The organism is Xanthomonas axonopodis pv. maculifoliigardeniae (assembly GCF_041519315.1).
In the GTDB taxonomy this organism is placed as follows: Bacteria; Pseudomonadota; Gammaproteobacteria; order Xanthomonadales; family Xanthomonadaceae; genus Xanthomonas; species Xanthomonas euvesicatoria.
Genome location: NZ_CP167998.1, coordinates 2,867,734 through 2,925,404, shown reverse-complemented (window position 1 = coordinate 2,925,404; position 57,671 = coordinate 2,867,734). Strand labels below are relative to the sequence as shown.

Sequence of the window (57,671 nt, the reverse complement as noted above, 5' to 3'; positions counted from 1 at the left end):
CCGCAAACCGTTCCGCAAGTGGATAGTGCATTCGTTTTTTAGGATGGAAATTGCCAAGGATATGGCTGCTGGACCCCCCCTGTTCCCAAGGAGTTAGACATGAAGTTTGAAATCGATAACAAGACGATCGCCGATGCCAAAATGGTCGGCACCCAGGCAGTAAAGGCATTGCTATTCATTTCGTTGCTGATGGTGGCCGGCGGTGCATCCGCAGACGGCAACGGTCTGGCAGACACCGACACCCGTGTGTGTGGGTTTTTGAACAATGTGACCAAGCTGTTGAACATGGGCTCGATCGCAGTGGTCACCATCGCAGTCATCGTGGCTGGCTATCAGATCGCTTTCGCACACAAGCGCATCTCAGAAGTTTCGCCCATTCTCATCGGTGGCGTACTCATTGGTGCCGCTGGCCAGATCGCCAATATGATCCTTCAGAATAAAGAAGGAAGTTCGGGTGATTGCTCGACGATCACCGGTTCGCTGATGCAGATCGCTCAATACTATGCATAAAGACGTACTCTTCCGCGGATGCACCCGCCCCGCCATGTTTTTGGGGGTGCCTTACATCCCCTTCTTCATTGGTGCGGGCGGTGGCTTGCTGTTGGGGATGTACATCGATCTTTGGTACCTGTTGACCATTCCAGTCATCATCTTTGGCATGCAGCAGATGGCCAAGCGTGACGAAATGATTTTCAGGTTGCTGGGATTGCGCTGGCTGTTCCGAATGCGTGCGCGAAACCTTCAGCGTTATTCAGGAATGTGGGTCTTCAGCCCAAATGAATATCGCAAGAATCCCCCGGGAAAATCGCGATGAGCACGTAGCCGTCTACCAACCCCACGCACACAACCCGCGTGGGGTTGGTGTTTGCGATAGTCGCTTGGTGTGATGCTTCCTCTCTAAATTTGGTAAGACCATGTTCAGTCCAGACAGTCCGATCAGCGAGTTTGTTTCCATCTCGACGCATGTTGCGCCGTCCGTCGTTAAGACGACCGCTGGCGACTACCTGTTGATCTGGCATCTGGGCGGGCTGCCGTTCGTGGGGCGAGACGAGTTCGAGCTCGAACAACGGCACAACACGTTTAACCGTCTTTTGCAGACCCTGCGCGCGCCGGATTTTGCCAACGTGGCATTTTGGGTCCACGATGTGCGGCGTCGGCGCAGAATCGGTGCAGGCGGACGTTTCAAGCAGGCGTTCAATCAGAATCTATCCGACGAGTATTACACAGCGCTTTCTTCGCAAAAGATCATGCAGAACGAGCTGTATTTCAGCATGATTTACAGGCCGGTAGTCACAGGGCGCCGCTTGGTTGAAAAGTCCGCGAACCCGGACAAGATTCGCGCTGAGGAAGAACAGGCTGTCGCAAAGGTTGTCGAACTGGCGACTAACGTCGAAGCCGTGCTCAAGGATTATGCGCCATACCGTCTCGGTATGTACGAGGCCAAAAATGGTGTGGTTTTCTCCGAGACATTGGAGTTTCTGGGCTACTTGTTGAACCGAATCGATGAGCCGGTGCCGGTCTTGCCAGCTCCGGTGCCCGCGTATTTGCCCGTCAGTAAGCACATGTTTGCCAACAAGACCGGCGATTTCGTCATTCGTACTCCAGACGGAATCAATCACTTTGGCGCTATCTTGAATATCAAGGAATATGCGGATGGAACCTATCCGGGCATTCTCAATGGCCTGAAGTACCTGGACTTCGAATACGTCATGACGCACTCGTTCAGCCCGGTCGGACGACACGATGCGCTGAAGGTGTTGGAACGCACCAAGGGGATGATGATTTCTTCAGGGGACAAATCGTCGACCCAGATCCGCGATCTCGATGTCGCGATGGACGATGTTGCCTCAGGAAACTTCGTGCTCGGCGAATACCATTTCACCTTGGCAGTCTACGCCGACAGCCAGGAGAAGCTGGCGAGGCAGATCGCAACCACCCGAGCCGAATTGTCCAATGCCGGCTTCGTCTCGGCCAAGGAAGATCTTGCGATCGCATCGTCGTTTTATTCGCAGCTGCCAGGTAACTGGCGCTTCCGTACGCGCATTGCCAACCTGAGTTCGCTCAACTTCCTCGGGTTGTCGCCGCTGCACAATTTTGCCCAGGGCAAGCAGCACAACAATCCATGGGGTGACTGCGTCACCACTCTGCAGACAACCAATGGGCAGCCGTACTACTTCAACTTCCATGCGACGCATCCGTCCGAGAACTCATTGGGTGAGAAGGCCATCGGTAATACGATGGTGATCGGTAAGTCGGGTACCGGTAAGACGGCGCTGATCAACTTCCTGTTGAGTCAGGTGCAGAAGTTCGACCCGATTCCGACCATCTTCTTCTTCGACAAGGACCGCGGCGCGGAGATCTTCGTGCGCGCGTGCGGTGGCAACTACCTGGCGCTGGAGAATGGGTCTCCGACCGGCTTCAATCCCTTTCAGTGCGAGCGCAATGAAGCCAACACCCAATTCCTGGCCGAGTTGATCAAGGTGCTGGGCGGCAAGGCCGAATACAGTGCCCGTGAGGAAGAAGATATCTATCGTGCGGTAGAAGGCATGCTGGACACGCCGATGCACCTGCGCAGCATGAGCAATTTCCGCAAGAGTCTGCCCAACATGGGCGACGACGGTCTGTATGCGCGTCTGCGCCGCTGGACAGCTGGCAATTCGCTCGGTTGGGTGTTCGACAATCCGGTGGACACGATCGACCTGACGCGGGCGTCGATCATCGGGTTCGACTATACCGACGTGATCGACAACGCCGAAGTGCGCGTGCCGGTGATCAACTACCTGCTGCATCGCCTGGAAGCGCTGATCGACGGCCGCCCGCTGATCTACGTGATGGACGAATTCTGGAAGATCCTGGACGGCAAGGGTGGCCTGAAGGAATTTGCCAAGAACAAGCAGAAGACCATCCGTAAGCAGAATGGCTTAGGGATTTTCGCCACGCAGAGCCCGGAAGATGCGCTGGCCAGCGACATTGCCGCCGCGTTGATCGAGCAGACGGCCACCATGATCCTGCTGCCGAACCCGAATGCCAGCCGCGACGATTACATGGAAGGGCTCAAGCTCACCGACGCCGAATACCAGGTCGTGGTGTCGCTGGATGAGCGTTCGCGCTGTTTCCTGGTCAAGCAAGGCCACGCATCGGCGGTGTGCCAGCTCAACCTGCGCGGGATGGATGACGCGCTGTCGGTGATTTCCTCGTCCACCGACAATATCGAGATCATGCACCAGATCCTGGCGGGCAAGGCCGGCAAGCTGGGCGTCACCGTCGACCAGCTGACGCCGGAGCAGTGGTTGGCTGACTTCTATGCCAACCGCAAGGGCTCCGGTAAGCGCAAGTCGGCCAAGGACAAGGAGGTTGAAGATGCATAGCCAGCCAACGCAATCGCAGCAGTTTCACACCGCACCATCTTCATTTGTGTCACAGGAGGCGAAGAACACCATGACAATCAAGTTCAGACATTTTTCCCGGGTCTTCATGGGACTGGTGCTGCTCAGCATGGCGGGAGCGGCCAGTGCGCAATGGGAAGTGGTCGACAAGGATCTCAACGAAAAAGTCGATCAGATCCGGAAGAACCAGACCATCAAGAACGGCGACGGTAAGGAATCCAGTGGCAAGGAGGTCGAGAAGCCCAAGGAGACCTTGAAGAAGGTGCCAGATGATCAGGGTGTGGCCGCCTGTTCGGCGTCTACCTCCGGTACCCCTGTCTCTGATTCGCAGAGAGAGTCCTGTGAGCTGATCCAACGTACGCGCAATTCCCAGTTCAACTACATGGTGGCGATGTACGAGATCACCACCAAGCGCCTGGAGCGTCTGCGCACGATCGAGGAAGAGCGCAAGAAAATCGGCGACCAGAAGATTGGCGAGCTGGAGAGCAACACCAATAAGCTGCTGGCGCTGAAGGCGATGATGGATATCGATCGCCAGCAGATGGAGTCGGCCATGTTTGCCTACGAAAAGCGCCTGGCGGCCTTGACCGAACTGCAAACCGGCGCTGCGAAGGCCGCGATGGCGGGCAAGGAGCCGCCGAAGGGAGACGGAAGCGATTCGTGGATACCGTCCTGGATTCCCTCTGATCTGTTGAGCCTGGGCAAGACAGTGGCGGCCGGTCTGGTGATGAAAGGTGCACTCAAGACGGTCGAGAGTGAGAAGCCATCTGGCATGGAACCGCCATTGGCGATCGACAAGGACTGACGCGGTGGCACGGTCGGAGCATGCAGCGTAATCAACCCCGGGGCAGCGACTGCCCCACGGCGTAGCCGTTAAGTGGATGTGGTGACATATGGATTTTTTGACGAACATCGCCCAATACGAATTTTTTCGTCTGATCAACGATTACCTGCGCAATGAGATTGCGATTTTCCAGTGGAATCTGTTGCAGCGGACGACGGCGTGGGTGGGGGTGGTGGCGCTCACGGTGCTGACGCTGTGGATTTTGATCCAGGGCTACCGAATCGTGACCGGGCAGTCGCGTGAGGCGGCGATGGGTCTGGTGGTGACCGCGCTGCGTGCTGCGTTGATCATCGGTCTGGCCACGAGCATGGCCCAAGGGTCCTCGCGGCTGTACTGGACGTTGACCGACGGGGTCAGCCATGCGATCACCAAGACGGTGACGGGCGACTCCGATAGCCCGTACGAGGCGATCGACAAGAATCTGATGCTGATGCAAGTGGCGATGTCGGGTCTGGACCAGATCAACACCGGTGGCGATGCAGAGAGCAAGGATGAAAAAGACCGGGCCCGGTGGTTCACCGGCATCGGCATGGCTGGTCCAGGTGTCGTTGCCGGCTCGATGTTGCTGCTCAACAAGCTGGCCATGGCGCTGGTGGTTGGATTTGGTCCGTTGTTCATCCTGTGTCTGCTGTTCCAGGCGACGAAGTCGTTGTTCAGCAAATGGCTGCTATATGGACTGGGCACCGTGTTCTCGTTGTCGGTGTTGACCTTCACGGTAAGCTTGGCGACCAAGGTGGTCGGCGCAGTGGGCGCTGCCTTCGTCGCCAAGTGGGCGATGAATGGGTTTACGGGCGAGGGCATCAGCAGCATGGCGCTGCAGCAGGGAGGATTAGGACTGGTGTTAACGACGTTGATCATCACCGCACCCCCGATGGCCGCGGCCTTCTTCCAGGGCACGCTGGGCCAGTTCACGGCGTATTCTGCGCTGGGGCAGTTGGATCGGGCAGGTCAGTCGCCAGCTGCTGGGCGGCCTTATGAGCCAGGGGCGCCGGCTAGGGACACCAACCGCACTGACACCCACGCTAGGGGCGGGGCTGACAACATAGTTCGCTCGGATGTAGGTAACCGCGCTGAGTCTTCTCCCGCTCAAGAATCCGGAAATCGAGGTCTTGCGCAGCGATAATTGGTAAACGCGAAGGAATGATCCCGTGAAAGCGATATATATAGTCCCGTTGTTATTTTCACTGATGAGTGTCAATTGTGCTTTTGCTCAAACGGCCTGTCCCGTTGGCGTCGCTCCTGGTAGCCCGCAGTGCGGGCCTGATTCTGGCACGTCAAGAGGCGACATTCCGACGCCTCCTCCTAGACCCACGGGAGAGTGGATTAAGACATGGGGTGCTATTGCTACCTCTCAATCGACAGGTGAAGCTGGAACATCAATTGCGAAGCTGTCCGAAGAAGATGCTAGAAGGTCTGCCGTGCATCAGTGCGCATTGGGTGGCGCATCGGATTGTAAGGTCCACTTGGTTTACAGGAATCAGTGTGCAGCATTCGCTGCTTCTCATTCTGATACCTATTTCCAAGCTGCCGAGAGTAAGGAAGTGGCAGTTCAGTTGGCAAAGAAGAGTTGTGAAAAAAGTGAAACGGGTTCCTGCAAGGTAATGTACTCAGATTGTACTGATCCGATTTTCAGAAAATATCACTAAGTTATTAAGGCGAGGTGTGGGTAATGGACTTTTTGCGAAAACTGTCTGTCTCGCTAGGGTTGGTGCCGCTGCTATTTCTAGCAGCGTGCGATCAGGACGCTGAGCGGCAAAGATTAACCAGTCAATCGCAAAATTCACATAAACCAGCCGATGAATCTGGGCGTCGAGAAAAAAACTCAAATGAGGTTTTGGAGCCACGGGCTGCCTCCAAGGCGAATGCAACTCAAACGCCTGACTCCGAATCAGTTGATATCCAAAAGCTTGCGCGCGGTTTTAAAGAAGGTATGCCTTACGGCGATCTTCGAAAAAAAGTTATTGCCGGAAATTGGAAGCCGGTAGTAAGTGCTGAATGTAAGAAAAATGTTGTTGGCGACGATTTTGAAAGCGTGTGCTCGAAAGATCCCGAGCAGTGTGCAATCTGTGATGAGGTGCCAGAACTGAATATTTGTAGTGGGGACGGGCATTGCATAACCGAATTTTCCAGTGTTGACCATCGACAATCACTTAAGGTATCTACCTATGGGGAAATTCGGGACGCACTGGTGGAGGGTGAAAAGTCAAGGCTCTTCGTTTCCTGGTGGGATGTGTCCTCTAAAGCTAATTGATTCGATTTATATTTAATTTCACAGGAGGTGTTTAGATATGAGCAGTCCTTTGGCGGATTTAATTCAGCGGGGAGAGTCTGGTCGCGGTAACTACAATTCTTATAATCGAGGTACTTACATCGGCAGCGATGGGCGTGAGCATATTCGCGGGAGCACTGGACCTATAGACTTCTCGTCTATGACGGTCGGCGATGTCATGGATGCGCAAGCGTTGCCGAGGGGCGACCAAGAGCGACTTTTTGCAGTGGGGCGCTACCAGGTCATCCCTTTCACGATGAAGGATGCTGTAAATAAGTTGGATCTGGAACGGTCTGAGGCGTTTACGCCAGAGATCCAAGACCAAGTGTTTTCAGACTATCTGATTACCCACAAGAGGTCTGCAGTTCGCAACTATATTACTGACGCGTCCGGTTCATCGTTAAATGGTGCGCAAACTGCGCTCGCGCAAGAATGGGCAAGTATTGCTGACCCTGATACTGGTAAAAGCTATTACGACAAGCCGGGTGGCTCGAATCATGCTTCGATTACCAATGCAGAGACAGAGAATGCGCTAAATGCGATGCGTCAGTCATATCGTCAGGCAATCGAAAGCGGCGTAGCGCCTGAGCAGGCATGGAAGCAAATCAATTCTCAGCCTCCCCAGCAGCTTGCACAAACCCAACAGCACAAACGCGATGCCGCACAGGACGGCAAATTGGAACAAGGCGAGCGCGGCGAACAAGTGAAGCATTTGCAAGGCCAACTTGCGCAACTCGGCGCTTTTGGTCGCGATGGCAAATCGCTGCACGCGGATGGCGATTTCGGCGGCAACACCAAACACGCTGTCGAGCAATTCCAGCGCGAGCACGGGTTGCAGATAGACGGCGTCGCAGGTCAGCAGACCCAGGCCGCTTTGGCTAAGGCGTTGACCCAGGGGACATCCAAGCACCCTGAGCATACGGCCGCGCTTGCTGCGCCGGCACAGGCAGCCTCCAGCCTCTTGTTGTCTGACCCTCGCCATCCCGATAACGCGATGTACAACGGTGCAGTGAGCAAGCTCGAAGCGCTGGGGGAACGTGGCGGTTTTGCCAACCGCAAGGAACTCGAGCAGGCAGCCGGCCAAATCGTGTTCGAGTCCAAGGTCAGCGGTCTCCAACGCATCGACCATGTGGTGCCCAATAAGAGCGGCGACGGCTTCTTCGCAGTGCAGGGCGAGATGACCGACCCGGCAATGCAGCGGGTTTTTGTGGATCGCAGCCAAGCGCAGAATCAGCCGTTGGAAAACAGCAGCCGGCAAGCAGCCGAGGAAAGCCAGCGTCAGGCCACCCAGGTGCAGGCTCAGGAAACTTCGTCGCGCTCGATGTCCATGTAATTTGGAAGTGCTGGCCGTTGCGTTTCAGCGACTGCCAAATCGCCAAGATGGTCAGGAATGTCCGCCTTGGCTGTACTTGCAACGATTCGCGTAATGAGATTGCGATTTTCCAGTGGAATCTGTTGCAGCGGACGACGGTGTGGGTGGGGGTGGTGGCGCTCACGGTGCTGACGCTGTGGATTTTGATCCAGGGCTACCGGATCGTGACCGGGCAGTCGCGTGAGGCGGCCATGGGCCTGGTGGTGACGGCGCTGCGCGCCTCGCTGATCATCGCCCTGGCGACGAGCATGGCGGAGGGTTCGTCAAAACTGTACTGGACGCTGACGGAGGGTGTCAGCCAGTCCATTACCCAAGTAGTGACCGGGGATTCGAAAAGTCCCTACGATGCGATCGACAAGAATCTGGGGTTGATGCAGATCGCGATGATGAGCATCGATCAGATCCAGACAGCAGGCAACCAACAGCGCGACGACGAGAAGACCCGCGCGCGCTGGTTCACTGGGGTAGGGATGGCCGGCCCCGGGGTGGTGGGCGGCTCATTGCTGCTGTTGAACAAGATTGGGATGGCACTATTTGTGGGCTTCGGTCCCTTGTTCATCATGTGCCTGCTGTTCCAGGCGACGAAGTCGTTGTTCAGCAAGTGGCTGCTATATGGGTTAGGGATGGTGTTTTCGTTGTCGGTGCTGAGCTTCACGGTGAGCCTGGCGACGAAGGTGGTTGGCGCAGTGGCGCTTGCTTTCCTGGTCAAGTACGCGATGCCAGGCTCAAGTGGTGAGGGCGACGTCCCCCCGCTCTGAGTAGCGGCCGGGTTTAGAGTCCGGGGTTGATGATATCGGTGTTGGCCAGCTGTTGGGCATACGCAGATGGCGTCATGCCGCCAATGGCCTTCTTGGGTCGCTCCTCGTTGTATTCGCGTCGCCAGCGTTCGATCTCGGTACGCGCATGCAGCAGGGTTGGGAACCAGTGCTCGTTGAGGCATTCGTCGCGCAGCCGGCCATTGAACGATTCGACGTAGGCGTTCTGGTTTGGCTTGCCAGGCTGGATCAGCCGTAACTGCACGCCACGCGCATGTGCCCAGGCCACCATCGCTTTGCCGCAAAACTCCTTGCCGTTATCTGTGCGGATCACCTGTGGCAAGCCGCGACTGTGCGCCAGCCGATCCAGCACGCGTGTCACGCCATGGCCCGAGATTGCGCGCTCCACCTCGATGGCGATCGCTTCGTGGGTTGCATCGTCCACGATCACCAGACACTTGATCACTCGGCCTTCGGCGCTGCGGTCGAACACGAAATCCATCGACCACACCTGATTGGCCTGCGATGGCCGCAGCAGCGGCTGACGCTCTCCTATCAGCACCTTTTTGCGCTTGCGGCGCCGGACCTGCAGCTGCTGCTCGCGGTACAACCGCTCCACACGCTTGTAGTTCACGATGCGTCCTTCCTGTCGTAATTTGAGATAGATCATCCCCACACCATAACGGCGATGGCGATGCGCCAACGCACAGATGCGTTCGCGCAGTTCGACGTTGCGATCTTCGCGCGGGCAATATCGCAGCGCACTGGCGCTCATGCCGATCACTGCCAACGCACGACGCTCGCTGGCACCACGCCCGATCCACTCGCGCACCAGCATGCGACGCGCCGGTGCGCTCACCACTTTTTTCGCAGTGCATCCTTGATCAGGTCGTTCTCGAACAGCTGCTCGGCCAGCAACTTCTTCAGCCGCGCGTTCTCGGACTCAAGGTCCTTGAGCCGCTTGGCATCGGGCACGCTCATCCCGCCGAACTTGCTGCGCCACAGATAATAGGAAGCCTCGCTGAAGCCATGCCGCCGGCACAGGTCCTTGATCGCCACACCGGCATCAGCTTCGCGCAGGAAGCCGATGATCTGTTCTTCAGAAAAACGCTTCTTGACGTCCAATCTCCTCGAGTTAGGGAATTGGACTCCAAACTGAGGTGCTACTCAAAATCGGGGGGGCGTCGCCCCTGCTGCCGAACCCCAATGCCACTCGCGACGATTACATGGAAGGGCTCAAGCTCACCGACGCCGAATCTCAGGTTGTAGTGTCGCTGCGACGCCACCCAATTTTGACCAAGGCCTCGCGATCTTTCAGCAAGCGCAATGAATACGTATGCACGTCCGCGCCCACAGAGTGCCACACCGCTAGGCTAACGCCCTTAGTCGGTGGCCGTGTTGGCTGCCAGCAGTGGCCCGGGAGGGGCGTGCATGTTGCAGACACCATGGTGGCGCGGGGCCGTCATCTATCAGATCTATCCGCGTAGCTTTCTGGATTCCAATGGCGATGGGGTCGGCGATCTGCCGGGCATCATCGCCAAGCTCGACTACATCGCCGGGCTGGGCGTGGATGCCATCTGGATCTCGCCGTTTTTCAAGTCGCCGATGGCAGATTTCGGCTATGACATCGCGGACTACCGTGCGGTGGATCCGTTGTTCGGGACGCTGGACGATTTCGACCGTCTGCTCGACAAGGCGCATGCGCTTGGCCTGAAGGTGATGATCGATCAGGTGTTGAGCCACACCTCGATCGAACATGCATGGTTCCAGGAAAGCCGGCAGGACCGGACCAATGCGAAGGCGGATTGGTATGTGTGGGCCGATCCGCGCGAGGACGGGGCGCCGCCCAACAACTGGTTGTCGCTATTCGGTGGTGTGGCGTGGCAGTGGGAGCCGCGGCGGGAGCAGTACTACCTGCACAACTTCCTGGTCGACCAGCCCGACCTCAATTTCCATAACGCCGAGGTGCAGCAGGCAACCCTGGACAATGTGCGGTTCTGGTTGGACCGTGGAGTGGATGGCTTCCGCCTGGACGCGATCAACTTCTGCTTCCATGACGCGCAGCTGCGCGATAACCCCGCCAAGCCGGCCGACAAGCGGGTAGGGCGTGGCTTCAGTGCGGACAATCCGTATGCCTATCAATACCACTACTTCAACAACACGCAGCCGGAAAACCTGGCGTTCCTGGAGCGCCTGCGTGCGCTGCTCGATCGCTATCCGAATGCGGTAAGCCTGGGCGAGATTTCTTCGGAAGATTCGTTGGCGACCACGGCCGAGTACACCGCCAAGGGCCGTCTGCACATGGGCTACAGCTTCGAGCTGTTGGTGCAGGATTACAGTGCTGCGTATATCCGTGAAACGGTCAGCCGGCTCGAGGCGACCATGCTGGAAGGCTGGCCGTGCTGGGCGATTTCCAATCACGACGTGGTGCGTGCGGTGACGCGTTGGGGCGGCGAAGATGCGTCGCCTGCGTTCGCCCGCATGGTGGTGGCGCTGCTATGTTCGTTGCGTGGTTCGGTGTGCCTGTACCAGGGCGAGGAGCTTGGGCTGGGCGAGGCGGATGTGGCATTCGAGGATCTGCAGGACCCGTATGGCATCACGTTCTGGCCGACTTTCAAGGGCCGCGATGGATGCCGTACGCCGATGCCGTGGACCGATGCGCCGTCGGCGGGTTTCACCAGCGGCAAGCCGTGGCTGCCGTTGTCCGAGCCGCATCGTCTGGCTGCAGTGAGTGTGCAGCAGGACGATGCCCAGTCTGTGCTGAGCGCCGTGCGGGCATTTCTGAGTTGGCGCAAAAGCATGCCGGCCTTGCGGGAAGGGGCGATCGCGTTCTACGACACCGCAGAGCCGGTGCTGATGTTCCGGCGTGAGCATGCCGGCCAGGTCATGCTGTTGGCGTTCAATTTGTCTGCCGACATCACCGAGCTGGCACTGCCTGCAGGTGCATGGCGCCAGATCGATGTGCCGGGGGTGGAGCGTGGGGTGATCGAGCATGGTCGCGTGCGCTTGCCGGGGCACGCCGTCGTTTGTGCAATGGGCGGGGAGTGACGCTACCGCTTCACAGAAAGCTTGATGGGTGTGTTTGATTGATACCGGCGAGGCGTTCCTTTGGGATGCCTCGCTTTTTTGTGGTGGGTGTTAGATCCGAGTTGGCGTGCATGCGATGCGCGGTGCCTGGTAGGCGAATCGAGATGAGTTATGTAGTGGCGCCGCTGTAGGAGATGGTCAGGTATCTCCTCTTGGTCGATCAAATTTGAAGAATCGGCTGCCTGATGAAAATCGATTGCGAAAGCATATTCCCAAGCGATGCCGCGGCTAACCTTTCAGAGGATGTCTGGCGCTCGGAAACTGCAGGACGTGAAGTGCGCGCGTGTGGGCCTTGCGCTCGATTCCTTCCAGCCTGTCCCAGACGATCCGACTCGAAGGGAAAATGCTGTTCAAAGAAAAGCCGCCGGTGTTTAGCCGGCGGCTTTTCCTTGGTGGAGATTTCGAAGTTCTAGAGCGAGACGCCGTGATTGCATTGCGCGTAATAGATCATCGCTCCTGTCGGGAGATCGATTAGGAGGTGAAAGCAGGGCTTTTTGGATGCCGAGGGTGTTCGCGTGGGATCCGTACCCTCACCCCAACCCCTCTCCCGGAGGGAGAGGGGCTAACAGCGCCATTTATCCCTGCAATGGCTCAGAACTTGTAATTCACACCCAGCACAAAGGTGCGGCCCCACTCGATGTATTCCAGCGGGCGGTCCTTGGTTTCTGCGTACGTGCGATACGGGGAGTTGCTGAGGTTGCTTGCCTGCAGCAACAGGGTCAGGCCGGATAGGCTGCTGGCTTCGCTGAAGTTGTAGCTGATCTGCGCGTCGGTGATGTTTTCGCCGACCACGTAGCGCAACGTGCGGTTGCCGTTGAAGTTGCCGATTTCGCCGATGAAGTCCGAGCGGCGACGCTGGCTGACGCGTGCTTCGAAGCCTTTGTGCTCGTAGTACGCGGTCAGGTTGTACACGCGCTTGGACAAGCCCGGCAGGCTGATTTCACCGTCGCCCACGCTGGAGGCGCTTTCCGGGTCGCGGATCTTGACGTCGCTGTCGTTGAAGGTGGCGCTGGCCTGGATGCCAAAGCCTTCCAACGGCGCGAAGATCAGATCCAGCGGCAGCGAGGCGGTGAGTTCGACGCCGCGCAAGGTGCCGCCCTTGCCGTTGAACGGGGCGCTGAAGGTGCCGGTGGTCAGCACCGGTGCAGAGCCCGGCGGCGGCACGTAGCCGGCGACCAGTGCGGAGAAATCGTAGTTGTCGCGGCTCTGGGTGTAGATGTAGCTCTTGAGGTCCTTGTAGAAGAACGCCGCGGCCACGTAAGCACGGTCGGCAAAATACTTCTCGTAGGAGATGTCCAGGGCATTGGCGCGCCATGGATCGAGCATGGGGTTGCCGCCGCTGGCTCCGGGGCGCCCGGTGGAGGTGTCGACACCGAATTCCAGCGATGCCCGCAGTTGATCCACGCGCGGGCGTGCGACCTGCTTGGCCATGGCGAAGCGCAGCGTTTGCTCGTACGGGAACTGAAATGCCAGGTTCAAGCTGGGCAGCCAGTCGCGATAGGTCTTGCCATCGTCGATGGGCCGCACTTCGCTACCGGCCGGCTGCGAGGCGTCCCAGTAGTTGGCCTGCGAGGACTGGTCTGCACTTTGCAGCTGCACGCCAATATTTCCGCGCACGCCTACTTCGCCCCACTCGGTATTGATATTGGCACGCAGCCAGGCGGTGGTGATTTTTTCTTCCACCGTCCAGGCCTTGGACACCAGGAACGAGGCGTCGTCGCTGGGGTTGAACAACATATAGCGCGCCACCGTGGCCGGCACATTCCACGCAGGCAGGGAGCCGAGACCGGCGAAGCCGAGATTGACCGGCGCGTATTGCAGGTCTGCCGCCACCGTGGCCTCGCCCTGCGCGCCCAGGGTGATATTGCCTTCGGGCTGGGTCTTCTGCTTTTCGCGATTGGCGTAGTTGACGCCCACATCCAGGTCCGAGAACCAGCTTAGCGCTTCGGGCATCGGGAAGCTGGCCTGCAGCCGCGCGCCCTTGAGCACGTCTTCCACGCTTGGCACCTTGCCGTATCCGGAGCCATAGATGGTGTTGGTGAGGAACAGCTCGTCTGGATTGGAATAATTCATGCCCGGCGTCAGCTGCGAGAAGCCGTTGCCGACAACCGACACGCCCACGGTATCCAGCTGCGGCATCGGTGCGCGCTGGAGATTGTTTTCCAGGTTCAGTTCGTCGCGTGTGGCCTTGGAGTAGTTCAGGTCGGCGACGATCTTGACGGAGCCGGCCGTGATTTCGTTATTCCAGCCGAAGGCGTCGATCTTGTCTTCGCGCTTGTTGTACATGCCACGCACCAACGGATAGACGCCGCTGGCATCGCCGCCGATGAAGGTATTGCGATCGTTGACGCGCACGTTGCTGATGTTCAGGCCGGGCGTGTAGCCGCCGTTGTAGTTGCTCAGATTGAGCTCGAACTGGTTGGCGGTGTCGATCTGCTCGGCTTCGGTGTGGAAGGCATCGAGCGTGCTGGTCCAGGCATTGGACGGGCGATACTGCAGCGTGGCCATGACGCCGTCGCGCTTCTGGTTGCCGGTGCGGCGCAGCGCCTTGATGCCATCGGAAAAATACACGCCATCGGCGACACCAGGACGCTGCCGCTGCGCGTTGACCTGCTGCCACGGTTCGTACAGGCCTACCTGGTTTTCCTGGATCGGCATGTCGGTATGCGCGTAACCGATGGTCAGGCCGATGGTGCGGTCTGCGAATTGGTCGATGTAGCTGACATTGAAGCGGTTGCCGTAGGGGTCGACGTTGGCGGCCTTGCCCAAGGAGTTGCGCTGGTAGCGGCCACCGATGGCGATCACGCGCTCGTTGTAGCTCAGCGGGCGGGCGGTCTGCATGTCCACCGTGCCCGACAGGCCTTGACCGACCAGGCCGGCATCCGGTGTCTTGTAGACGGTGACGCCGCTGACCAGTTCTGATGGATATTGGTCGAACTCCACGCTGCGGTTGTCGCCGGTGCTGACCACTTCGCGCCCGTTGAGCAGCGTGGTGGAGAAGTCCGGCGACAGGCCGCGCACGCTGATCACCTGCGCACGGCCGGCAACGCGTTGCGCAGCCAGACCGGGCAGGCGCGCCAGCGATTCGGCGATGCTGACGTCCGGCAGGCGACCGATGTCTTCGGCCGAAATGGCTTCCACGATCGAAGTGGAATCGCGCTTGACCGAGATGGCGCCTTCGATTGCGCGGCGCAGGCCGGTGACCTGGACCTTGTCCAAGTCGGTGACCGCGCCGGCAGTCTGTTCGGACGCACCTTGTTGGGCGTCGCTTGCTTGTGCAGGCGTTGCCGTTTGCGCGGCGGCCCATGTCGGTGCCATGGCAACGGCCAGGGCGATACTCAGCGCGGAGCGCTTGTGCTTCAACATTTTCCCCTCCCAGGTACATGTTGTTTTTTGATTTTTGATCCGGCAGGGCTGCCTGGATGTCATGCGTCGCGTGCCACGATGGACGTCAAACGACTGCGACGTATGGTAGACACGGCACCTGGGTGCAAACGTGCACTGCATACGTATTCACTGCGGTGTTGCGCGATGAAATCGATTCCACCCAGGGCCATGCCGGCGACGGCCAGGTGATTGCGCTCAGCAAGGACATGCTGCGCGATGCGCAGCGGCGGTATGACCGCTGCGCCGTGCAATCGATCGTGCTGGCTGTGCGCATTGGCGCCCAAGCGATGTCGTGGTCAGCGTTTGCCACCCATCGGAACAAAGCGAATGGCCTGACCACCGCCCGGTGCCAGACGCAGCTCCAGCGTATCGGCACTGCTGACCTGACGTTCTTCGCGCACGAAGGCGAACGGGTTGCTGGCATAGTCCGCGCCGTCGCCATCGCGATAGATCTGCGCGATGTAGCGCACGCCGGGTTCGAGAAAGCCCAGTGGCACCTGCAGCAGGCGGCCGTGTTCGTCGGTGATGCTGCCCAGGAACCAGTCGCGGCTGTGCCGGTCCTTGCGTGCGATGGTGACGTAATCGCCCACTTCGCCATTCAGCGCGCGGCTCTGGTCCCAGTCCACCGCCACATCTTCGATGAAGCGGAACGCATCGCGGTGTTGCAGATAATGCTCGGGCAGATCGGCGGCCATCTGGATCGGGCTGTAGAGCGTCACATACAGCGCCAGCTGCCGCGCCAACGTGCTGGGAATGGCCTGGCCGTTGCGGCCCTTCAGGCTGACGATGCCGGGCGTGTAATCCATCGGCCCGGCGAGCAGCCGGGTAAACACCAGGTTGACTTCGTGCTCGGGCGGATTGGGCGGCTGGCCCCAGGCGTTGTATTCCATGCCGCGCGCGCCTTCGCGCGAGATCCAGTTGGGATAGGTACGGCGCAGCCCGGTGTCCTTGATGGGCTCGTGCGCATTGACCGCAATGTGGCGCTGCGCCGCTTCCTGCACCACGTGCAGGTGGTGACGTGCCATCCATTGCCCGTCGTGCCATTCGCGCAGCGGCGTGCCGCCCGCGGGGTTGCGCCGTTCCACCTGGCCGTCGTCGCAGACATAGCCGGTCTTGACCGAGTCCACGCCGAAGCGCGCATACAAGTCCATCGCTTCGGCGATCTGATCTTCGTAATGGTCCACTGCGCACCCGGTTTCATGATGGCCGATCAGATGTACGCCCTTGGCGGCGGCGTATCTGCTGAGTGCTGGCAGGTCGAAATCCGGCGTGGGCCGGGTGAAATCGAAGCTGCCGCCATTGCCGAACCATTCCCCGTCCCAGCCGGGATTCCAGCCTTCGACCAGTACGCCGCGAAAGCCGTGGTCGGCGGCGAAGTCGATATAGCGTTTTGTCGTCGCGGTGGTTGCGCCGTGTTTGGGCCCGGTGGCCCAGGTCTGTTGATTGAGATGCATCGACCACCACACGCCCACGTACTTGGATGGCTTGATCCAGCTCACCTCGCCCAGCACATTGGGTTCGTTGAGGTTGAGGATGAGGTTGGATTCCACCAGGCCGGTGGCCTGATCGGCGATCTGCAGCGTGCGCCATGGCGTATCGAAGGGCAGGCTGCGGCGCACCTTCCAGCCTTCGGCAGCCGGCGACAGCTGCGCGCGCAGGCGCTGGTTGTCGGTGCGGCGCAGCCACATGCCGGCGTAGTCGACCAAGGCCGCTTCATGCAGTGCGATGTGCAGCCCGCTGTCGGTGCGCAGCGTGAGCGGCGTATGCGCCAGCGCAACCTGGTTCAACGGCGTGTGCCGATACAGATACTCGTAGTGGATCGGCTCGCCTGCGGGAATCCACCAGGCATCGGCCGGTTGCGCGATGGCGAATTCGGTCACTTCCTCGTCGATGATCGCCTCGCGCATGCCTGCTTGCTTGGGGAAGTGATAGCGCAGGCCCAGCCCGTCGTCGTAGACGCGGAAGATCACGTCGAAGATGCGCTGCGCACCGTCGCGCTCGCCCAGGCTCACGCGCAACTCGTTGTAGTGATTGCGCACCAGCCGCGTCTCGCCCCAGGGCTGCTCCCAGGTGTCATCGTGACTTTGGCGCGCCTGGGCAAGCACCGCCATGCCGCGGTCCAGCCGGCCGTCGCGTAGCTCGAACCCCAGCCGCGAGCGTTGCACCACCGCCTCGCCGAGGCGCTGCACGCGGTAATAAGGCGTGCCGCCATCCACCTCCAGGCTGACCTGCAGCACCTTGTTCGGCGACTCCACGCTGACGGTGGTGATTTCGGCATGCAGCTGCGGCGCGGCACCGCCGAACAGCGTGAGGACCAGCAGCTGGGCGATCCATGCGGCGCCCAGTGTCGAGTGCGCTCGACGTGAAGACAGCGGCATATCCCCTCCCAAGGTGACCGTTGCGCAAGCAGTGACTATGCAGTGCCTTGCAGTGGATGCGCCGTGCTACGCACTGCTGGAAACCCATGAATACGTATGCAGTGGTGCGGAACAGCAGAGTGCGCGTCTACCATGGCGCCACGGCACCTGGGAGGGTCCGCGCCCGTGGCACGTCCGTGCCGCGCACCACAACGCGTGCAACGAGGGAGGAAGGCCGACGGCGCAAGCTGTCTTGCCGCTTCGATGTTGAAGATGATCTGCATGGCTGCAACGCTGGGCGTTGCGGCAAGTTCGCCGGCACTGGCCGACGAACTGGAATTTCAAGGACGCCGGGCCCAAGCGCAGGCATTGGACGACGGCAGCTTCGTGTTGCGCTGGCCGCAGGGCGAACGCCGCATTGCGGCACAACCGATGCGCACGCACACCGCCAGCCCGCTGTTCGACGCCTTGTTCGCGCTGGCACAGCAGGAAATGGCCGACGACCGCGTCGAGGCGATCCGCGACCCCGCCTTCAACGATGGCAAGCCGGTGCCGTGCGCCTGCTTCGAAACCGGCGAACGCTGGCCTTACGTCTGGACGCGCGATGTCAGCTTTGCGGCCGATCTTGCGTTGGCGCAGCTGGAGCCGGAGCGCACGCGCAATGCACTGCGCTTCAAGCTCTCGGCCGCACGCGATGGGCGCACGCCGGGACTGTTCGTGGCGCAGGACACCGGCTCCGGCGGCAGTTGGCCGATCAGCAGCGACCGAGTGGTGTGGTTCCTTGCCGCCCGTGGCTTGCTGGACGACAAGCCGTTTGCCGAAGAGGTGTGGCAGGCGCTACGGGCAACGATCGCGCAGGACCGCGATGCCGTGTTCGATGCGCAGATCGGTCTCTACCGCGGCGAAACCTCGTTCCTAGATTGGCGAGAACAGACCTACCCGGACTGGACGCGCGAGGACGTGCGATTCATTGCCGAATCCTTTGCGCTCTCCACCAACGTGCTGCATTACCAGGCGTTGCGGCTGGCCGAACAGTTGGCGCGCCAGCAGGGCGATGCACGCGCTGTGCAATATGCGCAGTGGGCCGATGCACTCCGCCAGGCCATCGATAGGCGTTTCTGGGATGCGCGCAGCAGCCAATACGTCAGCTATCTCGGCAGCGCAGCGCATCCGGTGCGCTACGCCAAGGTGGATCTGCTCGGCCTCTCGCTGGGCGTACTGGCCGATGTGTTTCCGCCGCAGCGGGCGCGCCTTGCGCTGCGCAATTACCCGATGGTTGCGGGCGGCAGCCCGGTGGTGTGGCCGCAAGAGGCCGCGCAGCCGATCTACCACAACCGCGCTGTCTGGCCGTTCGTCAGTGCCTATGCGCTACGCGCTGCACGCACGCTGGACGATGCGCCACGCATCGCGTTGGAGCTGCAATCGCTGATGCGTGGTAGCGCGCTGGCGGGCTCCAACATGGAAAACTACGAGATGCAGCGCCTTGCGGTGCACGTGGAAGAGGGCGCGCGCAGTGGCCCGGTGGTGAACTCGCCACGCCAGCTGTGGTCGGTGGCGGGCTACCTGTCTGCAGTGCAGGAGGGTGTGTTCGGGCTGTCGGCCGATGGCAAGCTACAACCGAAGTTGCCGCGGTCCTTGCTGCCCCTGTTGTTTGGCGACGCCAAGCAGATCGTGCTGGAACAGGGCGCACGACGGTACGTGCTGCAGCGCCCGGCGAACGATGCCGGCGAGTTGCTGGTGGCAGGACGCAGCGAACGGCAGGGGCAGACCACGCTGGTGCAGTTGGTTGGGCACAATGCCGACCTGACGCCGCCGCCGCGACCGAAGCAGGTCTTCGCACCGCAGATGCCACCGGCGCCGGTCGCGCAACAGATCGGCAACACGTATCGCATCGATATTCCGGAAGGAACAACGCTGTATCTGGACGGCCACGCACTCGATGCCAGCGCGCACTGGGATCTTCCCGACGATGGCGTGCTGCATGTGCTCAGCCTGACCCGGCGGCGCGATGGTCTGGAGTCGCTGCATAGCCCGTCGTTGACGCTCGGCCCACTGCAGCAGTTGCCGGGCAGCCAGCGCTGGAGCTGGCGTCCGGCACATGCAGGCGTGCATCGGGTATCGCTGCGTTACCGCAATGACAATGGCCCGATCAATACCGGGATCACGGCAGCGGTGAAACACCTGGTGCTGGAGTGCCCGGGGAAACCCGCACAATCGCAGGTCATCGTGATGCCGCATAGCGTAGGCGAGCAGCTCTCCACACAAGTGACTTTCGATGCGGTGGCGGGGCAGGCCTGTACGTTCCGGCTCGAGAACGGCTTCAATATGAGCGCATTGGCGCACTTTGCGCAGTACAACGGCGGCCGCGGCGGCCGTGATGGTGTGGTCAATGCGGCGCAGGTCAGTGCGTTGTTGGTCGGGCCTGCAGCACGCGTGGAGGCCGCGCCATGACCGCCAAGCCACGCTTGAATTTCTGGCAGATCTGGAACATGTGCTTCGGCTTTCTCGGCATCCAGTTCGGCTTCGCACTGCAGAACGCCAATGCCAGCCGTATCTTCCAGACCCTGGGCGCGCAGGTCGACGACGTGCCAGGCCTGTGGATCGCTGCACCGCTCACCGGCCTGATCGTGCAGCCGGTCATCGGTTACCTGTCCGATCGCACCTGGAACCCGTGGGGCCGCCGGCGTCCGTACTTCATGGTGGGCGCTGTCTTCACCACGCTGGCCTTGCTGGTGATGCCCAACGCGCCGATGCTCTGGGTGGCCGCCGGGACGCTGTGGGTGTTGGATGCATCGATCAACATCTCGATGGAGCCTTTCCGTGCGCTGGTGGGTGACCAATTACCGCCGTCGCAACGGCCGACCGGCTACGCGATGCAGAGTTTCTTCATTGGCATCGGCGCGATCGTCGCGAGTTTTCTGCCCTGGCTGCTGACCCATTGGGGCATTGCCAACACCGCGCCGCCAGGCCAGTTGCCCGACAGCGTGCGCTACGCGTTCTACCTCGGCGCGGCGGTATTGTTCCTGTCGATCACCTGGACGGTGCTGCGTACGCGCGAGTACAGCCCAGAGCAGTTGGCCGGCTTTGACGATGCGCATCCGCCTCTCGCACAGGTGGCAAGCACTGGCATGGCGCCGACACCCATGGCAAGCGTGCTGTGGTGCGGTCTGGGCGTCCTGCTCGCCACGGCCATCGCCTGGCAGCAGGGCGACCGCATGCTGTACGTGCTGGCCGGGTTGTGTCTTGCCTACGGCGTCTTGCTTGCCTTGGCTCGCATGTTGCCCGCCACCAGCATGTTGGTGGCGATCGTGCAGGACGTGCGCAGCATGCCGATGACGATGCGTCGCCTGGCCTGGGTGCAGTTCTTCTCGTGGTTTGCCTTGTTTGCGATGTGGATCTACACCACTGCCGCAGTGACGCAAGTGCATTTCGGTGCGAACGACACCGCTTCGGCGGCCTACAACGATGGCGCAAACTGGGTCGGCGTGTTGTTCGGCGCCTATAACGGGTTTGCTGCATTGGCTGCAGTGGTGATTCCGCTGCTGGTGCGTGCGATCGGCTTGCGCTGGAGCCATCTGTGCAACCTGTGGCTGGGTGCCGCCGGATTGTTGTCGATGCTGGTCATCCGCGACCCGCAGTGGTTGCTGCTGTCGATGGTGGGGGTCGGTTTCGCCTGGGCCTCGATCCTGTCGCTGCCGTATGCCTTGCTGTCAGATAGCGTGCCTGCTCCAAAGATGGGCGTGTACATGGGCATCTTCAATTTCTTCATCGTGATTCCGCAGTTGGTCGCCGCCAGCGCGCTGGGCTTTGTACTGCGCGTGTGGCTGGGTGGGCAGCCGATCTATGCATTGGCCATTGGCGGGCTCAGCCTGTTGATTGCAGGCGTGTGCGTGGTGCGGGTTCCAGTGGCCTCGGGAGGGCAGTGATGCGCAGTGCGATGTATGTGGCGTTGACGATGTACGCGGGCGCGGCAATGGCGGCGCCTGCAGCCAAGGACTACTACGGCACCCTGGAGCCGTTCGCCGCCGAGGCGGTGTACTTCGTGGTGACCGATCGCTTCGTCAACGGCGATACCGGCAATGACCATCGCGATCAGGGTGGTGCGCATCGCACCTTCGATGTGCCCACACCATGCGCCGATGGCAGCGAGGACAACATCGGCTATCTCGGTGGCGACTTCAAAGGCATCGTCGAGCATGCCGATTACATCCGCGACCTGGGCTTCGGGGCGGTGTGGATCACCCCGATCGTCGATAACCCCGACCAAGCGTTCACCGGCGGCAAGCCGATCACCTGCGGCAGCACGCTCAGCGACCATGGCAAGACCGGCTATCACGGCTATTGGGGCGTCAACTTCTACAAGCTCGACGAACATCTGCCCAGCCCGGGACTTGATTTCGCCGGCTTTACCCGCGCCATGCACGCCAACAAGCTGAAGGTCGTATTGGACATCGTGGGCAACCACGGTTCGCCGGCCTACACCATGCCGCAGGCGCAACCCGGCTTTGGCAAGCTCTACGATGCGCAGGGGCGCCTGGTCGCCGACCACCAGAATCTCGCGCCTGCGCAACTGGATCCGCAGCACAACCCATTGCATGCCTTCTACAACACCGGCGGCGGCCTGGCGGAATTGTCCGACCTCAACGAAAACAATCCGGCGGTGCTGGATTATCTGGCCGGCGCGTACCTGCAGTGGATGGAGCAGGGCGCCGATGCGTTTCGCATCGATACCATCGGCTGGATGCCGGATCGCTTCTGGCATGCCTTCGTGGCGCGCATTCGCGAAAAACGTCCGGGTTTTTTCATGTTCGGCGAAGCCTTCGATTACGACGCCAACAAGATCGCCGGGCATACCTGGACGCGCAATGCCGGCGTCAGCGTGCTGGATTTCCCGCTCAAGCAGCAGCTTGCCGCGGTATTCGGTCATGAACAGGCCGGCTTCGAAAAACTCGCCGCGCCCTTGTTCCTGCGTCAAGGGCCCTACGCGAACCCCTACGAGTTGATGAGCTTCTACGACAACCACGACATGGCGCGTCTGGATGCCAGCGATGCCGGATTTATCGATGCGCACAACTGGTTGTTCACCGCCCGCGGCATTCCGGTGATCTATTACGGCTCGGAAATCGGCTTCATGCGTGGGCGTGCCGAACATGCCGGCAATCGCAACTACTTCGGCGTCGAGCGCATTCGCACTGCACCGCAGAGCCCGATCTTCGGCCAGCTGCAACGCATCGCCCAGGTGCGTCGCAACACCCCGGCATTGCAGCGTGGCGTGCAGGTCGATGTGCGGTTACACGGCGATCAAGCCGCGTTCCTGCGCGTCTATCAGCATGCAGGTACAACCCAGACCGCATTGGTGCTGCTCAACAAGGCCGATACCGCAGCCACCATTCAAGTGACGCGCTTCCTGCAGCCTGGCGCGTGGCGCGATGCGGTCAGTGGCGAGCAGTTGCAGGTGCAGCGTGGTTTCGCAACAGCGGTGCCGGCGCACGGCGTGCGCGTGTTGCTGTCGGATGCGCCGATCACCGACCCGGCCCTGCGCAAGCAGCTCGACCTGCAAATGGCCGAGCAGGCTGCACGCGACGCACGCAACAGGTAGGCGCGCACCTGGGCGCGATCAGGCATTGCCGCTGACGCCTGTCGCGCCCGGTTGCGCTCTTGCGCCGCACGCAGCGGGTCGCGAGATCTCGCGACCCAACCGGCGCGCTATCCCGAATCCTGAATCAGCGCCTGACCACCCCATCCGCCGCCCGACCCGTCAGCGCATCGCCGGTCTCTGCGCCAGACGGCGCCCATCCCAGTGGCGGCTGCAGCCCGCTGCTGCGCGAGGAATCGCGTAGCGCCAGACGCACCGGAATCGTGCGGCTCTGCGCGGCCTCGCCACGAATCAGGGCCACCAGACTTTCCACCAGCAATGTGCCGGCCTGCTTGGTGTCCTGCTGCACGGTCGACAGCGCGGGCGCAACCGACGCCGCCAACGCAATATCGTCGAAGCCGCTGACCGCCACGTCCTGCGGCACCCGCAGGCCGCGCTCGCGCAGGGCGCGCATTGCACCGATCGCAATCAGATCGCTGGCTGCGCACACCGCATCGAACGCATTGCCGCTCTCCAGCAGTGCCAGGCATGCGGTGTAGCCGGACAACTCGGTGGTGATCGCATCGAACTGCAGTGACGGGTCGGCTACCAGGCCATGCTGCGCCAGCGCAGCGGCATGGCCGCGGTAACGCTCTTCGAATTCGGGGTAGTGGTTGGACGCGTGTCCGACGAACGCGATCCGCCGGCAGCCCTGCGCCAGCAGATGGTCGGTAATGTCCAGCCCGCCCTGGTAATTGTCGCTGCCGATCGAAATGCCGGGCTGGCCGGGCAGGGCCGCGCCCCAGCGCACGAAGTGGGTGCCTTGCTCTACCAGCAGCTGCAGCCGCTGGCGCGATTCCTGATAGTCGCCATAGCCCAGCAGGATGATGCCGTCGGCCTTGTTGCTGTCTTCGTAATCGGCCTGCCAATCCTTGGACAACTGCTGGAACGACACCAGCAGGTCGTAGCCCTGCAGCGCGCAGGCACGGGTGATCGAGCCCAGCATCGAGTGGAAGAACGGGTTGATCAGCGAGTCGTCGGCAGTGGGGTCTTCGAAGAACAGCAGTGCCAGCGTGCCGGCATTGCGCAGCCTTAGCGAGGAGGCGTTCTTGTCGACCTTGTAGTTCAGCTCGCGGGCGATGCGCAGGATGCGCTTGCGGGTTTCCTCGTTGACCATCGGGCTGCCGCGCAGTGCGCGCGACACGGTCGGCTGCGACACGCCGGCCAGGTAGGCGATATCCAGCGAGGTGGCTTTACCCTTGATGGTCATGGTCGGCAACGGCAGGACAGGTGGCCGGCATCATGCCATGCGCCCGCCAGCGCCGCGCCGCCGTACGCAGCGGACGGCTGATTGGTTTACCATTCACGCCCAAGACCCCCTGCGAGAAGGTGGCCCGCGCCCCGCGCCGGCCCAGCGTGCGACATGAGCACTACCACCGCCCACCGCTGATCCTTGCCTGCGCCAGCGCGCAGAGCGCCTGCATGGCGCTGTCTTGCCTCTCGTCCCGCATTTCCCTCCGAGCCTGACCAGCGATGGCCAGATCTCCCATGGCAGCCGACCGCTGCAGCCAGACCAGACCTCATTCTTGCCCATGATCAACATCACGCTCCCCGACGGCAGCCGCCGCGAATTCGAATCCCCCGTCTCGGTCATGCAGGTCGCCCAGTCGATCGGCGCCGGCCTGGCCAAGGCCACCATCGCCGGCCAGGTCGACGGCCAGCTGGTCGATGCCAGCGACGTCATCGACCATGACGCCAGCCTGCGCATCATCACCGCCAAGGACGCCGAAGGCGTGGAGATCATCCGACACTCCTGCGCGCATCTGGTCGGGCATGCGGTCAAGCAGCTGTACCCGGAGGTCAAGATGGTGATCGGCCCGGTCATCGCCGAAGGCTTCTATTACGACATCTACAGCGAACGCCCGTTCACGCCGGACGACATGGCCGCGATCGAGCAGCGCATGCAGGAATTGATCGCGCAGGACTACGACGTGATCAAGAAGGTCACCCCGCGCGCCGAGGTGATCGAGGTCTTCGCCCAGCGCGGCGAGGAGTACAAGCTGCGCCTGATCGAGGACATGTCCGAGGACATCACCGCGATGGGCCTGTACTACCACCAGGAATACGTGGACATGTGCCGCGGCCCGCACGTGCCCAACACGCGCTTCCTCAAGGCCTTCAAGCTGACCCGCATCTCCGGCGCCTACTGGCGCGGCGATGCCAAGAACGAGCAGCTGCAGCGCATCTACGGCACCGCCTGGGCCGACAAGAAACAGCTGGATGCCTACATCCTGCGCATGGAAGAAGCCGACAAGCGCGACCATCGCCGCATCGGCAAGGCGCAGGACCTGTTCCACCTGCAGGAAGAAGCGCCCGGCTTGGTGTTCTGGCACCCCAAGGGCTGGTCGCTGTGGCAGGTGGTCGAGCAGTACATGCGCAAGGTCTACCGCGACAGCGGCTACGGCGAAGTGCGCTGCCCGCAGATCCTGGACGTGTCGCTGTGGCAGAAATCCGGCCACTGGGACAATTACCAGGACGCGATGTTCTTCACCGAGTCGGAGAAGCGCACCTACGCGGTCAAGCCGATGAACTGCCCCGGCCACGTGCAGGTGTTCAACCAGGGCCTGCACAGCTACCGCGACCTGCCGATCCGCTACGGCGAGTTCGGCGCCTGCCACCGCAACGAGCCTTCCGGCGCGCTGCACGGCATCCTGCGCGTGCGCGGCTTCACCCAGGACGACGGGCACGTGTTCTGCCTGGAATCGCAGATCGAATCCGAAGTCACCGCCTTCCACCGGCAGGCGCTGGCGGTCTATACCGCGTTCGGCTTCGACGACATCCAGATCAAGATCGCGCTGCGTCCGGAAAAGCGCCTGGGCGACGATGCCACCTGGGACAAGGCCGAAGCTGCGCTACGCAGCGCGCTGGGCGTGTGCGGGGTGGAATGGCAGGAGCTGCCGGGCGAGGGTGCCTTCTACGGCCCCAAGATCGAGTACCACCTCAAAGACGCCATCGGCCGCACCTGGCAGCTGGGCACCATGCAGGTCGACTTCATGATGCCGGGCCGCCTCGGCGCCGAGTACGTGGACGAGAACAGCCAGAAGAAGCATCCGGTCATGCTGCACCGGGCCATCGTCGGCTCGATGGAGCGTTTCATCGGCATTTTGATCGAACACCACGCCGGCGCCTTCCCGTCCTGGCTGGCCCCGGTGCAGGTCGTTGTCGCCAACATCACCGATGCTCAGGCTGAATATGTCGACTCAGTGCGGAAAACCCTTGCAAATCAAGGCTTCCGTGTCAGCGCAGATTTGCGTAACGAGAAGATCGGTTATAAGATTCGCGAGCATACGCTGCAACGCGTGCCATATCTGCTCGTGGTCGGCGACCGCGAGAAGGAAAATGGCGCTGTCGCCGTGCGGACCCGTTCAGGCGAGGATCTTGGGACCATGACGGTCTCGGCCTTCATCGAACGTCTGCAGGCAGAGCAGGCAGCGTGAGCCAACCCCGGCCGATCTGGATGATCCGGATGCGCCGGTTCGATTCCTCTGGGAGATTGCAATATCAGTACCCCTGACAACAAACAGAACCGCAAGAACCAAGAAATCCGTGTGCCGCGCGTTCGCGTGATCGGCAGTGACGGAGAGATGGTCGGCGTGTTGTCGCGCGACGAAGCGCTCGCCAAGGCCGAAGAAGAAGGCCTGGATCTGGTCGAAATCCAGCCGCAGGCCGATCCGCCGGTCTGCAAGATCATGGATTTCGGCAAGTTCAAGTTCGAGCAGCAGAAAAAGGCCAACGAGGCCAAGAAGAAGACCAAGCAGGTCGAGATCAAGGAACTCAAGTTCCGCCCGGTCACCGACGAGGGCGACTACCAGATCAAGCTGCGCAACATGCGCCGTTTCCTGGAAGAGGGCGACAAGGTCAAGGTCAACATCCGCTTCCGTGGCCGTGAAATGAGCCATCAGGAGCTGGGCCGCGAGATGGCGGCGCGGATCGAGGCCGATCTGGGCGACGACATCGTCATCGAGTCGCGTCCGCGCCTGGAAGGGCGCCAGATGGTCATGATGATCGCGCCCAAGAAGAAGGTCTGAGGATCCGATTCGGCACTGCAACGGGCCCGACAGGTTTGTTGCAGTGCAAGCTCCACGATTTGCAACAATTCCCGGCAACGGGTAGACTGCGCGGCCCGGTTTTATCGGGGCGCCGTGCAAGCGGCATCAGGACCTGTCCGGATCGTGTTCGATCAAGGACTTACAAGCAGGCAAGGGCAAGGATGGAAAGCGTGGTCGCAAGACTGCCGCCCGTGTCAGTGACAAAACACCATCAAGGACATTGCAATGCCCAAGATCAAGACCAACCGGGCGGCGGCCAAGCGTTTCCGCAAAACCGCCTCCGGCAAGTACAAGTGCGGCCACGCAAACCGTAGCCATATCCTCACGAAGAAAGCGACCAAGCGGAAGCGCAACCTGCGGCAGACGAACCACGTCCGTGCCGAGGACGCTGGCCGTCTCGATCGTATGCTTCCCTACCTCTGAGGACTGACCCATGGCACGAGTAAAGCGTGGCGTACAGGCGCGTCGCCGCCACAAGAAAATTCTGACCCTGGCGAAGGGTTACTACAACGCTCGCCGCAAGGTCTTCCGCGTTGCCAAGCAGGCAGTCATCAAGGCACAGCAGTACGCCTACATTGGCCGTAAGCAGAAGAAGCGTAATTTCCGTTCGCTGTGGATCACCCGCATCAATGCGGCTGCCCGCATCAACGGCTTGAGCTACAGCCGTTTCATGAATGGCCTGCTCAAGGCTGGCATCACCCTGGACCGTAAGGTGCTGGCCGATATCGCCGTGCACGACGCCGCCGGTTTTGCCGCGCTGGCCGAGAAGGCAAAGGGCGCGCTGGCGGCGTAAATGCAGGTCCCTCTGCAAGAGCCCGCACATCCATGTGCGGACTTTTGAAGGGATAGCGTCTCGAAGGGGGTTGCGCATTCGTGTACAGGCTTCCGGCGAGGGCAAGCAGATATGCAGGGGGAAGGGCGCGAGTCCTTCCCCTTTTGCGTTTTTAGATGGCCGGCATTGCTGACTGGATGCCGGGCTAGACCAGATTTGAGTGGCAATGCGTTCCGGTGCATCCGGAAACACCGTTCGGTAGACGCAGTTGAGGCGCAAGTGCAATGAGTGAGATTCAATCCCTGACCGAGCGCGCGCTGGCCGATGTTGCCGCGGCGCAGACGCCGGACCAACTGGAAGCCTTGCGTGTTGCATTGCTGGGCAAGAGCGGCAGCATCACTGCCCAGCTCAAGCAGCTCGGGACGTTGCCGGCAGAGCAACGCAAGGTGGCTGGCGAGGCGATCAACCTGTCGCGCGACGCGCTGACTGCAGCGCTGGCCGAGCGCAAGCACACGCTGGAAACCGCCGCGCTGGATGCCCGTCTTGCCGGCGAACGCATCGACGTCACCTTGCCGGGGCGTCGAAGCGAACGCGGCGGTCTGCACCCGGTGACACGCACGCTGGAGCGCATCGTCGAAATCTTCGCGCGGCTCGGCTACGAGCTGTCGGACGGCCCGGAGATCGAGGACGACTGGCACAACTTCGAAGCCCTGAACTTTCCGCCGCACCATCCGGCGCGCGCGATGCACGACACGTTCTATTTCGGCGACGGACGCCTGCTGCGCACACATACTTCAGGCGTGCAGGTGCGTTACATGGACGCGCACAAACCGCCGCTGCGCATGATCGCGGCCGGCAAGGTGTACCGCTCCGATTCGGATCAGACCCACTCGCCGATGTTCCATCAGGTCGAAGGCCTGTTGGTGGACGAGCATTCCAATTTCGCCGACCTCAAGGGCACCTTGTCCGAGTTCGTGCGTGCGTTCTTCGAGCGCGATTTCGAAATGCGCTTCCGTCCCAGCTATTTCCCGTTCGTGGAGCCTGGCGCGGAAGTGGATATCGCCTGGCAGCAGCCCGACGGCAGCACGCGCTGGCTGGAAGTGCTGGGCTGCGGCATGGTGCACCCGAATGTGCTGCGCAGCGTCGGCATCGACCCTGAGCGCTACACCGGCTTCGCCTTCGGCCTGGGCGTGGAGCGCTTCGCGATGCTGCGCTATGGCGTCAACGACCTGCGCGCGTTCTTCGAGAACGATGTGCGTTTTCTTCGGCAGTTTGCTTGACGGCGGGGAGTCGGGAATTGGGAATCGGGAATCGCAAGAGCCATTGGCTCCATCGGTCCGGTTCCGAAGGCCCGGCAACCCTGCTCTTGCGATTCCCCATTCCCAATTCTCGATTCCCGGCCTCTCATGAAATTCTCTGAAAATTGGCTGCGCAGCCACGTTCCGATCCAGGCCACGCGCGATGAACTGGCCGCGACGCTGACGGCGATCGGTCTTGAAGTCGAAGAAGTCACGCCGCTGGGCGAGTCGCTTGGTCAGGTGGTGGTGGCGCGTATCGTCGAAGCGGTGCGTCATCCCGAAGCCGATCGTCTGCAGGTTTGCAGCGTCGATGCCGGGCAGGGCGAGTTGCTGCAGATCGTGTGTGGCGCGCCGAATGCGCGTGCGGGTCTGGTGGCGCCGTTGGCGCTGGTCGGTGCGAAGATCGGCGAGCTGACGATCACTGCGGCCAAGCTGCGCGGTGTGGCGTCCAACGGCATGTTGTGTTCGGCCAAGGAACTTGGTCTGGACAGCGATGCGTCGGGTCTGTTCGAGTTGCCCGACGATGCGCCGGTGGGGCAGGCGCTGGCCGAGTATCTGGGGCTGCCCGATGCCAGCATCGAGATCAAGCTCACGCCCAACCGTGCCGATTGCTTCAGCGTACGCGGCATCGCCTTCGACGTGGCCGCCGCGTGCGCCAGCGAAGTGGTGGCGTTCGACGCCGGCATGGTGGCGCCGGTGTCCACGCGCACGCTGGCAGTGGAACTGGACGCCGGTAAGGATGCGCCGCGCTATTGCGGTCGTGTGATCGAAGGAATCGACCCGTCCGCCAAGACGCCGGTGTGGCTGGCCGAGCGGCTGCGCCGCAGCGGCGTGCGTCCGGTGTCGTTGCTGGTGGACATCACCCAGTACGTGATGCTGGAGCTGGGACAGCCGATGCACGCGTTCGACCTAGACACGCTGCAAGGCCCGATCGGCGTGCGCCATTCCCGCGTTGGCGAACAGTTGGTGCTGCTGGACGGTCGCCAGGTCACGTTGGACGAGAGTTTTCTGACCATCACCGATGCCGGGCGTCCGGTTGCATTGGCCGGCTTGATGGGCGGGCTGGACACACGCGTCACCGATACCACCCGCAATGTGTTCCTGGAGTCGGCGTACTTCGCCCCTGAGGCCATCATGGGCCGTGGCCGCAAACTCGGCCTGCATACCGATGCCGGGCACCGTTTCGAGCGTGGCGTGGATCCGGCACTGCCGCCGCAGGCGATTGAAGTGGCGACGCGCCTGGTGCTGGAACTGGCCGGCGGTACGCCTGGCCCGGTGGTGCATGCGCAGCTGCCGGAGCATCTGCCGCAGCCGGCGCGCATCCGCTTGCGCCGTGCGCGCATTGCACGCGTGCTCGGTATTCAGATCGACGATGCCGACGTCGTGCGCATGCTGCGGGCGCTCGGCATGCACGTCGAGGCGGTTGCCGAAGGCTGGGAAGTGATGGCCCCGAGCCGTCGCTTCGACATCGCCATCGAAGAAGATCTCATTGAAGAGCTGGCGCGTATCCACGGGTACGACCGGGTGCCGACCACGCTGCCTGGTGGCGCCAGTCGCATCGCGATGCCGAGCGAAACCCAGCTGGACGAGCTCAGCGTGCGGCGCCAGCTGGTGGCGCGCGAGCTGCAGGAAACCATCAATTACGCCTTCGTCGATGCGGCCTTGCTGGAGCGTTGGCAGCTTACCGAAGGCCTGGTGCCGCTGGCCAACCCGCTCAGTGCGGAGTTGGCGATCATGCGTCCGCGCCTGTTGCCGGGCCTGGTCGCCACGTTGGGCCGCAATGCTGCACGCCAGGCTGGGCGGGTGCGTTTGTTCGAGCTGGGCAAGGTGTTCGCAGCTGCGGCCGATGCCGGTGCGGCACCCGGAGAGTCGCAGCACGTTGCCGCGGCGGTGTGCGGCGATGCGCTGGCGCTGCAGTGGGGCGAGCCAGCGCGCAAGGTGGATTTCCACGACTTGAAGGGCGACTTGATGGCGCTGGCTGCGGCCAGCGGCGCGCAGCTGGATTTCCAGCCGTCGACGCAGCCGTTCGGACACCCGGGCCGGTCGGCCGATATCTATCGCGACGGCGTCTGTATCGGCTGGATCGGGCAGGTACATCCGCGTCTGGCCAAGGCGCTGGACATCGACGTGGACGTGATCGCGTTCGAGTTGCAGCTGATGCCCTTGGTCCAGCGGACCCTGCCGCGCGCCGGCGAGCTGTCGCGGTTCCCCTCGGTGCGCCGCGATCTGGCCTTCCTGGTGCCCGACGAGGTGAGCTGGGCGGCAGTGTCGGCCAGCGTGCGCACTACGGTCGGGCCATTGTTGCGTGAGGTGCAATTGTTCGACCGCTATGTCGGGCAGGGGGTCGAGCCAGGTTTCAAGAGTCTGGCTATGGGCTTGATTTTGCAGGATAACTCGCGCACTCTCACCGACCGGGACGTCGATGCGGTCGTCACCGACGTGGTGGCCGTGATCGAGCGCGAGCATCGCGCCCGGATCCGGAGTTGAGGCGGTAACCAGGGGATTGGCATGGCATTGACGAAAGCGGAGATGGCCGAACGTCTGTTCGACGAGGTCGGTCTGAACAAGCGTGAGGCAAAGGAATTTGTCGACGCGTTCTTCGATGTGCTGCGTGATGCGCTGGAGCAGGGCCGTCAGGTGAAGCTGTCGGGTTTCGGCAACTTCGATCTGCGGCGAAAGAACCAACGGCCCGGTCGCAATCCCAAGACCGGCGAAGAAATTCCGATCTCGGCACGGACGGTGGTGACGTTCCGCCCCGGCCAAAAACTCAAGGAACGGGTGGAGGCTTATGCTGGATCCGGGCAGTAATCGCGAGCTACCGCCGATCCCGGCCAAACGCTATTTCACCATTGGTGAGGTCAGCGAGCTATGCGACGTCAAGCCGCATGTGCTGCGCTATTGGGAAACCGAGTTCCCCAGCCTGGAGCCGGTCAAGCGGCGCGGGAACCGGCGCTACTACCAGCGCCATGACGTGCTGATGGTGCGTCAGATCCGCGGGTTGCTGTACGAACAGGGCTATACCATCGGCGGTGCGCGCTTGCGCCTGGAGGGCGATGGCGCCAAGAGCGAGTCGGCGCTGAGCAATCAGATCATCAAGCAGGTGCGGATGGAGCTGGAAGAAGTCCTGCAACTGCTGCGCCGCTAGGAAAACGTTTCACAAAGCCGCTATAATCGCAGGCCGCCCTCGCGGCGGAGCGCAACATCTTCGGGGTATAGCGCAGCCTGGTAGCGCACTAGTCTGGGGGACTAGTGGTCGTCGGTTCGAATCCGGCTACCCCGACCAAACACCGAGCCCATGACGTCGCGTCATGGGCTTTTTTGTTGCGTCGCAACATTGCATTTTTGTGTCCGCGACGGCCTGGGCGAATACGCATATCGGCATATCGCGATGCAGCATGAACGGCGCGCTAGCGCCCGCTTTTTGCGGTCCGGTTCGCTATGGACTTGGATCACGCAATGATGCTAAGTGTCCGAAAACACTCCGAAACATTTTCTCCAGATTCAAACGTGGATCACGGTTCGTTAACGCGATATCGACGAACTTGAATCAATAGGCCAACGCTGTCAAAAAAATGGCGTGCGGTCTCTTGCGGTGCGATTTTTCTGTGCCATAGTGCAGTGCAACACGCCTTACCTGTCGTGATCCCGATGTCCCGGGATGAACCCTCTGTCGTACGTTCGTGCTGGCGTGTTTGGCCGGTTGAATGCTGCGCGAGCTCCTGTCCCACCCAACCGAGGCAGCCAGCCACACGCATGAAGAAACTGATCGGACGATTTTGCCAAGCGCTCAGCCTGGCGTTGATCTGCTCGATAACACTGGGCGCTTGCAGCACCGGTAAGGACATGGCGACCTCGTTGCCACTGCCTGACCCGCTCGCAATGTCCGCAGTGCAGCCCGAGTATCGGCTCTCGCCAGGCGACCTGCTGCTGGTCAAGGTGTTCCAGATCGACGATCTGGAACGGCAGGTCCGTATCGATCAGAACGGCCACATTTCGTTGCCGCTCATTGGCGACGTAAATGCGGCCGGCATGGGCGTCGGCGAGCTGGAAAAGATGGTGGCCGACCGGTACCGCAATGGCTACCTGCAAAATCCGCAGGTGTCGGTGTTCGTGCAGGAATCCAACGGCCGTCGCGTCACCGTGACCGGAGCGGTCGACGAGCCGGGCATTTATCCGGTGATCGGGGCCAACCTGACCTTGCAGCAAGCCATCGCGCAGGCCAAGGGCGTGAGCACGGTCGCCAGCCGCGGCAATGTCATCGTGTTCCGCATGGTCAATGGGCAAAAGATGCTCGCGCGGTTCGACCTGACCGAAATCGAGAAGGGAACCAACCCCGATCCTGAGATTTACGGCGGCGACATCGTGGTGGTGTACCGCTCGGATGCGCGCGTGTGGTTGCGCACCATGCTGGAACTGACTCCTCTTGTGATGGTGTGGCGCGCTTACCGATGAGCATGAATTCCGACAATCGTTCCTCTTCGTCGCAGCGTCACGGGCATCTCGAACTCGCCGATGTGGGGTTGCTCGACTACTGGCGCGCCCTGGTGTCGCAGCGTTGGTTGATTATCGCAATCGCACTGGGCGCATTGCTGCTGGCGCTGGCCATCACGCTGCTGATGCCGGAGAAGTACCGCGCGACCAGCACGCTGCAGATCGAACGCGATTCGCTGAACGTGGTGAACGTCGACAACCTGATGCCGGTGGAGTCGCCGCAGGATCGCGATTTCTACCAGACCCAGTATCAGCTGCTGCAGAGCCGTTCACTGGCACGTGCAGTGATCCGCGAAGCCAAGCTCGACAAGGAGCCGGCGTTCAAGGACCAGGTGGACGAGGCACTGGAGAAGGCCGCAGCCAAGAATCCCGAGGCAGGCAAATCGGTTGATTCGCGTCAGGCGATCATCGAGCGCAGCCTCACCGATACGTTGCTGGCCGGCTTGGTGGTCGAACCCATCCTCAATTCGCGCCTGGTCTACGTCAACTACGATTCGCCGGACCCCGTGCTGTCGGCCAAGATCGCCAACACGTACGCAAAGATGTTCATCATCAGTACGCAGGAACGCCGCATGAAGGCGTCCTCGTTCGCGACCAAGTTCCTTGCCGAGCGACTGGAGCAGTTGCGCAGCAAGGTCGAAGATTCGGAGAAGTCGCTGGTCGCATACTCCACCGATGAGCAGATTGTGTCGGTGGGCGACGACAAGCCCTCGTTGCCAGCGCAGAACCTGACCGATCTCAACGCCTTGCTGGCTTCTGCGCAGGATGCCCGTATCAAGGCCGAGGCTGCCTGGCGTCAGGCATCCAGTGGCGATGGCATGTCGTTGCCTCAGGTGCTCAGCAGTCCGTTGATCCAGAGCCTGCGGAGCGAGCAGGTGCGTCTCACCACCGAATACCAGCAGAAGCTGTCGACCTTCAAGCCGGACTACCCGGAAATGCAGCGTCTGAAGGCGCAAATCGAAGAGTCGCGCCGGCAGATCAATGGCGAGGTCATCAACGTGCGCCAGTCGCTGAAGGCGACCTACGATGCGTCGGTGCATCAGGAGCAGTTGCTCAATGAGCGCATCGCCGGCTTGCGGAACAACGAGCTGGATCTGCAGAGCCGCAGCATTCGTTACAACATGCTCAAGCGCGACGTCGACACCAACCGTCAGCTCTACGATGCGCTGCTTCAGCGCTACAAGGAAATCGGTGTGGCAGGCAATGTCGGCGCCAACAACGTGACCATCGTCGATACCGCAGATGTGCCTACGTCGAAGACTTCGCCGAAACTGAAATTGAACCTCGCGTTGGGCCTGATCTTTGGCGTATTCCTAGGTTTGGCCGTGGCTCTGGTGCGGTACTTCCTGCGCGTCAATGTGCAGGAAACGCGGCCGAACTGACATCGTGATGTTGCAAAACGATGGTTAATTAAAGTGACAACTGATTCAGCGTGGAAAAGGTGGGATCCCGTATGTTTCGGGCTCCTTCGTTTGAAAGTTTGTCTCTGTTGAAACAAAGGGCTGTCGAGTGATCTGGGGTCGGTAGGTTCTACCGCGGTGATCGCTTGGCGGAGATGATTGAAAGCTCGCGTGCGATTCGTATGTTCCCCCGCATGCGTCGTATCGAGTTTGGAGGACATCCCCATGCTTTTGGCAGACTTGAGTAGCGCGACTTACACGACTTCCTCGCCGCGATTGTTGTCCAAATATTCGGCTGCGGCCGATCTGGTTCTGCGCGTCTTCGACCTGACCATGGTTGTGGTGTCCGGTCTGGTCGCTTATCGCATCGTGTTTGGCTCCTGGGTGCCGGCCGCGCCGTATCGGCTGGCGATCGCCACCACGCTGCTGTACTCGGTGATCTGCTTTGCGTTGTTCCCGTTGTACCGCAGCTGGCGCGGCCGTGGACTGTTGAGCGAACTGATGGTGCTGGGCGGCGCATTCGGCGGTGTGTTCGCGCTGTTTGCCGTGCATGCGCTGATCGTGCAGGTGGGCGAGCAGGTGTCGCGCGGTTGGATCGGCTTGTGGTTCGTCGGTGGCCTGGCCTCGCTGGTGGCGGCACGCACGGTGCTGCGCGGCTTCCTCAACCATCTGCGTACCCAGGGCGTGGACGTGCAACGCGTGGTGGTGGTGGGACTGCGTCACCCGGTGATGAAAATCAACCACTACCTGAGCCGTAACTCGTGGGTCGGCATGAACCTGGTCGGTTATTTTCGCACTCCTTACGACATTGCCGTGACCGAACAGCGTCAGTCATTGCCGTGCCTGGGCGAGCCGGACGCGTTGATCGATTATCTGAAGGAAAACCAGGTCGAGCAGGTGTGGATCTCGCTGCCGCTGGGCGAACGCGACCACATCAAGCAGCTGTTGCAGCGCCTGGATCGTTACCCGATCAACGTCAAGCTGGTGCCTGACCTGTTCGATTTCGGTCTGCTCAATCAGTCTGGCGAACAGATCGGCAACGTGCCGGTGATCAATCTGCGCCAGGGCGGGGTGGACCGCGACAATTATTTCGTGGTGGCCAAGGCGTTGCAGGACAAGATCCTGGCCGTGATCGCGCTGCTTGGCCTGTGGCCGCTGATGGCCGCCATTGCCGTGGGCGTCAAGTTGAGCTCGCCCGGCCCGGTGTTCTTCCGCCAGCGCCGTCATGGCCTGGGTGGCCGCGAGTTCTACATGTTCAAGTTCCGCTCGATGCGTGTGCACGACGACCATGGCACGACGATCCAGCAGGCGACCAAGAATGACGCACGTATTACCCGTTTCGGTGCATTCCTGCGTCGTAGCAGCTTGGACGAATTGCCGCAGATCTTCAACGTGCTGGGTGGCAGCATGTCGATCGTCGGGCCGCGCCCGCACGCTGCGCAGCACAACACGCACTACGAAAAGCTGATCAACCACTACATGCAGCGTCACTACGTCAAGCCTGGCATCACCGGTTGGGCGCAGGTGAACGGCTTCCGTGGCGAAACCCCGGAACTGCGGACGATGAAGAAGCGTATCCAGTACGACCTCGATTACATCCGCCGTTGGTCGTTGTGGCTGGACATCCGCATCATCGTGCTGACCGCTGTGCGCGTGCTCGGACAGAAGACCGCGTACTGATGATGGTGGGGAGCGTGCGAGCAGGCGCGTTCGGCGCCGCGGGCGGCTGCATTGCAGCCGCTCCTTTCAAGCGGGCATCTGCATGCTGATTCGAATGAGCGAGGAAACTCGCGTGCGCTGGCATAACCTGCTGATCGAGCTCACGTTGCTGGTCGGCGTGGGCTATAACCTGGTGCTGGCGTTCATCAACGCGAACGTGTTCACCGTGCGACCGGTAATCACCTACGCGGTCGAATTCATGGTCTACGCGGCGTGCTTCCTGCTTGGCATGGGTTCGTTGAGCCGCAAACGCATTGCCCTGATCGTCAGCGGGCTCGGGTTGATCGTTACGCTGATGTTCGTGCGGTTTTTGGTGAACTGGCAGATCGACCCCAAGTTCTTCCGCGACGCGCTGGTGGTGTTCGCCTTCGTCGTGCTTGGCTCTGCCTACACGGGCTCGGTGCCCAAGCTGTTCATCCGCATGACCATCATCGTCTCACTGGTTGCCGCATTCGAGCTGGCGATGCCAGTCAAATACGGCGATCTGATTAATCCGAAGAGCTTCTTCGTCAACGCGCGCGGCATGAGCGCCGAAGGCTTTTGGAACGAAGACAGTAATCTGTTCGTCAGCGCAACACGGCCGGGCGAGCGTAACTTCCTGCCGGGTTCCAATCTGCCGCGCGCCTCTTCGATGTTCATCGAGCCGGTGACGATGGGTAATTACATCTGCTTCTTCACCGCGATCGTGCTGGTGTTCTGGCGTTGGATGCGGCCGGCGGCGCTGATCCTGTCGGTGGGGTTGATCGGTTTCATGATCGTGGCCTCAGACGGACGATTGGCGGCGGGTACCTGTGTCTTGATGGTGCTGCTGACGCCGCTATTGAAACGGTTGGATCAGCGGCTGGCCTTCCTGGTGTTCCTGCTGGTGATCATGAGCGCATGGCTGCTGGTCTGGGTCACGGGCATCACCGCATACCAGGACACCACGATGGGGCGCGTGTTCTTCACCGTTTATTCGATGAATAACCTGTCGTTCGAATCCTGGATGGGCCTGGATTTTGCGCAGGCGTATCGTTACTTCGATAGTGGCATTTCGTACTTCATCGCATCGCAATCGATCGTGGGCGTGCTGGCCTTCCTGCTGGCCTATTCGTTCCTGCTGCTGATGCCGAGCAAGGAAGGGCAGCTGTTCAAGAACCTGGCGATCTTTGCGTTCGCCTTGAGCCTGCTTGTCTCCAACGGTTACTTCTCGATCAAGACATCGGCATTGTGGTGGTTTGTCTGCGGTTGCATGTGGCACATGCTGCCGACCTGGTCTGCGTCCGGCGCGCAAACCGCCTTGATCAAGGACGATCCAACGGCAGATGGCGCGCAGTTGCCATTGCCTGCGGGAGCAGCACGATGAGCGTGTCGGCAATGCCGGCATCGCGGTCGGCTTTGCCGGCCGCCGACGCGCAGGTTGCAACAGGCGGTCGCGTCCGCGACCCGCGCATCGACGCCACCAAGGCCATTGCGATCCTGTTGGTGGTGTTCTGTCATGCCAAGGGCGTCCCACATGGCATGACCTTGTTCGCCTATAGCTTCCATGTGCCGCTGTTTTTCCTGGTATCAGGCTGGTTGGCAGCGGGTTATGCGTCGGCCACGACTGGGCTGGACAGGCGCTCAGTCGGCAGGCATGTACGCAGCTTGCTGCTGCCGTACGTCACGTTCTATCTGCTTGGCTATGCCTATTGGCTGTTGACCCGCAATATCGGCGAAAAGGCTGCGCGCTGGGGAAGCCACCCGTGGTGGGAGCCGATCGTGGCGATGTTCACCGGTATCGGCCCGGACCTGTATGTGCAGCCTCCGCTGTGGTTCTTGCCCGTCATGTTGGTGACCGTGGTGAGTTACATGGTCTTGCGCCGCCTGCTGGCCCCGATCCTGATCGCGGGGCTGGCATTGATCGTGGCGTGGTTCTGGATGAACTGGTTCCCGACACAGCACGTGCGGATTTTTTTCGGTTTGGATGTGCTACCGGTGTCGCTGTGCTTTTACGCATTGGGCGCCTTGCTGATCCACGTTTCGCCACGCCTGCCGACATCCTTGGTCGGCAGTGCCCTGGCGACGGTCGTGTTGGGATTGGCGGTGGCCTGGCTGGCTGTCGCGAATGGGCGAATCGACGTCAACATGCTCGAATTCGGACGTAACCACACGCTGTTCCTGGTTAGCGCGTTGCTTGGTTCGTTGATGGTGATCTGCGCGGCACGGCTGGTACAGAGCTGGGCGTGGCTGCAGTGGATCGGCCGCAATACCTTGCTGATTCTTTGTACGCATATGTTGGTGTTCTTCGTGCTCTCCGGTGTTGCTGCCCTGGCTGGTGGATTCGGTGGGGCGCGTCCGGGGCTGGGTTGGGCGGTCTTTGTCACGCTGTTCGCATTGGCCGCCAGCGTGCCGCTGCGTTGGATCCTGATGCGCTTCGCTCCGTGGGCGCTGGGCGCGCGCCGGGTGGCGGCATGAGCGGCGCCTTGGCATGACAAGCACATCCTCTTCACCGCACGCTGCGCGTGCGCATCACTTGGCGGACGCCAGAACGGCACGTGCGCCGACGCGTGACTGGCAGATCGACGCCGCCAAAGCGTTGGCCATCGCGCTGGTGGTGCTGGGCCATGCCAGCGGCATGCCGGCAGCGTACAAGCTATTCGCCTACAGCTTCCATGTGCCGCTGTTTTTCGTGTTGTCGGGTTGGGTTGGCGAGCGATTCGGGCATCGGGCATTGACGGGGGCATCCGTCGCGAAGCTGGCGCGCACGCTGCTGGTGCCGTATCTCGCTTTTTTCATGGTGGCCTATGCGCTGTGGTTGTTGACTGCTGCGATCGATGGGCATGCAGGTCATCCGCAGACGCGCCCGTGGTGGCACCCGCTGACGGGATTGCTGTGGGCCAACGGGTCACGCCTGTATGTGCTTCCGGCGCTGTGGTTTCTGCCAGCGCTCTTTGTCACGACGCTGGCCTACATTGCGTTGCGTGCGCGATTGAGTGCGGCCGCAGTGGCGGCGATCAGCCTGCCGATCGCGTTGGCGTGGGCGGGCTGGTTCCCTTCGCTGCAGCAGCGCTTGCCGCTCGCGCTGGATGTGCTGCCGGTGGCGCTGTTTTTCATTGCAGTCGGCGGTTGGCTATCGCGCTTTGCCGATGCGTTGCGATCATTGCGCGCGCAGGTGTGGGCGCTTGCCTTGTTGCCGTTGGCTGCACTGTGGTGGTGGCTGGCGGGATGGAACGGGCAGGTGGACGTGAACAACCTGCAGTTCGGGCAGTCGGCGGCCGTCTTCCTGCTGGCCAGTCTGCTCGGGACGGCGATGACGTTTTGCGTCGCCTATTTCATTCGGCGTCTGCGCTGGGTGCAATGGGTCGGTAGCAATACCTTGCTGATTCTGTGCACGCATACCCTGGTTTTCTTGGTGGCCACCAGCGTGGTGGCGCGTACGGGCCTGATCGCACGTAGCGCAATCGGTACACCTGCCTGGGCGTTGGGGCTGAGCGCGTTCGCGATTGCTGTAAGCGTGCCGATGCGCGCGGTGCTGGTGCCGATCGCACCGTGGATGTTGGGGTTGAAACGCAAATGACGAGTTTTCAGAATCAGCCGTCGCAGCAACTGAGTGCGCGCCGCTGGCAAAGGAGAGTGGCGTAATGAAAGTGGTGCATGTCGTCCGCCAATTCCATCCTTCGATCGGGGGCATGGAAGAGGTCGTTCTCAATGTTGCCCGCCAACATCAAGCCACGAGCGCCGATACGGTCGAGGTCGTGACGCTGGATCGTGTGTTCACCGATCCGGGTGCGCAGCTTGCGGCGCAGGACACGCACCAAGGGCTGCCGATCCGGCGGATTGGCTATCGCGGCTCGTCGCGCTACCCGCTGGCGCCCTCGGTGCTCGGTGCGATTCGTTCGGCCGACGTTGTGCATCTGCATGGCATCGATTTTTTTTACGACTATCTGGCATTGACCAAGCCGCTGCACGGCAAGCCGATGGTGGTGTCCACGCACGGCGGTTTTTTCCATACCGCCTACGCATCGCGCATGAAGCAGCTGTGGTTCCAGACGCTCACGCGCACCTCGGCGCTGGCCTATGCACGGGTGATCGCCACCAGCGAAAACGATGGCGATCTGTTCGCCAAGGTGGTGGCACCGGCGCGGCTGCGGGTGATCGAAAACGGGGTGGATGTAGAGAAATATGCAGGGCAGGGAGCGACCGCGCCCGGCCGGACCATGCTGTATTTCGGCCGGTGGTCGGTCAACAAGGGGCTGATCGAAACCCTGGAGCTGTTGCAGGCAGCGCTCAAGCGCGACCCGCACTGGCGGCTGATCATTGCCGGCCGCGAGTACGATCTGAACGAAGCGGATCTGCGCAAGGCAATTGCCGAACGCGGGCTGCAGGAGAAGGTGCAGCTGAGCATGTCGCCCTCGCAGGAGCAGTTGCGCGCATTGATGCAGCAGGCGCAGTTCTTCGTGTGCCTGTCGCGGCATGAAGGCTTTGGTATCGCGGCAGTGGAGGCAATGAGTGCGGGCTTGATTCCGATCCTCAGCGATATCCCGCCATTCGTGCGGCTCGCCAGCGAATCGGGGCAGGGCGTGATCGTCAGCCGCGACAGAATCGAAGCGGCGGCAGATCAGGTGCAGGCGCTTGCGTTGCAGTCCGACAGCGATTTCGACACCCGTCGCGCGGCGTCCATGGCCTATGTAAGCCGCTATGACTGGAAGCATGTGGTCGGGCGCTACGTCGACGAATACCACGATGCGTTGGGCATTCCGCGCGTGCAGGAGGCTGTGCGATGAGCGCGCTTGCTCCTGCGTCAATGACGCATGCGGCAACGCAGCCGCAGGTGACGGTGCTGTTTTCCACTGAAAAGCCCAATGCCAACACCAATCCGTACCTGACTCAGCTCTACGACGCGCTGCCTGCCGCAGTGCATCCGCGCTTCTTTTCGATGCGCGATGCATTGCTGTCGCGTTACGACGTGTTGCATCTTCATTGGCCCGAATACCTGCTGCGCCATCCGACCGCTGCCGGCACGTTGGCCAAGCAGGCCTGCGCTGCGTTGTTGTTGCTCAAGCTGCAGCTGACCGGCACGCCGGTGGTGCGCACCTTGCACAATCTTGCGCCTCATGAGGACCGCGGCTGGCGCGAACGTAGCCTGCTGCGCTGGATCGACCGGCTGACGCGGCGCTGGATTCGCATCAATGCGACCACGCCGCCACGTCCGCCGTTCACCGATACGATTCTGCACGGCCATTATCGCGACTGGTTCGCGACCATGGAGCAGGGCAGCACGGTGCCCGGACGGCTGCTGCACTTTGGCCTGATCCGCCCGTACAAAGGCGTGGAAACCTTGATCGAGGTCATGCGCGAGGTCGACGATGCGCGTCTCAACCTGCGTATCGTCGGCAACCCGGCCACGCCGCAGATGCGCAGCTTGGTGGAGGACGCCTGCGCGCAGGATCCGCGGATCAGCGCATTGCTGGCCTACGTGGAAGAGCCAGTGCTGGCGCGCGAAGTCAGCGCGGCCGAACTGGTGGTGTTGCCGTATCGGCAGATGCATAACTCCGGCACCTTGCTGCTGGCGTTGTCGCTGGCGCGCCCGGTGCTGGCGCCGTGGAGCGAATCCAACGCGGCCATCGCCGAGGAAGTCGGCCCCGGTTGGGTGTTCCTGTATGAAGGCGAGTTCGATGCCGCGCTGCTGACCGGCATGCTGGACAAGGTGCGTGCTGCGCCACGCGGCCCGGCACCGGATCTGTCGCAGCGCGACTGGCCGCGGATCGGGCAGTTGCATTACCGCACCTATCTGGAAGCGTTGGGCAAGGATGGAGACGCCGCGCTGTGACCGCAGAGACACCTACGATGACATCTTCCACACCGCCGCCACCGCCACAGCGCAGCCTGGGGTCGCGCGCTGCCGGCGGCGCAGCGGTGACCATGCTGGGACAGTCGGCCAAGATGGTGGTGCAGTTCGGCGGCATCATCCTGTTGGCGCGCTTGCTGACGCCCTACGACTACGGTCTGATGGCGATGGTGACCGCCATCGTCGGCGCCGCCGAGATCCTGCGCGATTTCGGTCTGTCTGCCGCGGCTGTGCAAGCCAAGCAAGTGAGCCGCGAGCAGCGCGACAACCTGTTCTGGATCAACAGCGGCATCGGCCTGCTGCTGTCGCTGGTGGTGTTCGCCTCGGCGCATCTGATTGCGAACTTCTACAAGGAGCCGGCCCTGGTGACGATTTCCCAGGCGCTGGCGGTCACCTTCCTGATCAACGGCATGACCACGCAGTACCGCGCGCATCTGAGCCGCGGGCTGCGCTTCGGGCAGGTGGCGCTGAGCGATGTGGGCTCGCAGGTGCTCGGTCTGGGCGCAGCGGTTGCTGCTGCGCTGCTGGGCTGGGGCTACTGGGCGCTGGTGGTACAGCAGGTGGTGCAGGCCGGCGTCAATTTCATCATCGCCGCCAGCTGCGCGCGCTGGTTGCCGGGTGGCTACCAGCGTTCTGCACCGATGCGCGATTTCATGAGTTTCGGCTGGAACCTGATGGCGGCGCAGTTGCTGGGGTATGCCAGTCGCAACGTGGGCCAGGTCATCATCGGTTGGCGGACCGGACCGGACGCGCTGGGCTTGTACAACCGCGCATTCCAGTTGTTGATGATGCCGTTGAACCAGATCAATGCGCCTGCCACCAGCGTGGCGCTGCCGGTGTTGTCGCAGCTGCAGGACGACCGCGAGCGCTTCAGTGCCTTTCTGTTGCGCGGGCAGACCGTGATGGTGCACCTGATCTTTGCGCTGTTTGCGTTCGCCTGCGCGCTGGCGATGCCGCTGATTGTGCTGGTGCTGGGCGAGCAGTGGCGTGAGGCGGTGCCGCTGTTCCAGGTGCTGACACTGGGCGGTATCTTCCAGACGGCCGCTTATGCAACGTATTGGGTGTTCCTTGCGCGGGGACTGATGCGCGCGCAGCTGGTGTATTCGCTGGTCAGTCGCGTCCTGCTGATTGCCTGCATCTTCGTCGGCTCGCGCTGGGGCGCAATGGGGGTGGCGATCGGCTATTCGTTCGGTCTGTTGTTGACCTGGCCGCTGTCGCTGCTGTGGATCGGCAAGATTTCAGACGCGCCGGTCGGAGCCCTGTTCACCAATGCGCTGCGCGCCATGGTCGCCTACGGCGTGGCAGGTGGCTGTGCGTATTACGCCTCCATGACGGTTGGCGGCCCGCTGTGGGAGCAACTGGCTGTCGGCGCAGTGACGATGCTTGCCGTTTGCCTGCTTGCCTTGGCGATCTGGCCTGCATTCCGTCGCGATGTGATTGCCATCATCAACATCCGCAAGCTGCTGACGCAGGCCAAGGCACGTCGATGAGTCGACATTGTCTTCGCCTGCAGTCGGTCATGCTTTCTCTCACTCATTCATAGGACACGGCCCATGAGCGACACACCCGCCGCCGCTTCCGGCATCCGCCGGCCTTGCTATCTGGTCTTGTCCGCCCACGATTACCGCACGCCGCGGCGCGCCAATATCCACTTCATCACCGATCAACTGGCGTTGCGCGGGACCACGCGGTTCTTCTCGCTGCGTTACAGCCGGTTGTCGCGCATGAAGGGCGATATGCGGCTGCCGCTCGACGAAACCGCGAACACGGTCGTCTCGCACAAGGGCGTCGACTGCTACCTGTGGCGCACGACGGTGCATCCGTTCAATACGCGTCGTCCATGGTTGCGGTCGGTCGAGGATGCGATGTTCCGTTGGTATGCTGCGCATCCGCCGCGCCAGTTACTCGACTGGATGCGCGAGGCGGATGTGATCCTGTTCGAAAGCGGCATTGCGGTCGCTTTCATCGAACTGGCCAAGCGCGTCAATCCCGCAGCCAAGCTGGTCTATCGCGCGTCGGACGGATTAAGCACGATCAAGGTTGCGTCGTATATCGAACGCGAGTTCGACCGCGTGGCGCCCAAGCTCGATGTGATTGCACTGGTATCGCCGGCAATGGCAGAGGAGATCGCCAGCCGCGACAATGTCTATCACGTTGGCCATGGCGTGGATCACAACCTGGATCAACTCGGCGACCCGTCGCCGTACGGGGAGGGCATCCACGCAGTGGCGGTCGGTTCGATGTTGTTCGATCCGGAATTCTTCGTCGTTGCCAGCAAGGCCTTTCCGCAGGTGACGTTTCATGTGATCGGTTCGGGCATGGGCCGGCATCCGGGCTACGGCGATAACGTGGTGGTCTATGGCGAGATGAAACACGCCGAGACCATTGGCTATATCAAGCATGCGCGGTTCGGGATTGCGCCGTATGCCTCCGAGCAAGTGCCGGTCTACCTGGCCGACAGTTCGATGAAGTTGCTGCAATACGACTTTTTCGGCTTGCCTGCGGTGTGCCCGAACGCCGTGGTGGGGCCGTATCAGTCGCGTTTCGGCTACACTCCGGGGAACGCCGATTCTGTCGTTGCAGCAATCGGCCGCGCCCTGGAAGCACCGCGCGTGCGTTATCGCCAGTGCCTGAATTGGTCCGACACCACCGATCGCGTGCTGGATCCCAGTGCGTATCCGGAAACCCGTTTGTATCCACAGCAAAGCGCAGCGGTGCATGCCTCGTCGGAGGCTGCGCTCTCGCATTGATGCGCGCACATTTTTTCTTTAGGAGACTCACACGTTATGGCCAACGCCTTGCTGCAGAAATGGATAGAACATGCAGAACGTCGTGCGCTGTTCTGGTGGCAGCCCAAGAACGCTGGCGTGAATATGGGAGATCACCTGTCCAAGGTGATCGTCTCCTGCGTGCTGTCCCTGCAGGACAAGACGCTGATCGAGAAGCAGGATCTGAGCAAGAAGCTGATCGCGATCGGTTCGGTACTGCACTTCGCCAAAGACGGCGATACCGTCTGGGGTAGTGGCATCAACGGCAAGATTCCTGCCGAGCGCAACACCTTCAGTACGCTCGATGTCCGTGCAGTGCGTGGGCCGAAGACGCGCAAGTTTCTGCTCGATCGCGGCATCGCAGTGCCGGAAGTGTATGGCGATCCCGGGCTGCTGACGCCGATGTTCTTCCCGGCCGATGCGCTCGGTACGATCAACAAGCGCCCGTTCGCCATCGTTCCGCACTTCAACGAGCCGGTTGAAAAGTACAGCGCGTACAAGGATCACTTGGTCTTTCCCAACGTCAAGCCCGCAACCTTCATGAGCGCGTTGCTTGGCGCCGAGTTGGTGATCAGCAGCTCGCTGCACGGCTTGATCCTTGCCGAAGCCTATGGCATCCCGGCGGTGTATCTGGATTGGGGCAATGGCGAAGATCGCTTCAAGTACGACGACTACTACAACGGCACCGGGCGTATGCAATGGCATTCCGGCAACAGCGTGGAGGAGTGTCTGCAACTGGGCGGCAACGGCGATTTCGATCTGGAAAAGCTGCAGGCCGGGCTGTTGGCTGCCTTCCCTTACGACCTTTGGTGATTCGATGATGCAGGGCCAGCGCGTGGATGTGGAAACAACGGGGATTGCCAGCGGAACCACGCCGCCGGGTGTGGTGATTCCGTTGGGCGGCTTTCCGGTCCTGTCCACCACGCAGGAAGCCTTTGCGTTGGATCTATTCCACGCGCTGGCCGCCCGTCAGCCGCGACGGGTGTTCTTTGCCAATACCAATTTCATCGTGCAATGCCAGGCGCTGCGGACGCGCATGCGCGAGCCCAGCGTGCGCATCGTCAACGACGGGATCGGCATGGATCTGGCTGCGCGGCTGATCCACGGCCGCCGCTTTGCCGGCAACCTCAATGGCACCGACCTGATTCCGTATCTGTGCCGTGAGAGTGCGCAACCGCTGAAATTCTTTCTGCTGGGCGGCCGTCCGGGTGTGGGCAAGACCGCTGCGGCGACGCTGACCGGGACCTTGGGGCAGCAGGTGGTCGGCATGTGCGATGGTTATGGCGAATTTGCGGCGGCGGGCGAGGGCCTGGCCGAGCGCATCAATCGCTCCGGTGCCGATGTGCTGCTGGTGGCGTTCGGCAATCCGCTGCAGGAGCGCTGGATCCTGGACCACAGCCATGCGCTGAGCGTGCCGCTGGTGTTCGGGGTGGGCGCATTGCTCGATTTCTTGTCCGGTACCGCAAAGCGTGCGCCCGAGTGGGTGCGAGGCCTGCACATGGAGTGGATGTATCGGCTTCTCAACGAGCCACGCCGTTTGCTCAAGCGCTATAGCTGGGATTTGTTGGTGTTCTTCCGCACCTGCTTGCGCGCGGGAAAGCAGCTGCCCTGATGCAGCGCAGGCGTGTCTGGCCTAGCATGCCTGCATGCATCCGACCGCCGCCGCCCTGATCCGCTCGCTCGACCTCGCCCCGCATCCAGAAGGCGGGCACTACCGCCGCATCCATGCCTCTGCGCGTCAGGTGACCGACAACGGCCAGACCCGCCCGGCAATGACCGCCATCCGTTTTTTGCTGAGTGCCGGCGAATGCAGTGCGTGGCACCGCGTGGATGCGGAAGAAACCTGGCATTGGCAGCTGGGCGATGCCTTGGAACTGCTGATCTATGACACCTGTACCGAACAAGTGCAGCGTGTGATCGTGGATGCCGCCGAACGCGGTGAGCCGATGCATGTGGTGCCGGCAGGCTGCTGGCAAGCGGCGCGCTCGCTCGGCGATTTCACCCTGGTGGGCTGCACGGTATCGCCGGGATTCGTCTGGGAAGGCTTTGCGTTGCTCGACAAGGCCTCGCCGCTGGCTGCACGCCTGGCGACGCTGCTGCCACGCTAATCATCGACCGCGTTTGCGCGTCCGAACGCTTCCCTAACGCGGCTGCTGCCGGCTTGGCGTACTGTCCGCCTCAAACAGGGGGCGAGACACCATGCAACGCAAGGTCGCGGGATGGGGAATGGGTTTGATGCTGGTGTCGCTGCTGGCGACCGCCGGGGAAGCCGTGCCGCCCAAGATGGCGACGCCGGCACCAGCAGTGGTGGATCTGGAGGCCATGGTCGTGCGCGGCGTGCAGCCCGGGCCGGGCTTGTGGAAGGTCAGCAAGGGCGATCATGTGTTGTGGATCCTGGGTACCTTATCGCCCTTGCCAAAGCGGCTGCAGTGGCAGTCGACCGAAGTGGAAACCATCATCGGCCAGTCCCAGCAGGTGCTGGCAGCGCCAACCGTGCAGGTGGATGCGGACATGGGATTCTTCGGCAAGCTGACCTTGCTCCCGTCGGCCATGAAAGCGATGAAGAACGAAGACGGGCGCGAGCTGCGCGACATCTTGCCGGCCGACCTGTATGCGCGCTGGAGCGTGTCCAAGGCGCGCTATCTCGGCAGCGACCGCGGCGTTGAGCGCAAACGCCCGATGCTGGCTGCCGGCGAGTTGTATCAGGCGGCGATCAAGCGCTCCGGCCTGGCCCGTTCGCCGGTGGTTTGGCCAGTGGTGGAACGCGCTGCCAAGCGTGCCGGCATCAAACCCACACCGACCGCGCTGGACTACAAGATCAAGGACCCGCGCCAGGCGCTCAAGGAGTTCCGCGCCGGCGGAATGGACGATACCGCATGTTTCCGCAGCATTCTGGTGGCGGTGGAGCGCGACCTGCCGACGATGGTGGAGCGCGCCAATGCCTGGTCGGTGGGCGATGTCGAGGCCTTGCGCAGGCTGCCGCGCGAAGATCCGCAGGCCGCCTGCATGGACGCAATGGCCAGCTCCGGTGCTGCAAGGAAACGCGGCATCGACGATCTGGAACGGCGCATGCGCGAGCATTGGCTGGGTATCGCCACCGCTGCGCTGCAACGCAATCGCAGCACGTTCGCGGTGTTGCCGATCAGCCGGTTGACCGCGCCGGATGGCTATCTGGCACGCCTGCAAGCGCTGGGCTATGAGGTGGAAGCGCCTTGAGGCGATGTCGCCGCGTGCGCCTGGCGCGTCATGCCGAGCACGAGCACAGCAGCTGGCAGAGATGCAATGGATGCGGCAGGCGGCTGTTGCGCGGCGTGCCTCGCGGTGCATGCGCTTAAAGGTGTATCGGCATGCACGGCGGTGGGCCTGCCGATGCGGCCACGGTATGCTGCGCGCCTTCATGTTTCGAGAGCTCCGCGTTGAACGCATTGCCGCTGCGCATCCTGGGCACCGGGCGCCATGTTCCGGCGACGGAAGTGACATCGCGCCAGTTGGACGAGCGCTGGCAGTTGCCGGCCGGAACCACGTTCGCGCGTCTGGGCGTGGAGACGCGCCATTACGTGGGCAAGGGCGAGACCGCATCGTCGATGGGGGCAGCCGCTGCACAGCAGGCCTTGGCCAGCGCCGGGCTCGATGCCAGTCGGATCGATTGCCTGATCTCCGCCTGCAGCGTCATGGAGCAGCCGATTCCCTGCCAGGCGGTGCTGATCCAGCGCGCGCTCGGCCTCGGCGATTCGGGCATCCCCGCATTCGACGTCAATGCAACCTGCCTCAGTTTTCTGGTGGCCCTGGACATGGCGGCCAACGCACTGGCGCTGGGTCGCTACGAGCGCGTGCTGATCGTCTCCAGCGAAGTCGCATCGGCCGGGCTGGATGCGGCGACGCCGGCCACGGCCGGCTTGTTCGGCGATGGCGCAGCCGCAGTGGTCGTTGGACGCAGCGAAGCGGAGCAGGGCTCGGCGTTGCTTTCCAGCCGCCTAGCGAGTTATGGCAGTGGCGCCGAGCTGTGCCGCATTCGCGGCGGTGGCACGCGTTACCCGCATGGCGAAGACAGCGCGCCCGATGCCTCGCGCGTGTTCTGCATGGACGGACGCGGCGCCTACCGTTTCGCCGCGCGGCATCTGCCGGCGTTCTGGGAACAGCTGCTGCACGAGGCCGGCACCGCCACCGCAGCCTTGCGTTGCCTGGTACCGCACCAGGCTTCCGGCGGCGGCCTGGATCATGTGGTGCAGACCTTGGGACTGCGCCCCGAACAGGTGGTGCGCATCCTGCAACACACGGGTAACCAGGTCGCCGCGTCGTTGCCGCATGCGCTGCATCATGCACGCGTCGACCTGGGCCTGCAGCGTGGCGATCTGGTCGCGCTGCTCGGCACCGGGGCAGGGCTTGCCATCGGCGGCATGGTGTTGCGCTACTGATGCCGGCGCGCGTGTCGCTCGAGCTGCTGCGCGTGGGCCACTGCCGCCATTGCGAACGCATGGTGCGTGCAGATGGTCACTGGCATGCGGTGGAATTCCCCGCACTGAGCGTGCTGATCCGGCATCCGCAGCGTGGCGCGCTGTTGTACGACACCGGCTATGCCGCGCATTTTTTTCGTGCCACCGATCCCTGGCCGGAGCGCCTGTACCGCTGGACCACGCCAGTCAGCTTGCCCGCCGACCAAACCCTGGGCGCGCAGTTGAACAAACGTGGCGTATCGCTGGATGACATCGCCTGGTGCTTGATTTCGCACTTCCACGCCGACCATGTCGGCGGCCTGCGCGATCTGCCCAATGCGCGCTTTCTCTGCCTGCGCGCGGATTACCAGCAGCTGCGCAGCTGTTCGCGCATGGGTGGGTTGCGCCGCGCCTTGCTGCCGCAGCTGCTGCCGGACGACTTCGACCAGCGGCTGCAGTTTGCCGACCAGGCACCGCAGCGCGCGTTGACTGGAGCCTGGCAGGAGCTCGGCCCGGCCTACGATCTGTTCGAGGACGGCAGCGTGCTCGCGGTATCGCTACCCGGGCACGTGCCCGGCCAGATGGGACTGTGGGTACGCGACCAGCACGACCGCGAGGTGTTGCTGTGTGCGGACGCGGTATGGTCCTCGGCCACCTGGGCCACGCTGCAATGGCCGGCCTGGCCCACGCGTCTGCTGATGCACGACTGGCACGCATTCCAGCACACCGTGCATCGCTTGCACGCCTTGTCGCACGCCCATCCGGAACTGGTCATCCTGCCTTCGCATTGCCAGCCGAGTCTTGACCGATATCAACCGGAGTGGCGATGAGCCTGCGCATTCTCGTGACCGGCGCGTCCGGTTTTGTCGGTGGTGCATTCTTGCGGCGCTTTCAGGGGCAGCCGGGCGTCGAGATTCACGGTATCGGCCGCCGCGCCAGCGACCTGCCCAACTACCATCGCATCGATCTGAGCCAGGCCTTCTCGCTGGACTGGCAACCGGATGTGGTGATTCATGCAGCTGCGTTGGCCTCGCCGTGGGGCACGCGTGCGCAGTTTCAGCGGCACAATGTCCAGGCCACCGCCAACCTCATCGACTTCTGCAAGCGCAACGGCTGCCCGCGCCTGCTATATGTCTCCTCCAGTTCGGTGTTCTATCGCGAAGCGCATCAATACGGCCTGGATGAAGACAGCCCGATCGGCCCGGCGTTCGTCAATACATACGCACAAACCAAATATCTTGGCGAGACGTTGCTGGATGACTATCCCGGGGAAAAGAGCGTGTTGCGCCCGCGTGCGGTATTCGGGCCCGGCGACACGGTGCTGTTTCCGCGCGTGATCGCCGCCGCGCGCAAGGGTGCATTGCCGCGTTTCGTCGGCCAGACCCAGCCGGTGATCGGCGACCTGATCTATATCGATACGCTGTGCGATTACCTGTACCGCGCGGCCACCGCGCCGCAGTTGCAGGCTGCTTACAATCTCACCAACGCACACCCGGTGGACCTGCAGCAGTTGTTGTTGGAGGTGCTGGCGCGCCTGCAGCTGCCGTTGCCACGGCGCGAGGTGCGCATCGGCACCGCGTTGCGCATGGCCAGCGTGGTGGAAGCGGTGTATCGCGGGCTGCGGCTGCGGGGCGAGCCGCCGATCACGCGCTTCGGCGTTGGCGTGTTCGCATATTCCAAGACCTTCGATCCGCGCCGCACGCTTGCCGATCTTGGCCGGCCCAGTGTCGGCCTGGACGAGGGTGTGGACGCCTTCGTGCGCTGGCAGGCAGCGCAGTGGACCTGATCGTTCCCATCCTGGCCGCGCTGTATCTGGCCGTGCTGCTGGTCAAGACGGCGGCCGTGCTGTGGGTCATGCGTGGCGAACGCGCGAGGCCGGCGCGCCGTGCCGTTGCCACGCCGGCCGAGGTGGCGATCCTGCAGCCTATTCTTGGTGGCGATGCGCATTTGCAGGAGGTGCTTGTTGCCAACGCGCAGGCATTGCCGCAGGCGCAGTTCGTCTGGTTGCTGGATGCCGACGATGGCCCGGGAAACGCCGCTGCCGCTGCTGTCGTTGCGCAATATCCGCAGCTGCGGATCGCGCGCATTCTCGTGCCCGCGGCGCCACCAGGCATCAACCCCAAGGCCTGGAAACTCGATTACGCGCTGCCGCACATCGATGCGGCTGTCAGCCTGGTTCTCGACGACGATGCGCACCTCGGCGGCCATGCGCTGTCGCAACTGTTGTCGGACCTCACGCATGCCGATGTGGTCACCGCACTGCCGTATTACCGCGACAGCGCCACGCTGGCCGGGCGCCTGTTGGCGCAGTTCGTCAACAACAATGCCGCGCTCACGTACTTGGGCTGGCTGCCATTCGCAGCGCCGCTGACCATCAATGGCATGTGCTATGCCGCGCGTACCGAACAGCTGCGCAGCTGGGGTGGCTTTACTGCATTGCTGGAGCAGCTGACCGACGATCTGGCCTTCGCCACCCTGGTGCGCGACCGCGGCGGGCGGCTCTGGCAATCCACTGCGCCGGTGGCGATGCGTACCGCCATGCCCGACCTGCGTGGCTATATGCGCCAGATGCATCGCTGGATGCTGTTCGCATCGATCCTGCTAGGCCGTCAACGCCTGCACGTACGCAGTGCCATCGGCGTGTTGCAGGGGCTGCCGCCGTTGCTGCTGGTGGCCATGCTGGTCTGCGCTTGCATGCAGCACACCTGGCCGGCTGCACTCTGCGTGCTGATCGTCTTGCTGGTGCGCGCGCTGCTGCTGTGCGCTGTGCAATGGCGCGTCACCGGCGCCGTTCGCCACCGCCTGCTGGTGTCGCTATGCGCCGAATGCCTGCAGCCGCTGCATCTGCTGCACGCAGCGCTGGTGCGCACGATCCGCTGGCGCACGCGGCGTTACCGCGTGCTACCGAATGGGTGCTTTCGTGCGGAGTGAGTCGATGCCGCTGCAGATCGCCTTCCTCACCGGGCAAAGCGATCCGGCAAGCTGCGCCTTGAGTGCGGAGCAGGGCGCATTTCTGCAACAGCTGCAGGGCGCAGGCCGGCAGCTGCTGGATTGCAATTACCCGTATCGCCGCAACGGCGCGCCGCACCGGCGCACGCCGTTGTGGCGTGCCAGCCTGTCCAATGCACGGCAGTATCTTGCGGCCCGACATGCCCGCCTTGCCGAAGCCGATCGCAAGCGTGTCCATGCGCTGCTGGATCAGGCGCCGATGACGCTGCTTCTTGCCGGCAGCTGCGGACTGCAGCTGTTGACCGCATTGCAGTTGCCGGATGCGCTGCGTGCACGCCTGGCGGTTTTTGCGTACGGCCCGGTGTGTGATGCGCCCGCAGTTTTCGGCCAGCTGCGCGTGGTACAGGGCCGCAGCGACTGGATCTCTCGAACACTGTTCGATGGGCAGGTCGATGCCAGGCCTGCGTGCGGACACATGGCGTACCTGCGCAACGCCGAGGTGCTTGCCGAGTGCCAGCGCTTTGTCGCGCAGATCGAACGAATGCGACAGGGTACCGCGCATGCGCATTGATCTGATCGCACCGCCCTACAGCGGCCATCTGCATCCCATCCTGGCGATCGCGCAACAGCTCACCGCGCAGCACGATGTCTGCGTCATCAGCACGCCTGCTGCGCGGGCGCGCATCGAGGCATGTGGGCTCGCCACTGCCAGCGTGCTGGATGCGCATGCCGATCGCTTGCTGCTTTCCATCGCCAACCCGCCGCATGCAGTGGGCCACAACCCCGTGCGCCTGCGTCGGCAGTTGCACAGCGCACTCGGGCTCATGGCGCAGCTCGGCGAAGCGCTGCAGCAGCGCTGGCGCGCGCGGCGGCCGGATCTGGTGATCGTCGACTTCACCCTGCCCAGCGCAGGACTGGCCGCACAGACGATGGGTATTGCCTGGTGGACCAGCATGCCGTCGCCATGCGTGATCGAAACCATGGATGGACCGCCCGCATACTTTGGCGGGTTGCTGCCTGCGACCACACCCTTGCAGCGTGTCTGGCATGCAGCGGCGCGCCGGCTCACACGTGGCTTCAAACGGACCCTGCACCTTTGCTATCGGCGCCAGATGCGCGCGTGCGGGTTGCCGGCAATCTATCGACGCGATCGCAGCGAGGCGGTGTATTCGCCGCAGTGCATCCTGGCCCTGGGAGTCCCGTCGTTCGAGCTGGCGCAACGCTGGCCGACGGCAGTGCGCTTTGTCGGGCCGCAGTTGTGCACGCCGCCTTCGTCGGTGCCGGCGCCCACCTTCGTCGACGGTCGCCGGCATGTGCTGGTGACGCTGGGCACGCATCTGCAATGGGTCAAGCAGCGCATGGATGGCGTGCTGCGTGCGCTGGCGCCGCAGTTCCCGGAGGTGGTCTTCCATTTCAGCGACGGCGACACCGGCGCTTCGCCGCAGCCGGGGCAGGGCAACTATCAGCGGCTGCCCTATGTGGATTACGCCCAGCACCTGCACCGCTACGCCTTGGTGATCCATCACGGCGGTGCCGGCATTCTCTACGCCTGCCTCGCCGCGGGATTGCCGGCCATCGTCTATCCGCTGGATTACGACCAGTTCGATCACGCCGCGCGCCTGCAGGTGGCAGGTGCTGCCTGGTGGCTGCGCGATCTGGATGGCTTGCCGGCGTTGCTGCGTCAGGCGCTCGGCGCCGGCGAGGTGCCACACGGCGTGCGTCGCCTGCAGGCGGCGCTACAACTGATCCAATCGCAGGCGCGCATCGCGCACCTGGTGGAGGGTTTTGAGCGTACTGGCGCGGTGCCGCCGGTGTAATGCGGCACGCGCTACAACGAATCTGTCGGCGCGCTCAGCCTGCCGCAGCGTTCAACGCAGGCGTCTTGCTGGTCATCAGCTGCGGCCAGCGCTTGAGCACGGCGGCGCGAATGCCGGCCTGGTCGATGCCGGCCTCGGCCAGCAGGTCTTCGCGGCTGGCGTGATGCTGGAAACTGTCCGGCAGGCCCAGGTGCAGCATCGGCATGGTAACGGCTTCGGCGTTGAGCAGTTCCGACACGCCAGCACCTGCGCCGCCTGCAACCACGTTGTCTTCGATGGTGACGAAGCCGTCGTGGGTTTTTGCGAGCTCCAGCAGCATCGCCTTGTCCAACGGCTTGACGAAGCGCATGTTCACGACCGTCAGTCCCAGTTCGCGGCCGACCGCCTCTGCCGCATCCACCGTCGCGCCGAAGCCGAGCAGGGCGATGCGGGTGCCGCTGTGGCGCAGCTGCGCCTTGCCGATCGGCAGGGTGGCCAGCGACGCATCGAGCGCCACACCCGGGCCGGTGCCGCGCGGGTAGCGCACCGCTGCCGGGCCCTGGTACTGCACGCCGGTGCTCAGCATCTGACGGCATTCGGCCTCATCGGCCGGCGCCATCACCACCATGTGCGGCACGCAGCGCAGGAAGCTCAGATCCAGATTGCCGGCATGGGTGGCGCCATCCGGGCCGACCACGCCGCCGCGATCGATCGCAAACAGCACATCCAGTTGCTGCACCGCCACGTCGTGCACCAGTTGGTCGTAGCCGCGCTGCAGGAAGGTGGAATAGATCGCGACCACCGGCTTGGCGCCCTGGGTCGCCATGCCAGCGGCCAGCGTCACCGCGTGCTGCTCGGCAATGGCCACATCGAAATAGCGCTGCGGATATTCCTTACTGAAGCGCACCAGGCCCGAGCCCTCGCGCATCGCCGGCGTGATCACCAACAGCTTGGGTTCGGCGGCGGCCATGTCGCAGACCCAGTCGCTGAAGACGTCGGTATAGGTCGGCTTCTTGGCGCCGGCCTTTGCCACCAGGCCCTTGCTCGGATCGAACGGGCCAACGGCGTGATAACCGATCTGATCGCCTTCGGCCAGCTCGTAGCCCTTGCCCTTGGTGGTGATGACGTGCAGCAGCTGCGGGCCCTTGAGCGTCTGCAGGGTCTTCAGTGCGCCAACCAGGCTGGGCAGGTCGTGGCCATCGATCGGGCCGGTGTAATGGAAGCCCATTTCCTCGAACAGCGTGGACGGCACGAACATGCCTTTCCAGTGTTCTTCCCAACGCCGCACGAAACGCGCGGTAGGGTTGTTCTTCTTGTCGCCGAGGATCTTCTTGCCGCCTTCGCGGATCGCATTGAGCGTGCGGCTGCCGCTGGCGCGCCCCAGCATCTTGGTCAACCCGCCCACTGCTTCGGAGATCGACATGCGGTTGTCGTTGAGGATCACCAGCAGATTCGGTTCCGGGTCCATGCCGCCAGCGTGGTTCAGCGCTTCGTAGACCATGCCGGCGGTCATTGCGCCGTCGCCGATCACCGCCACCACCTTGCGGTCGTCGCCGTTGCGCTGCGCAGCGATGGCCATGCCGAGCGCGGCCGAGATCGAGGTCGACGAATGGCCCACACCGAAGGTGTCGTAGATGCTCTCTTCGCGCTTGGGAAACGGCGCCACGCCGTCCTTTTGCTTGACCGTGTGGATCTGGTCGCGCCGGCCGGTGAGGATCTTGTGCGGGTAGGTCTGATGCCCGACGTCCCACACCAGTTGATCCACCGGCGTCTGATACAGGTAGTGCAGGGCGACGGTGAGCTCGATCACGCCCAGGCCGGCCGCGAAGTGCCCGCCGCTCTTGCCCACCGATTCGATCAGATAGGAGCGCAGTTCTTCGGCGATCGCGGTCAGCTCGGCTTCGTCGAAGCGGCGCAGATCGTCGGGAGTCTGGATGCGGGACAGGCGCGGATAGCGGGTGGTGTCGATCATCATCGTGTCAATCTTCTGAAGCCGTATTGTCCTCCCCATGCGAAGGCCCGGCAAGCAAACCGGTTCAGCTGTCAGCGGGAAGTGATGGGCACACACACCGTCACGCCTGGCGCGCGCGATGCTTACCCACACCTGCGGCAATCTGCCGCACCGTTCGATGGACCGATTGCGCCGAGTCCTCTAGACCACTTGGCCCTTGCCTGCGTGGGATGGGACGCTTGGCCGTGTCCGGGTGCCTCATGCGTTGGATCGCCGTGGCCGGGTTCGATGTCACGTCGGACACCCCGTGCGCCAGCGAAGCCGCCAGCGCTGCGGCGCGAGTGGGGCAACCGCACGGCATCCAGGCCCAAGCGCCCGTGGTTGTCTTGGCACTCGGCCGAAGGGTGGCGCGGCCACTCACCAGCCGGCAGGCGCAACGCGTGGCCAGCCGGCTTACAGCGACAGCTTGGAGCGTTTGGGCAGTTGCGCGCGCAAGAAGGCCATCTGATCGGACAGGATGTTGCGGTTGGACAGGATCAGGTGCTCGATCCAGCTCGGCCGGTAGGGCACCGCCAGCAGCGGCATATGCGCCTGTTGCGGCGTGCGGTTGGCCTTGCGCGAATTGCACTGGAAGCAGGCGGTCACCACGTTTTCCCAACTGTCGCGACCGCCTTTGGACACCGGCATGACGTGGTCGCGGGTCAGGTGCGGGCGACTGAAATGCTGGCCGCAATACATGCACAGCTGCGAATCGCGCGCGAATAACGCGGTGTTGCTGAGGGTCGGGGTCGGGTCCAGCGCGCGCGACCGGGCATGCCCGCGCGCGGCGATGATGGGGTGCAGTTCCAGCGTGCTGCGCTCGCCGGTCAGCCGCGAGATGCCGCCGTGGATCCGCATGCATGGCTCGCCCAGCGTCCACGACACCGCATCGCGGGCGTACAGGCAGGCAGCGTCTTGCCAGTTGATCCAGTCCAGCACGCGGCCATGCGCATCGAGCGACAGCAGGCGAAGCGTGGGGAGTTGGTGGATTGCGGCGACAGCGCTGCCCGTGTCCGGGGCAGCGCTGCCTCCGGGGACGATCACATCACGAACGTGCGTGTCTGTCTCCATCGGGAAAACAGCTTATACCCGATCGTTGACAGTT

Annotated in this window: 47 protein-coding genes, 1 tRNA gene and 2 pseudogenes (1 of these 50 running past the window's edge); 44 read left to right on the top strand and 6 right to left on the bottom strand. The window is 62.4% G+C overall.

Going from position 1 to position 57,671, the window contains the following annotated elements; translation table 11 throughout:
- From ACDH77_RS12640 to ACDH77_RS12595, 10 genes and pseudogenes are all read left to right on the top strand, one after another.
- Positions 1-42 carry the 3' end of a lytic transglycosylase domain-containing protein gene (locus ACDH77_RS12640; protein WP_031423278.1) on the top strand. Its footprint begins 789 nt before the window's first position, so the window shows 42 of its 831 coding nt (coding positions 790-831); its start codon lies off the left edge, out of view; the stop codon is at positions 40-42.
- 57 nt (positions 43-99) lie between these two features.
- Positions 100-510: a TrbC/VirB2 family protein gene (locus tag ACDH77_RS12635; protein ID WP_031423275.1), complete on the top strand. Its 411-nt coding sequence runs from the start codon at positions 100-102 to the stop codon at positions 508-510.
- On the top strand, positions 503-814 hold the full coding sequence (locus ACDH77_RS12630; RefSeq protein ID WP_051876417.1) for a type IV secretion system protein VirB3: 312 nt from the start codon (positions 503-505) through the stop codon (positions 812-814). Before ACDH77_RS12635 ends, ACDH77_RS12630 begins: the two co-directional genes overlap by 8 nt.
- A gap of 100 nt (positions 815-914) precedes the next feature.
- On the top strand, positions 915-3,368 hold the full coding sequence (locus ACDH77_RS12625; RefSeq protein WP_031423271.1) for a VirB4 family type IV secretion/conjugal transfer ATPase: 2,454 nt from the start codon (positions 915-917) through the stop codon (positions 3,366-3,368).
- A 70-nt stretch (positions 3,369-3,438) separates the two neighbouring features.
- Positions 3,439-4,191 (top strand): hypothetical protein, encoded by a 753-nt coding sequence (locus ACDH77_RS12620; protein ID WP_031423269.1) that lies wholly within the window; start codon positions 3,439-3,441, stop codon positions 4,189-4,191.
- A gap of 88 nt (positions 4,192-4,279) precedes the next feature.
- Positions 4,280-5,353 carry a type IV secretion system protein gene (locus tag ACDH77_RS12615; RefSeq protein WP_031423267.1) on the top strand — a complete coding sequence of 358 codons (1,074 nt, stop codon included), beginning with the start codon at positions 4,280-4,282 and terminating at the stop codon, positions 5,351-5,353.
- Positions 5,354-5,417: 64 nt separating this feature from the next.
- On the top strand, positions 5,418-5,876 hold the full coding sequence (locus ACDH77_RS12610) for a DUF4189 domain-containing protein (RefSeq protein ID WP_080721440.1): 459 nt from the start codon (positions 5,418-5,420) through the stop codon (positions 5,874-5,876).
- A 23-nt stretch (positions 5,877-5,899) separates the two neighbouring features.
- Entirely contained in the window at positions 5,900-6,481 is a 582-nt protein-coding gene (locus tag ACDH77_RS12605; protein WP_146200117.1) for a hypothetical protein, read from the top strand.
- A 37-nt stretch (positions 6,482-6,518) separates the two neighbouring features.
- Positions 6,519-7,832 carry a peptidoglycan-binding protein gene (locus ACDH77_RS12600; RefSeq protein WP_228729037.1) on the top strand — a complete coding sequence of 438 codons (1,314 nt, stop codon included), beginning with the start codon at positions 6,519-6,521 and terminating at the stop codon, positions 7,830-7,832.
- Between the two features lie 47 nt (positions 7,833-7,879).
- Positions 7,880-8,611, top strand: a pseudogene (locus ACDH77_RS12595) (type IV secretion system protein); the annotation flags it as partial.
- A gap of 31 nt (positions 8,612-8,642) precedes the next feature.
- Here ACDH77_RS12595 and ACDH77_RS12590 read toward each other — a convergent pair.
- A protein-coding gene (locus ACDH77_RS12590) for an IS3 family transposase (protein ID WP_228729825.1) occupies positions 8,643-9,751 on the bottom strand; the annotation gives its coding sequence in 2 pieces (ribosomal slippage) (positions 8,643-9,487 and positions 9,487-9,751; 1,110 coding nt in all).
- Positions 9,752-10,057: 306 nt separating this feature from the next.
- Here ACDH77_RS12590 and ACDH77_RS12585 point away from each other — a divergent pair.
- A complete protein-coding gene (locus ACDH77_RS12585) occupies positions 10,058-11,674 on the top strand; it encodes an alpha-amylase family glycosyl hydrolase (RefSeq protein WP_031423256.1) in 1,617 nt (538 codons plus the stop codon).
- Positions 11,675-12,304: 630 nt separating this feature from the next.
- Here ACDH77_RS12585 and ACDH77_RS12580 read toward each other — a convergent pair.
- Positions 12,305-15,079: a TonB-dependent receptor gene (locus ACDH77_RS12580; protein WP_031423254.1), complete on the bottom strand. Its 2,775-nt coding sequence runs from the start codon at positions 15,077-15,079 to the stop codon at positions 12,305-12,307.
- On the opposite strand from ACDH77_RS12580, the pseudogene ACDH77_RS12575 reads away from it, so the two are divergent.
- Positions 15,068-15,393, top strand: a pseudogene (locus ACDH77_RS12575) (hypothetical protein); the annotation flags it as partial. The gene ACDH77_RS12580 and the pseudogene ACDH77_RS12575 sit on opposite strands and share 12 nt — an antisense overlap.
- A 3-nt stretch (positions 15,394-15,396) precedes the next feature.
- Here ACDH77_RS12575 and ACDH77_RS12570 read toward each other — a convergent pair.
- Positions 15,397-17,478, bottom strand: a complete 2,082-nt coding sequence (locus ACDH77_RS12570) for a glycoside hydrolase family 97 protein (RefSeq protein WP_218489148.1) — start codon at positions 17,476-17,478, stop codon at positions 15,397-15,399.
- Positions 17,479-17,721: 243 nt separating this feature from the next.
- Between ACDH77_RS12570 and ACDH77_RS12565 the strand changes: the two genes are divergently transcribed.
- Genes ACDH77_RS12565 through ACDH77_RS12555 form a run of 3 tightly spaced genes read left to right on the top strand, consistent with a single transcriptional unit; the run spans position 17,722 to position 23,056 of the window.
- Positions 17,722-19,908, top strand: coding sequence for a Six-hairpin glycosidase-like protein (locus ACDH77_RS12565; RefSeq protein WP_031423247.1), 2,187 nt, complete (start codon positions 17,722-17,724; stop codon positions 19,906-19,908).
- A complete protein-coding gene (locus tag ACDH77_RS12560; RefSeq protein WP_031423245.1) occupies positions 19,905-21,383 on the top strand; it encodes an MFS transporter in 1,479 nt (492 codons plus the stop codon). Before ACDH77_RS12565 ends, ACDH77_RS12560 begins: the two co-directional genes overlap by 4 nt.
- A 47-nt stretch (positions 21,384-21,430) precedes the next feature.
- Positions 21,431-23,056: an alpha-amylase family glycosyl hydrolase gene (locus ACDH77_RS12555; RefSeq protein WP_031423240.1), complete on the top strand. Its 1,626-nt coding sequence runs from the start codon at positions 21,431-21,433 to the stop codon at positions 23,054-23,056.
- Positions 23,057-23,180: 124 nt separating this feature from the next.
- On the opposite strand, the gene ACDH77_RS12550 is transcribed toward ACDH77_RS12555, so the two are convergent.
- Entirely contained in the window at positions 23,181-24,302 is a 1,122-nt protein-coding gene (locus tag ACDH77_RS12550; protein WP_029819718.1) for a LacI family DNA-binding transcriptional regulator, read from the bottom strand.
- A gap of 322 nt (positions 24,303-24,624) precedes the next feature.
- On the opposite strand from ACDH77_RS12550, the gene thrS reads away from it, so the two are divergent.
- From thrS to ACDH77_RS12405, 29 genes are all read left to right on the top strand, one after another.
- A complete protein-coding gene (gene thrS / locus ACDH77_RS12545) occupies positions 24,625-26,529 on the top strand; it encodes a threonine--tRNA ligase (protein WP_014090481.1) in 1,905 nt (634 codons plus the stop codon).
- A 48-nt stretch (positions 26,530-26,577) separates the two neighbouring features.
- The gene (gene infC / locus ACDH77_RS12540) at positions 26,578-27,120 is read left to right on the top strand and encodes a translation initiation factor IF-3 (RefSeq protein ID WP_077708941.1); all 543 of its coding nucleotides are present in this window, start codon (positions 26,578-26,580) and stop codon (positions 27,118-27,120) included.
- Between the two features lie 246 nt (positions 27,121-27,366).
- Entirely contained in the window at positions 27,367-27,564 is a 198-nt protein-coding gene (gene rpmI / locus ACDH77_RS12535; RefSeq protein ID WP_002811096.1) for a 50S ribosomal protein L35, read from the top strand.
- 10 nt (positions 27,565-27,574) lie between these two features.
- On the top strand, positions 27,575-27,934 hold the full coding sequence (rplT, locus tag ACDH77_RS12530) for a 50S ribosomal protein L20 (protein ID WP_003484828.1): 360 nt from the start codon (positions 27,575-27,577) through the stop codon (positions 27,932-27,934).
- A gap of 263 nt (positions 27,935-28,197) precedes the next feature.
- A complete protein-coding gene (gene pheS, locus ACDH77_RS12525) occupies positions 28,198-29,193 on the top strand; it encodes a phenylalanine--tRNA ligase subunit alpha (RefSeq protein WP_031423236.1) in 996 nt (331 codons plus the stop codon).
- Positions 29,194-29,319: 126 nt separating this feature from the next.
- Positions 29,320-31,698: a phenylalanine--tRNA ligase subunit beta gene (gene pheT, locus ACDH77_RS12520; RefSeq protein ID WP_372353479.1), complete on the top strand. Its 2,379-nt coding sequence runs from the start codon at positions 29,320-29,322 to the stop codon at positions 31,696-31,698.
- A gap of 21 nt (positions 31,699-31,719) precedes the next feature.
- Complete coding sequence (locus ACDH77_RS12515; RefSeq protein WP_002811076.1) at positions 31,720-32,019, top strand: integration host factor subunit alpha; 300 nt, start codon at positions 31,720-31,722, stop codon at positions 32,017-32,019.
- Positions 32,000-32,356: a MerR family transcriptional regulator gene (locus ACDH77_RS12510; protein WP_005995911.1), complete on the top strand. Its 357-nt coding sequence runs from the start codon at positions 32,000-32,002 to the stop codon at positions 32,354-32,356. The genes ACDH77_RS12515 and ACDH77_RS12510 overlap by 20 nt, the downstream gene beginning before the upstream one ends.
- 61 nt (positions 32,357-32,417) lie before the next feature.
- A tRNA-Pro gene (locus ACDH77_RS12505) sits at positions 32,418-32,494 on the top strand.
- A 470-nt stretch (positions 32,495-32,964) separates the two neighbouring features.
- On the top strand, positions 32,965-33,663 hold the full coding sequence (locus ACDH77_RS12500; protein WP_005914015.1) for a polysaccharide biosynthesis/export family protein: 699 nt from the start codon (positions 32,965-32,967) through the stop codon (positions 33,661-33,663).
- Entirely contained in the window at positions 33,645-35,084 is a 1,440-nt protein-coding gene (locus ACDH77_RS12495; protein ID WP_029819711.1) for a GumC family protein, read from the top strand. The genes ACDH77_RS12500 and ACDH77_RS12495 overlap by 19 nt, the downstream gene beginning before the upstream one ends.
- Positions 35,085-35,327: 243 nt before the next feature.
- On the top strand, positions 35,328-36,782 hold the full coding sequence (locus tag ACDH77_RS12490) for an undecaprenyl-phosphate glucose phosphotransferase (protein ID WP_005920304.1): 1,455 nt from the start codon (positions 35,328-35,330) through the stop codon (positions 36,780-36,782).
- Between the two features lie 94 nt (positions 36,783-36,876).
- Positions 36,877-38,166 (top strand): hypothetical protein, encoded by a 1,290-nt coding sequence (locus tag ACDH77_RS12485; protein WP_029819710.1) that lies wholly within the window; start codon positions 36,877-36,879, stop codon positions 38,164-38,166.
- Complete coding sequence (locus tag ACDH77_RS12480; RefSeq protein WP_372353478.1) at positions 38,163-39,257, top strand: acyltransferase family protein; 1,095 nt, start codon at positions 38,163-38,165, stop codon at positions 39,255-39,257. Before ACDH77_RS12485 ends, ACDH77_RS12480 begins: the two co-directional genes overlap by 4 nt.
- A 13-nt stretch (positions 39,258-39,270) precedes the next feature.
- A complete protein-coding gene (locus ACDH77_RS12475) occupies positions 39,271-40,359 on the top strand; it encodes an acyltransferase family protein (RefSeq protein ID WP_031423229.1) in 1,089 nt (362 codons plus the stop codon).
- Between the two features lie 64 nt (positions 40,360-40,423).
- A complete protein-coding gene (locus ACDH77_RS12470) occupies positions 40,424-41,566 on the top strand; it encodes a glycosyltransferase family 4 protein (protein ID WP_031423228.1) in 1,143 nt (380 codons plus the stop codon).
- Entirely contained in the window at positions 41,563-42,612 is a 1,050-nt protein-coding gene (locus ACDH77_RS12465; protein WP_029819705.1) for a glycosyltransferase, read from the top strand. Before ACDH77_RS12470 ends, ACDH77_RS12465 begins: the two co-directional genes overlap by 4 nt.
- Positions 42,613-42,629: 17 nt before the next feature.
- Positions 42,630-44,120 (top strand): lipopolysaccharide biosynthesis protein, encoded by a 1,491-nt coding sequence (locus tag ACDH77_RS12460; RefSeq protein ID WP_014090474.1) that lies wholly within the window; start codon positions 42,630-42,632, stop codon positions 44,118-44,120.
- 63 nt (positions 44,121-44,183) lie between these two features.
- Positions 44,184-45,380 (top strand): glycosyltransferase, encoded by a 1,197-nt coding sequence (locus ACDH77_RS12455; protein ID WP_031423224.1) that lies wholly within the window; start codon positions 44,184-44,186, stop codon positions 45,378-45,380.
- A gap of 36 nt (positions 45,381-45,416) precedes the next feature.
- Positions 45,417-46,211: a polysaccharide pyruvyl transferase family protein gene (locus ACDH77_RS12450; RefSeq protein ID WP_014090472.1), complete on the top strand. Its 795-nt coding sequence runs from the start codon at positions 45,417-45,419 to the stop codon at positions 46,209-46,211.
- Between the two features lie 4 nt (positions 46,212-46,215).
- Positions 46,216-47,010 (top strand): WecB/TagA/CpsF family glycosyltransferase, encoded by a 795-nt coding sequence (locus ACDH77_RS12445; RefSeq protein ID WP_008574554.1) that lies wholly within the window; start codon positions 46,216-46,218, stop codon positions 47,008-47,010.
- A gap of 34 nt (positions 47,011-47,044) precedes the next feature.
- Positions 47,045-47,506 carry a cupin domain-containing protein gene (locus ACDH77_RS12440; RefSeq protein WP_008574552.1) on the top strand — a complete coding sequence of 154 codons (462 nt, stop codon included), beginning with the start codon at positions 47,045-47,047 and terminating at the stop codon, positions 47,504-47,506.
- A 91-nt stretch (positions 47,507-47,597) separates the two neighbouring features.
- Positions 47,598-48,614 (top strand): TraB/GumN family protein, encoded by a 1,017-nt coding sequence (locus tag ACDH77_RS12435; protein ID WP_031423220.1) that lies wholly within the window; start codon positions 47,598-47,600, stop codon positions 48,612-48,614.
- Between the two features lie 200 nt (positions 48,615-48,814).
- Positions 48,815-49,813, top strand: coding sequence for a 3-oxoacyl-[acyl-carrier-protein] synthase III C-terminal domain-containing protein (locus tag ACDH77_RS12430; protein ID WP_029819702.1), 999 nt, complete (start codon positions 48,815-48,817; stop codon positions 49,811-49,813).
- Entirely contained in the window at positions 49,813-50,661 is an 849-nt protein-coding gene (locus ACDH77_RS12425) for an MBL fold metallo-hydrolase (RefSeq protein ID WP_031423217.1), read from the top strand. The genes ACDH77_RS12430 and ACDH77_RS12425 overlap by 1 nt, the downstream gene beginning before the upstream one ends.
- Positions 50,658-51,617 carry an NAD-dependent epimerase/dehydratase family protein gene (locus tag ACDH77_RS12420; RefSeq protein ID WP_031423215.1) on the top strand — a complete coding sequence of 320 codons (960 nt, stop codon included), beginning with the start codon at positions 50,658-50,660 and terminating at the stop codon, positions 51,615-51,617. Before ACDH77_RS12425 ends, ACDH77_RS12420 begins: the two co-directional genes overlap by 4 nt.
- Positions 51,608-52,762, top strand: coding sequence for a glycosyltransferase family 2 protein (locus ACDH77_RS12415; RefSeq protein WP_031423213.1), 1,155 nt, complete (start codon positions 51,608-51,610; stop codon positions 52,760-52,762). Before ACDH77_RS12420 ends, ACDH77_RS12415 begins: the two co-directional genes overlap by 10 nt.
- Positions 52,740-53,351 carry a hypothetical protein gene (locus ACDH77_RS12410; RefSeq protein WP_031423211.1) on the top strand — a complete coding sequence of 204 codons (612 nt, stop codon included), beginning with the start codon at positions 52,740-52,742 and terminating at the stop codon, positions 53,349-53,351. The genes ACDH77_RS12415 and ACDH77_RS12410 overlap by 23 nt, the downstream gene beginning before the upstream one ends.
- On the top strand, positions 53,341-54,597 hold the full coding sequence (locus ACDH77_RS12405) for a glycosyltransferase (protein ID WP_031423209.1): 1,257 nt from the start codon (positions 53,341-53,343) through the stop codon (positions 54,595-54,597). Before ACDH77_RS12410 ends, ACDH77_RS12405 begins: the two co-directional genes overlap by 11 nt.
- Positions 54,598-54,631: 34 nt before the next feature.
- Here ACDH77_RS12405 and dxs read toward each other — a convergent pair whose 3' ends face one another.
- Together dxs and ACDH77_RS12395 are read right to left on the bottom strand one after the other, a co-directional pair.
- Positions 54,632-56,548 carry a 1-deoxy-D-xylulose-5-phosphate synthase gene (dxs, locus tag ACDH77_RS12400; RefSeq protein ID WP_041470106.1) on the bottom strand — a complete coding sequence of 639 codons (1,917 nt, stop codon included), beginning with the start codon at positions 56,546-56,548 and terminating at the stop codon, positions 54,632-54,634.
- A 432-nt stretch (positions 56,549-56,980) separates the two neighbouring features.
- Positions 56,981-57,637 (bottom strand): HNH endonuclease, encoded by a 657-nt coding sequence (locus ACDH77_RS12395; protein ID WP_057682169.1) that lies wholly within the window; start codon positions 57,635-57,637, stop codon positions 56,981-56,983.
- Positions 57,638-57,671: the final 34 nt, after the last annotated feature.

What these genes read in the sequence shown, in the direction of transcription:
- ACDH77_RS12635 (WP_031423275.1), top strand. Translation starts at nt 100, where the DNA reads ATGAAGTTTGAAATCGATAACAAGACGATCGCCGATGCCAAAATGGTC.
- ACDH77_RS12630 (WP_051876417.1), top strand. Translation starts at nt 503, where the DNA reads ATGCATAAAGACGTACTCTTCCGCGGATGCACCCGCCCCGCCATGTTT.
- ACDH77_RS12625 (WP_031423271.1), top strand. Translation starts at nt 915, where the DNA reads ATGTTCAGTCCAGACAGTCCGATCAGCGAGTTTGTTTCCATCTCGACG.
- ACDH77_RS12620 (WP_031423269.1), top strand. Translation starts at nt 3,439, where the DNA reads ATGACAATCAAGTTCAGACATTTTTCCCGGGTCTTCATGGGACTGGTG.
- ACDH77_RS12615 (WP_031423267.1), top strand. Translation starts at nt 4,280, where the DNA reads ATGGATTTTTTGACGAACATCGCCCAATACGAATTTTTTCGTCTGATC.
- ACDH77_RS12610 (WP_080721440.1), top strand. Translation starts at nt 5,418, where the DNA reads ATGAGTGTCAATTGTGCTTTTGCTCAAACGGCCTGTCCCGTTGGCGTC.
- ACDH77_RS12605 (WP_146200117.1), top strand. Translation starts at nt 5,900, where the DNA reads ATGGACTTTTTGCGAAAACTGTCTGTCTCGCTAGGGTTGGTGCCGCTG.
- ACDH77_RS12600 (WP_228729037.1), top strand. Translation starts at nt 6,519, where the DNA reads ATGAGCAGTCCTTTGGCGGATTTAATTCAGCGGGGAGAGTCTGGTCGC.
- ACDH77_RS12585 (WP_031423256.1), top strand. Translation starts at nt 10,058, where the DNA reads ATGTTGCAGACACCATGGTGGCGCGGGGCCGTCATCTATCAGATCTAT.
- ACDH77_RS12580 (WP_031423254.1), bottom strand. Translation starts at nt 15,079, where the DNA reads ATGTTGAAGCACAAGCGCTCCGCGCTGAGTATCGCCCTGGCCGTTGCC.
- ACDH77_RS12570 (WP_218489148.1), bottom strand. Translation starts at nt 17,478, where the DNA reads ATGCCGCTGTCTTCACGTCGAGCGCACTCGACACTGGGCGCCGCATGG.
- ACDH77_RS12565 (WP_031423247.1), top strand. Translation starts at nt 17,722, where the DNA reads ATGTTGAAGATGATCTGCATGGCTGCAACGCTGGGCGTTGCGGCAAGT.
- ACDH77_RS12560 (WP_031423245.1), top strand. Translation starts at nt 19,905, where the DNA reads ATGACCGCCAAGCCACGCTTGAATTTCTGGCAGATCTGGAACATGTGC.
- ACDH77_RS12555 (WP_031423240.1), top strand. Translation starts at nt 21,431, where the DNA reads ATGGCGGCGCCTGCAGCCAAGGACTACTACGGCACCCTGGAGCCGTTC.
- ACDH77_RS12550 (WP_029819718.1), bottom strand. Translation starts at nt 24,302, where the DNA reads ATGACCATCAAGGGTAAAGCCACCTCGCTGGATATCGCCTACCTGGCC.
- thrS (WP_014090481.1), top strand. Translation starts at nt 24,625, where the DNA reads ATGATCAACATCACGCTCCCCGACGGCAGCCGCCGCGAATTCGAATCC.
- rpmI (WP_002811096.1), top strand. Translation starts at nt 27,367, where the DNA reads ATGCCCAAGATCAAGACCAACCGGGCGGCGGCCAAGCGTTTCCGCAAA.
- rplT (WP_003484828.1), top strand. Translation starts at nt 27,575, where the DNA reads ATGGCACGAGTAAAGCGTGGCGTACAGGCGCGTCGCCGCCACAAGAAA.
- pheS (WP_031423236.1), top strand. Translation starts at nt 28,198, where the DNA reads ATGAGTGAGATTCAATCCCTGACCGAGCGCGCGCTGGCCGATGTTGCC.
- pheT (WP_372353479.1), top strand. Translation starts at nt 29,320, where the DNA reads ATGAAATTCTCTGAAAATTGGCTGCGCAGCCACGTTCCGATCCAGGCC.
- ACDH77_RS12515 (WP_002811076.1), top strand. Translation starts at nt 31,720, where the DNA reads ATGGCATTGACGAAAGCGGAGATGGCCGAACGTCTGTTCGACGAGGTC.
- ACDH77_RS12510 (WP_005995911.1), top strand. Translation starts at nt 32,000, where the DNA reads ATGCTGGATCCGGGCAGTAATCGCGAGCTACCGCCGATCCCGGCCAAA.
- ACDH77_RS12500 (WP_005914015.1), top strand. Translation starts at nt 32,965, where the DNA reads ATGAAGAAACTGATCGGACGATTTTGCCAAGCGCTCAGCCTGGCGTTG.
- ACDH77_RS12490 (WP_005920304.1), top strand. Translation starts at nt 35,328, where the DNA reads ATGCTTTTGGCAGACTTGAGTAGCGCGACTTACACGACTTCCTCGCCG.
- ACDH77_RS12485 (WP_029819710.1), top strand. Translation starts at nt 36,877, where the DNA reads ATGAGCGAGGAAACTCGCGTGCGCTGGCATAACCTGCTGATCGAGCTC.
- ACDH77_RS12480 (WP_372353478.1), top strand. Translation starts at nt 38,163, where the DNA reads ATGAGCGTGTCGGCAATGCCGGCATCGCGGTCGGCTTTGCCGGCCGCC.
- ACDH77_RS12475 (WP_031423229.1), top strand. Translation starts at nt 39,271, where the DNA reads ATGACAAGCACATCCTCTTCACCGCACGCTGCGCGTGCGCATCACTTG.
- ACDH77_RS12470 (WP_031423228.1), top strand. Translation starts at nt 40,424, where the DNA reads ATGAAAGTGGTGCATGTCGTCCGCCAATTCCATCCTTCGATCGGGGGC.
- ACDH77_RS12465 (WP_029819705.1), top strand. Translation starts at nt 41,563, where the DNA reads ATGAGCGCGCTTGCTCCTGCGTCAATGACGCATGCGGCAACGCAGCCG.
- ACDH77_RS12460 (WP_014090474.1), top strand. Translation starts at nt 42,630, where the DNA reads ATGACATCTTCCACACCGCCGCCACCGCCACAGCGCAGCCTGGGGTCG.
- ACDH77_RS12455 (WP_031423224.1), top strand. Translation starts at nt 44,184, where the DNA reads ATGAGCGACACACCCGCCGCCGCTTCCGGCATCCGCCGGCCTTGCTAT.
- ACDH77_RS12450 (WP_014090472.1), top strand. Translation starts at nt 45,417, where the DNA reads ATGGCCAACGCCTTGCTGCAGAAATGGATAGAACATGCAGAACGTCGT.
- ACDH77_RS12445 (WP_008574554.1), top strand. Translation starts at nt 46,216, where the DNA reads ATGATGCAGGGCCAGCGCGTGGATGTGGAAACAACGGGGATTGCCAGC.
- ACDH77_RS12440 (WP_008574552.1), top strand. Translation starts at nt 47,045, where the DNA reads ATGCATCCGACCGCCGCCGCCCTGATCCGCTCGCTCGACCTCGCCCCG.
- ACDH77_RS12435 (WP_031423220.1), top strand. Translation starts at nt 47,598, where the DNA reads ATGCAACGCAAGGTCGCGGGATGGGGAATGGGTTTGATGCTGGTGTCG.
- ACDH77_RS12425 (WP_031423217.1), top strand. Translation starts at nt 49,813, where the DNA reads ATGCCGGCGCGCGTGTCGCTCGAGCTGCTGCGCGTGGGCCACTGCCGC.
- ACDH77_RS12420 (WP_031423215.1), top strand. Translation starts at nt 50,658, where the DNA reads ATGAGCCTGCGCATTCTCGTGACCGGCGCGTCCGGTTTTGTCGGTGGT.
- ACDH77_RS12410 (WP_031423211.1), top strand. Translation starts at nt 52,740, where the DNA reads ATGGGTGCTTTCGTGCGGAGTGAGTCGATGCCGCTGCAGATCGCCTTC.
- ACDH77_RS12405 (WP_031423209.1), top strand. Translation starts at nt 53,341, where the DNA reads ATGCGCATTGATCTGATCGCACCGCCCTACAGCGGCCATCTGCATCCC.
- dxs (WP_041470106.1), bottom strand. Translation starts at nt 56,548, where the DNA reads ATGATCGACACCACCCGCTATCCGCGCCTGTCCCGCATCCAGACTCCC.
- ACDH77_RS12395 (WP_057682169.1), bottom strand. Translation starts at nt 57,637, where the DNA reads ATGGAGACAGACACGCACGTTCGTGATGTGATCGTCCCCGGAGGCAGC.